This is a genomic window from Streptomyces sp. NPDC050560 (genome assembly GCF_044457285.1).
Lineage (GTDB): Bacteria > Actinomycetota > Actinomycetes > Streptomycetales > Streptomycetaceae > Streptomyces.
In genome coordinates, this window is the sequence record NZ_JBITGT010000015.1 from 1 (window position 1) to 55,833 (window position 55,833).

Genomic DNA, 55,833 nt, shown 5'->3' on the forward strand with positions numbered 1-55,833 from the left:
CCCCACCCCCGCGGACCTCCCCGGGGGGGGGGGCTGGCTGCCCCCCGGGGGGGGGGCGGGCGCCCCCGCGGCGCCCGCGGGGGGGGGGGGGGCCCCCCCCCCCCCCGGGCACACCGCGGTGGCAGCCGCCGTCAGGAGAGCTGCGCCAGCGCCGCGTTGAGGGTCTTCGACGGGCGCATCACCGCCGCCGCCTTCTCCGGGTCGGGCTGGTAGTAGCCGCCGATGTCCGCGGGCTTGCCCTGGACCGCGATCAGCTCGTCGACGATCGTCGACTCCTGCTCGGTGAGGACCTTGGCGAGCGGCGCGAACGCCTCCGCAAGCTCCGCGTCGGAGGTCTGCCGCGCCAGCTCCTGCGCCCAGTAGAGCGCCAGGTAGAAGTGGCTGCCGCGGTTGTCGATGCCGCCGACCCTGCGGCTCGGGGACTTGTTCTCGGTCAGGAACGTGCCGGTGGCGCGGTCCAGGGTGTCCGCGAGCACCTGGGCGCGGGCGTTGCCCGTGGTCTTCGCGAACTGCTCGAAGCTGACCGCAAGGGCCAGGAACTCGCCGAGGCTGTCCCAGCGCAGGTAGTCCTCCTTGACGAGCTGCTGTACGTGCTTGGGCGCCGAGCCGCCCGCGCCGGTCTCGAAGAGGCCGCCGCCGTTGATCAGCGGCACCACCGACAGCATCTTGGCGCTGGTGCCCAGCTCCAGGATCGGGAAGAGGTCGGTCAGGTAGTCGCGCAGTACGTTGCCGGTGACCGAGATGGTGTTCTCGCCGCGGCGGATGCGCTCCAGCGAGAACGCGGTCGCGTCCTCGGGGGACAAGATCTCGATCCGCAGGCCCTCGGTGTCGTGCTCCGGCAGGTACGCGCGCACCTTCTCGATGAGCCGCGCGTCGTGCGCCCTGGTCTCGTCCAGCCAGAACACCGCGGGGTCGCCGGTGGCGCGGGCCCGGGTGACGGCCAGCTTGACCCAGTCGCGCACCGGGATGTCCTTGGTCTGGCACATACGGAAGATGTCGCCCGCGCCGACGGTCTGTTCGAGCACCGCGGTGCCGCTCGCGTCGACCGCGCGTACCGTGCCGGTGACCGGGATCTCGAACGTCTTGTCGTGGCTGCCGTACTCCTCGGCCTTCTGCGCCATCAGGCCCACGTTGGGCACCGAGCCCATGGTCGAGGGGTCGAAGGCGCCGTGCGCCCGGCAGTCGTCGAGGACGGTCTGGTAGACGCCCGCGTAGCTGCTGTCGGGGATGACGGCGAGGGTGTCGTGCTCGCCGCCGTCCGGGCCCCACATATGGCCCGAGGTGCGGATCATCGCGGGCATGGAGGCGTCCACGATGATGTCGCTCGGCACGTGCAGGTTGGTGATGCCGCGGTCCGAGTCGACCATGGCCAGCTCGGGGCCCTCGGCCAGCTCGGCGTCGAAGGACTCCCTGATCTTCTGGCCCTCGGGCAGCGCCTCGATGCCCTTGAGAATGCCGCCGAGCCCGTCGTTCGGGGTCAGGCCCGCCTTCGCGAACACCTCGCCGTACTCGGCGAACGTCTTCGGGAAGAACGCGCGTACGACATGGCCGAAGATGATCGGGTCGGAGACCTTCATCATGGTGGCCTTCAGATGCACGGAGAACAGCACGCCCTCCGCCTTGGCCCTGGCCACCTGGGCGGTCAGGAACTCGCGCAGCGCGGCGACCCGCAGCACGGCCGCGTCGACGATCTCACCGGCGAGCACCGGCACCGACTCGCGCAGCACCGTCGTGCTGCCGTCGTCGCCCAGCAGCTCGATGCGCAGGGCGCCGTCCTCGGCGATCACCACGGACTTCTCGGTGCTGCGGAAGTCGTCGCCCTCCATGTGCGCCACATTGGTCCTGCACTCGGCCGACCAGGCGCCCATGCGGTGCGGGTTCGCCCTGGCGTAGTTCTTCACGGAGGCGGGGGCGCGCCGGTCGGAGTTGCCCTCGCGCAGGACCGGGTTGACCGCGCTGCCCTTGATCCTGTCGTAGCGGGCGCGGATCTCGCGCTCCTCGTCGGTCCTGGGCTCGTCCGGGTAGCCGGGGAGGGCGTAGCCCTTCTCCTGCAACTCCGCGATGGCCGCCTTGAGCTGCGGGATCGACGCCGAGATGTTCGGCAGCTTGATGATGTTGGCGCCCGGGGTCCCGGCCAGCTCGCCCAGCTCGGCGAGCGCGTCGTCGATCCGCCTGCTCTCGTCCAGGTATTCGGGGAACACGGCGATGATCCGGCCGGCGAGCGAGATGTCCCGGGTCTCCACGGCCACACCCGCGGTGCCCGCGTACGCCTTGATCACGGGCAGGAACGAATACGTCGCCAGGGCCGGGGCCTCGTCGGTGTGCGTATAGATGATGGTCGAGTCAGTCACCTGGTGCTCCGCTCCGTCTCCACGACTGCAACATTGCTCGACATCAAGATATCTCGCGTCCAACCTGCTGCCGAAGGGACCCGGCGGATTCCCGCCCCAGAAGGGCCCCGCACACGGCTGCGCCCGCCCCTCCCGCGTGGCGCGGGGGAGGGGCGGGCGCAGCCGTTGCGCGTCAGGACCCGGGGGATCAGTCCAGGTCGAAGCGGTCCAGGTCCATCACCTTGGCCCAGGCGGCGACGAAGTCACGTACGAACTTCTCCTTCGCGTCGTCGCTCGCGTAGACCTCCGCGAGCGCCCGCAGCTCGGAGTTCGAGCCGAACACCAGGTCCGCCCTGGTCCCCGTCCACACGACGTTCCCCGACGCGTCGACGGCCTCGTAGCTGCCGGGCTCACCGGCGACGGGACGCCAGGGGGTGTCCATGTCGAGCAGGTTCACGAAGAAGTCGTTGGTGAGCCTGCCGGGGGCCTTGGTGAGGACGCCGGCGGTGGAGCCGCCCGCGTTCGCGCCCAGCACCCGCAGGCCGCCGACCAGCGCCGTCATCTCGGGCGCGCTCAGCGTGAGCAGGTTCGCGCGGTCCACGAGCTGGTACTCGGCGGGCAGCCGGGTCCCCTTGCCCGCGTAGTTGCGGAAGCCGTCGGAGGCCGGTTCGAGCGCCGCGAACGAGTCCGCGTCGGTGTGCTCCTCGGCGGCGTCCACACGGCCGGGCGTGAAGGGCACCTCGACGCTGTGGCCCGCGTCCTGCGCGGCCTTCTCCACGGCGGCCGAGCCGCCGAGCACGATCAGGTCGGCGAGCGACACCTTGCGGGCGCCGGTGTTGAACTCCCGCTGCACCCCCTCAAGGGCGGTGAGCACGGCGGTGAGGCGCTCCGGGTCGTTGGCCTCCCAGCCGCGCTGCGGGTCCAGCCGGATACGGGCGCCGTTGGCGCCGCCGCGCTTGTCGCTGCCGCGGAACGTGGACGCCGACGCCCACGCGGTGAACACCAGGTCCGCCACCGACACCCCGGCGGCCAGCACCTTCTCCTTGAGCGTGGCGATGTCCCCCGCGGTCAGCGGCTCGCCCTCGGCCGCGGGCAGCGGGTCCTGCCACAGCAGGGTCTCCTGCGGCACCTCGGGGCCGAGCAGCAGCGAGCGCGGGCCCATGTCGCGGTGTGTCAGCTTGTACCAGGCACGCGCGAAGGCGTCCGCGAACTCCGCGGGGTTCTCGTGGAAGCGGCGGGAGATCGGCTCGTAGATCGGGTCGAAGCGCAGCGCCAGGTCGGTGGTGAGCATCGCGGGCGCGATCTTGCGGTCGGCGTCGTGGGCGTGCGGGACGGTGCCCTCGCCCGCGCCGTCCTTCGGCTTCCACTGGTTGGCGCCCGCCGGGCTCTGGGTCAGCTCCCACTCGTACCCGAAGAGGTTGTCGAAGAAGCCGTTGCCCCACTGGGTCGGGGTGCTGGTCCAGGTCACCTCAAGGCCCGAGGTGATGGCGTCCGCGCCCTTGCCCGTGGCGTACGAGTTGCGCCAGCCGAGGCCCTGCTGCTCGATCGGGGCGGCCTCCGGGTTGTCGCCGACGCTGCTGTCGGGGGCGGCGCCGTGCGTCTTGCCGAAGGTGTGGCCGCCCGCGATGAGGGCGACGGTCTCCTCGTCGTTCATCGCCATCCGGCCGAAGGTCTCCCGGATGTCGCGGGCGGCGGCCAGCGGGTCGGGGTTGCCGTTGGGGCCCTCGGGGTTGACGTAGATCAGGCCCATCTGGACCGCGCCGAGCGGGTCCTCAAGGACCCGGTCGCCGGTGTAGCGCTCGTCGCCGAGCCAGGTGGTCTCCGGGCCCCAGTAGACGTCGTCCTCGGGCTCCCAGACGTCCGCACGGCCGCCGCCGTAGCCGAAGGTGTCGAGCCCCATCGACTCCAGAGCCACGTTGCCCGCGAGGATCAGCAGGTCGGCCCAGGACAGGCTCTGCCCGTACTTCTTCTTCACGGGCCACAGCAGCCGGCGCGCCTTGTCCAGGTTGGCGTTGTCGGGCCAACTGTTCAGCGGCGCGAACCGCTGCTGCCCGGCGCCCGCGCCGCCCCGGCCGTCGCTGATGCGGTACGTGCCCGCGCTGTGCCAGGCCATCCGGATGATCAGCGGGCCGTAGTGGCCGAAGTCGGCGGGCCACCACTCCTTCGAGGTGGTCAGCGCCTGTTCGATGTCCCGCTTGACCGCGGGCAGGTCGAGGGCGGTGAACGCGGCCGCGTAGTCGAAGTCCGCGCCGAGCGGGTTCGCGACCGGCTGGTTCTTGGCGAGGATCTTCAGGTTGAGCCGCTCGGGCCACCACTGCCGGTTGCCGCCGCCCTGGGTGGGGTGCGGGGCACGCGCGGTGTGCACGACGGGGCAGCCCCCCGCTTCCTCGGTCTTCGGATCGGTGACGAGGGCGTCGTTGTTCTCAGACATGGAATTCCTTCCGGACCGGATGGATCGCGGTGCTGGGGACTGCGGACGGTGGCACGCCGGCGGGTGCCCGCTGCGACGGACACGGGCGGGGGACCCGGCCGGTCAGGCCGTGCCACGCCTCCGCCATCTCGTCCGCTCCCGCCGCAGGTGACACCCCGGTCCCTTGGCCGGTGCCGGAGCCGATCCTACGATGGACATAGTCCAAGTCAAGAAGTGCACCAGCTCTCCGGACACTGGGCCCCGTCCCGGCGGTGTTCGCGCCCCCCGCGAAGACCGCCCGGGGGAGGGCCCGGCGGCGGGTGTGGCGCGACCGGCGATGAGGTGAACCGAGATGAGTGACCTGAGGGAACGGCTGCGCGGGCGCGGCTGGCGCATGACCGCCCAGCGCAGGGTCGTCGCGGAGGTCCTCGACGGCGAGCACGTCCACTTCACCGCCGACGAGGTCCACGCCCGAGCCGCCCGGCTGCTGCCGGAGATCTCCCGGGCCACCGTGTACAACACACTGCGTGAGATGGTCACGCTCGGCGAGGTCCTCGAAGTCTCCACCGACGACCGCGCCAGGCGCTACGACCCCAACGCCCACCGCCCCCACCACCACCTGGTCTGCTCGGGCTGCGGCACCATCCGCGACGTACGGCCCACCGGCTCCCCGCTGGCCGACCTGCCGCCCGCGGAGCGGTTCGGCTTCGTGGTCACCGCCGCCGACATCACCTACCGCGGGCTCTGCCCCGACTGCGCCCGCCAGCCCGCCGCCGTCCCCGAGCCCGCCCCGTAACCCCACGGGGCAGGATCGAAGAAGCGCGAACCGGCCGGACCTCGTACCGTCGACGGCACCGCGCGGGCGCCCGCGCGGGGGCGCGGCCCGCGCGTGCGCCCCCTGGAACGGACGAAGGACGGACGAGATGGCCAGCAGCACGACCCGCCCGGGCCAGGGCCCCGCCGACAGCCACGACGTGATCCGGGTGCACGGAGCGCGCGTGAACAACCTCAGGGACGTCAGCATCGAGATCCCCAAGCGGCGCCTGACGGTGTTCACCGGCATCTCCGGCTCGGGCAAGAGCAGCCTGGTCTTCGGCACCATCGCCGCAGAGTCGCAGCGGCTGATCAACGAGACCTACAGCGCCTTCGTCCAGGGCTTCATGCCGACCCTGGCAAGGCCGGAGGTCGATGTGCTCGAAGGGCTGACCACCGCCATCGTGGTCGACCAGCAGCGGATGGGCGGCGACCCGCGCTCCACCGTCGGCACCGCCACCGACGCGGGCGCCATGCTGCGCATCCTCTTCAGCAGGCTCGGCAGCCCGCACGTCGGCTCGCCCAACGCGTTCTCCTTCAACATGCCCTCGGTGAAGGCGCACGGCGCCATGACCGTCGAGCGCGGCAGCCAGAAGGCCGTCAGGGTGAGCTACACCCGCACCGGCGGCATGTGCGTGCGCTGCGAGGGCCGCGGCACCGTCACCGACCTCGACCGCGCCCAGCTCTACGACGCCTCCAAGTCCCTCGCCGAGGGCGCGCTGACCATCCCCGGCTACAAGGCGGGCGGCTGGAACTACCGCCTCTACACCTCCTCCGGCTACTTCGACCCCGACAAGCCCCTCGGCGACTACACCGCCACCGAGTTGCACGACCTCCTCCACCGGGAGCCGGTCCGGAAGAAGATCGAGGGCATCAATATGACCTACGAGGGCCTGGTGCCGCGGCTGACGAAGTCGATGCTCGCCAAGGACCGGGAGTCGATGCAGCCCCACATCAGGGAGTTCGTGGACCGCGCCGTCACCTTCACCGTCTGCCCCGACTGCGACGGCACCCGGCTCAGCGAGGCGGCGCGCGCGTCGCGGATCGCCGGGAAGAACATCGCGGAGGTGTGCGCGATGCAGATCAGCGACCTCGCGGACTGGGTGCGCGGCCTCGACGAGCCGTCGGTGGCGCCGCTGCTCGACACCCTCGGGCGCACCCTCGACTCCTTCGTGGAGATCGGGCTCGGCTACCTGTCGCTGGAGCGGCCCGCGGGCACGCTCTCGGGCGGCGAGGCGCAGCGGGTCAAGATGGTCCGCCACCTCGGCTCGTCCCTCACCGACGTCACCTACGTCTTCGACGAGCCCACCACCGGGCTGCACCCGCACGACATCCAGCGGATGAACCACCTGCTGCTGCGGCTGCGCGACAAGGGCAACACGGTGCTCGTCGTCGAGCACAAGCCGGAGACGATCGCGATCGCCGACCATGTCGTGGACCTCGGCCCCGGCGCGGGCGCCGACGGCGGCACCGTCTGCTACGAGGGCACCGTCGCGGGGCTGCGCGCCTCCGGCACCCGCACCGGGCGCCACCTCGGCGACCGCGCCGCCCTCAGGAAGACCCCGCGCACCCCCACCGGGACCCTGCCGGTACGCGGCGCCGACCTGCACAACCTGTGCGACGTCGACGTGGACATCCCGCTCGGCGCGCTCGTCGTCGTCACCGGTGTCGCGGGCTCGGGCAAGAGTTCGCTGGTGCACGGCTCGCTGCCCGCCGACGCCGGGGTGGTCTCCGTCGACCAGGGCCCGATCCGCGGCTCACGGCGGAGCAACCCCGCCACCTACACCGGCCTCCTCGACCCGATCCGCAAGGCGTTCGCCAAGGCCAACGGCGTGAAGCCGGCCCTGTTCAGCGCCAACTCGGAGGGCGCCTGCCCCGCCTGCAACGGCGCCGGGGTCCGCTACACCGACCTGGGGATGATGGCGGGGACCGCCACCACCTGCGAGGAGTGCGAGGGCAGGCGCTTCGACGCCTCCGTGCTCGAACACCGCCTCGGGGGCCGGGACATCAGCGAGGTGCTGGCGATGCCGGTGGCCGAGGCCCGGGAGTTCTTCGGCTCGGGCGAGGCCCGCACCCCGGCCGCGTCCCGCGTCCTCGACCGGCTCGCCGACGTCGGCCTCGGCTACCTCACGCTCGGCCAGCCGCTCACCACGCTCTCCGGCGGCGAGCGGCAGCGGGTGAAGCTGGCGACCCACATGGGGGAGAAGGGCGGTGTGTACGTCCTGGACGAGCCCACCGCGGGGCTCCACCTCGCGGACGTGGAACAGCTCCTCGGCCTGCTGGACCGGCTCGTCGACTCCGGCAAGTCGGTGATCGTCGTCGAGCACCACCAGGCCGTCGTGGCGCACGCCGACTGGATCATCGACCTCGGCCCCGGCGCGGGCCACGACGGCGGCCGCGTCGTCTTCGAGGGCACCCCCGCGGAACTCGTCGCCGCGCCCACCACCCGCACGGGAGAACACCTCGCGGCCTACGCGGGCGCGTGAGCCGCGGGGCGGTGTGAGCCGCGTGGGCGTGGGCCGCGAGGGGGTGTGAGCTGCGGGCGGTCGCTGTTACAGGGTCCGGACACAGTTTCCCGAACTCGCCCCGGGGGCGGCGCATCAGACCTCCCGTAACGCACTCGATACGGGGAGCGCCTGGCGAAGTCCTGGCGCCGGAAAAGGGGAGACCATGACCGCCACGTTCAACCGCGCCGCCCGCCGCACCGCCGTCCTGCTGGCAGTGGTCGCGGTCGGCGCCGGCGCCGCGGCCTGCGACCCGTCCTCCGGGAACGCCTCCTCCAAGGGCTCGTCGCAGAGCACGGCAAAGGACTCCTCCGGCGGCGGTGCCGCGCAGGACGACCAGAAGGGCTCGCAGGGCTCCCAGGACGACGGGAAGGGCACGAAGGCCGACACGGCGAACGACTCTTCCGCCGCCTCGGACGACCGCTGCCACACCGGCGAGCTGAAGTTCTCCTTCCACATGCCGCACGGCGGCCGCCCCGACATGGACACCACCCAGCAGCAGAACGTGGGCATCCGGCTGGAGAACGGCGGCGACCGCACCTGCACCCTGCACGGCTTCCCCGGCGTCCGCCTCGTCAGCGACTCCGGCCGGACCTGGGACCTCCAGCGCTCCTCGGCCGAGCCGAGCACCTTCACTCTGCACCCGGGCGACGACACGGCCATGGTCAGCTTCACCATCCTGCCGGTCGCCAAGGACGACCCGGACACCAAGGCGTTCGTCCCGGCCAAGATCCTGGTCACCCCGCCCAACGAGACCACCCACGTCACCCTGGACTGGCCCTACGGCGGCGCCCTCCTCGACCAGACCGGCGCCACGAGGCCCGGCACCTTCGTGGACCCGATCGTCGTCGGCTGAACCCCCCCTCCCCGGACGGCCCGCACCACCCACCCCCGTGGTGCGGGCCGTTCTCTGTCTCCTCGGTGACAGGGCACGCCCCGCCCCGCCGCGGCACGCCCCGCCCCGGCCCGGCCCGGGACCGTGCGGCCGGTCCGGGGGACCGCCCAGGCTAGCCTCGGCGGATGATCCCCGCGCCCCCTCCGAAGGTCATCACGCGCCTGCACGACGGGCGGATTCACGCCTACCGCCCGACGGAGCCCGGCGCTCCCGGGGCGCTGGAGCCCGTGGCGGTCTTCCGGCCACGGGCCGGTGACCAGGTCGTGGAGTCGGCGGTGCGGCCCGACCTGGAGCGCGCCGTCTACACGACCCAGGACGGCGTCGTCTGCCTCACCGGCGCCGGTGAGGCCGTCTGGGTATCGGACTTCGAGCCGCCTTCGCGGGAGCGCCACGGCCACCGCCCCGGCTGCGCCTTCTCCCTGGACGGCCGCACCGTATGGGTCTACCGGCCGGACGCGATGGCGGGGCGCGGCCGCCCCGACCAGTGGGTCGTGTACGACGCCGACCGCGGGCGGGTCCTCGCCCGCTGCGAACTGGAGACGGTCGGGCACGGCGCGGGCCACCATGTGCACCCCGTGGACGGCAGCGTCTACCTCGACATCGGCGAGGGCCAGGACGGCTCCGTCATCCTGCGCGGGGCGCCCGGGGCGGGCGGCGGGGCGGAGTTCGCCCCGTACCCGTGGTCGGACCGCTGCCTCATCGGCCTGGCGCCGGACGGGCGGCAGTTCATGACGGTCGACCACGGCCAGGCGGACGCCGCCTTCCACCGCCACCCCGAGGGCGACGTGCTCCTCACCCGCTCCGTCGCGGACCTCGGCCACGACCCGGGGGAGGCGTTCATGGAGTGGTCCGGCGGCTATCTGACCCCGGACACGGCCGTCGTCACCGTGGGCGGCGAGACGGAAAACGAGGGGGAGTGGTTCCGCCACCACCTGCTCGACGTGCATACGGGCGCGGTCGTCGGCGAGATCGCCGCCGAGACGGCCGACCCGTACGCACTGCACCCCCTGGGCGACGGCTCCTGGCTCACCCCCGGCCCCGACGGCCACCCCGTCCGCCACCTCGCCCGGCCATGACGGCCCCGGCGGGGGGCGGCTCCGAGGGGAGGACAGCCCCGACGGGAGGGCGGCTGGTGTCCGCCCGCTCGGTCACCCCGCGGCCGATCCCCCGCCCCCCTCCTCCATTGCATAAACGTGCCGACGAACGTATAGTCATGCCGTCGAGGAGGAGGTCCCATGGTGGTGCGGGTCGCGGTTGCGGGTGCCAGTGGTTATGCGGGCGGGGAGGCGCTGCGGCTGCTCGCGGGGCACCCCGAGGTGGAGATCGGGGCCCTGACGGCGCACGCGAGCGCGGGGCAGCGTCTCGGCGCCGTCCAGCCGCACCTGCCGCCGCTCGCCGACCGGGTGCTCCAGGACACCACCCCCGAGGTCCTCGCCGGACACGACGTCGTCTTCCTCGCCCTGCCGCACGGCCACTCCGCCGCCGTCGCCGAGCAGCTCGACCCCGGGGTGCTCGTCATCGACATGGGCGCCGACTTCCGGCTGCGCTCCGCCGCCGACTGGGAGAAGTTCTACGGCACCCCGCACGCCGGCACCTGGCCCTACGGCCTGCCCGAGCTGCCCGGCGCCCGCGACCAGCTCCGCGACACCCGGCACATCGCCGTCCCCGGCTGCTTCCCCACCGCCGTCTCGCTCGCCCTCTTCCCCGCCCACGCCGCGGGACTCGTCGATCCCGAGGCGGTCGTCGTGGCCGCCACCGGCACCTCGGGCGCGGGCAGGACCCCGAAGCCGCACCTGCTCGGCAGCGAGGTCATGGGCTCCGCCTCGCCCTACGGGGTCGGCGGCACCCACCGGCACACCCCCGAGATCGCACAGAACCTGAGCGCGGCCGCCGGCACACCCGTCACCGTGTCGTTCACCCCCGTACTCGCCCCCATGGCCCGGGGCATCCTCGCCACCTGCTCCGCGCCCGCCACCCCCGCCGCCGACGGCGGCGCCCTGCGGGCCGCGTACGAGAAGGCGTACGCCGACGAGCCCTTCGTGCACCTGCTGCCCGAGGGCCAGTGGCCCGCCACCGGCTCCGTCCAGGGCTCCAACGCCGTACAGGTGCAGATCGCGTACGACGCCGCCGCCCGGCGCCTCGTCGCCGTCAGCGCCATCGACAACCTCACCAAGGGCACCGCGGGCGGCGCCGTCCAGAGCATGAACATCGCCCTCGGCCTGCCCGAGGGCCTGGGCCTCGGCGCCCTCGGCCTCGCCCCGTGACCCGCGCCCGCCACCACCCCGCAGCAGGCCGCACAGCCACCAGGGAGATGCCATGACCGTCACAGCCGCGCGCGGATTCACGGCCGCGGGCGTCGCCGCCGGGATCAAGGAGAGCGGGGGCCCCGACCTCGCCCTCGTCGTCAACCACGGCCCCCGCCGCGCCGCCGCCGGAGTCTTCACCTCCAACCGCGTCCAGGCGGCCCCCGTCCTCTGGTCCCGCCAGGTGCTCAAGGGCGGCACCGTCTCCGCCGTCGTCCTCAACTCCGGCGGCGCCAACGCCTGCACGGGCCCCAAGGGCTTCCAGGACACCCACGCCACCGCCGAGAAGGCCGCCGAGGCGCTGGGCCACAACGCCGCCGAGATCGCCGTCGCCTCCACCGGGCTCATCGGCACCACCCTGCCCATGGACCGGCTGCTGCCCGGCGTCGACAAGGCCGCCGCCGCCCTCTCAGAACACGGCGGCGAGAAGGCCGCCATCGCCATCAAGACCACCGACACCGTCCACAAGACCGCCGTCGCCGGCGGGGACGGCTGGAGCGTCGGCGGCATGGCCAAGGGCGCCGGCATGCTCGCCCCGGGCCTCGCCACCATGCTCGTCGTCCTCACCACCGACGCCGACATGGAGGCGGACGCCCTCGACACCGCGCTGCGCGCCGCGACCCGCACCACCTTCGACCGGATCGACTCCGACGGCTGCATGTCCACCAACGACACCGTGCTGCTGCTCGCCTCGGGCGCCTCCGGCACCACCCCGCCCCAGGACGTCTTCGCCGAGGCCGTACGGCAGGTCTGCGCCGACCTCGCCCGCCAGCTCATCGGCGACGCGGAGGGCGCGGCCAAGGACATCAGGATCGACGTCACCGGCGCCGCCACCGAGGACGACGCCGTCACCGTGGGCCGCAGCATCGCCCGCAACAACCTCCTCAAGTGCGCCGTGCACGGCGAGGACCCCAACTGGGGCCGGGTGCTCTCCGCGATCGGCACCACCGATGCCGTCTTCGACCCCGACCGTCTGAACGTCGCCATCAACGGCGTCTGGGTGTGCAGGAACGGCTCCTTCGGCGAGGACCGCGACCTGGTCGACATGCGCTACCGCGAGGTCACCATCACCGCCGACCTCGCCGCGGGCGAAGCCGCCGCCACCATCTGGACCAACGACCTCACCCCTGACTACGTCCACGAGAACAGCGCGTACTCCTCCTGAGCCGCGCGCCCGTCCCCGACCGGGACGGGCCGCACGGGACCCGCGACCCAAGGACCCAGCACCCCATGAGCACCCGCCAGCACACCGCCCTGCCCAAGGCGCAGACCCTCGTCGAGGCACTGCCCTGGCTCGTCCGCCACCACGGCAAGACCATCGTGATCAAGTTCGGCGGCAACGCCATGGTCGACGACCAGCTCAAGGCGGCCTTCGCCCAGGACGTCGTCTTCCTGCGGCACGCCGGGCTGCGGCCCGTCGTCGTGCACGGCGGCGGGCCCCAGATCAGCGCCCAGCTCGACCGGCACGGCCTCGTCTCCGAGTTCAAGGCGGGGCTGCGCGTCACCACCCCCGAGGCCATGGACGTCGTACGGATGGTCCTCGCGGGACAGGTGCAGCGCGAACTCGTCGGGCTGCTCAACACCCACGGCCCGCTCGCCGTCGGCCTCACCGGCGAGGACGCCCACACCATCACCGCCACCCGCCACCGGCCCGTCATCGACGGCGAGCCCGTCGACATAGGACGCGTCGGCGAGATCACCGAGATCGACACCGGGGCCGTCGAGACCCTGCTCGACGACGGCCGCATCCCCGTCGTCTCCTCCATCGCGCGCTCCGCCGACGACGGCCACGTCTACAACGTCAACGCCGACACCGCCGCCGCCGCACTCGCCGCCGCCCTCGGCGCCGAGACCCTGATCGTCCTCACCGACGTCGAGGGCCTGTACGAGAACTGGCCGCAGAGCGACGAGGTCATCAGCAGGCTCACCGCGAGCGAACTGGAGCGGCTGCTGCCCGAACTGTCCAGCGGCATGGTCCCCAAGATGCGCGGCTGCCTCACCGCCGTCCGCGGCGGCGTCCACACCGCGCGCGTCATCGACGGCCGTGTCCAGCACTCCATCCTGCTGGAGATCTTCACCGACGACGGGATCGGCACCATGGTCGTGCCGGACAAGGAGGACGACGCATGACCCCCGCAGCGCCGCACACCCCGCACGCCGCGTCCGAAGCCCCCACCTCCGGCACCCCCACCTCCGGCCCTGCCGCCTCCTGCGACCCCAACACCGCCCTCACCCGCCGCTGGCAGTCCGCCCTCATGGACAACTACGGCACCCCGAGGCTCCCCCTCGTCCACGGCAGCGGCAGCACCGTCACCGACGCCGCCGGGCGCGACTACCTCGACCTCGTCGGCGGCATCGCGGTGAACGCGCTCGGCCACGCCCACCCCGCCGTCGTCGAGGCCGTCAGCACCCAGATCGCCTCCCTCGGCCATGTCTCCAACCTGTTCGTCGCCGAGCCGCCCGTCGCCCTCGCGGAACGCCTGCTGCGCCTCTTCGGCCGCGAAGGGCGCGTCTTCTTCTGCAACTCGGGCGCCGAGGCCGTCGAGGGCGCCTTCAAGCTCGGCAGGCTCACCGGACGCCGCCACATGGTCGCCACCACCGGCGGCTTCCACGGCCGCACCATGGGCGCCCTCGCCCTCACGGGACAGCCCGGCAAGCGCGCGCCCTTCGAGCCGCTGCCGGGCGACGTCACCCACGTCCCCTACGGCGACGCCGACGCACTGCGCGCCGCCGTCACCGAGGACACCGCGCTCGTCCTCGTCGAGCCCATCCAGGGCGAGAACGGCGTCGTGGACCCGCCCCCCGGCTACCTCGCCGCCGCCCGCGCCGTCACCCGCGCCACCGGCACCCTGCTCGCCCTCGACGAGGTCCAGACCGGCATCGGCAGGACCGGGCACTGGTTCGCCCACCAGGCCGAGGAGGACGTCGCCCCCGACATCGTCACCCTCGCCAAGGGCCTCGGCGGCGGCCTGCCCATTGGTGCCACCGTCGCCTTCGGCGACACCGCACGCCTCTTCGCGCCCGGCCACCACGGCACCACCTTCGGCGGCAACCCCGTCGCCTGCGCCGCCGGGCTCGCCGTCCTCGACACCATCGAGGGCGAAGGGCTGCTGGAGAACGTCAAGCGCGTCGGCGAGAAGCTGCGCGAGGGCATCGAGAACACCCGGGACACCCACCGGCTGGTCTCCCATGTCAGGGGCGCGGGCCTGCTGCTGGGTATCGTGCTCACACAGCCGCTGGCGGCGAAGGCGCAGCAGGCGGCCCAGGACGCCGGCTTCCTGGTCAACGCGCCCGCCCCGGACGTCGTACGGCTCATGCCGCCGCTGAACCTCTCCGAGGCCGACGCGGACACGTTCCTGCGGGCCCTGCCCGGAGTGCTCGACCAGGCGTACGACGAAGGACGAACCGGAGAATGAGACGACGATGAGCCAGGCGCAGGACCACGAGGAAGCGGGTCCGCAGGAGCACGACTCCGCGGAACCCGCCCCCGCACTCCGCGCGGGAGGCCCCCCAGTACCCCAGACCCGCACCGCGCGCCACCGGCGGATCGTGGACATCCTCAACAGGCAGGCGGTGCGCTCGCAGAGCCAGCTCGCCAAACTCCTCGCGGACGACGGGCTCATCGTCACCCAGGCGACCCTCTCCCGCGACCTCGACGAGCTGAACGCCGTCAAGATCCGCGACGTGGAGGGCGACCTCATCTACGCGGTCCCCAGCGAGGGCGGCTTCCGCACCCCCCGCGCCCCCCTCGGCGAGTCCGCCAAGGAGGAGCGCATGCGGCGCCTCTCCGCCGAACTGCTCATCTCCGCCGAAGCCTCCGCCAACCTCGTCGTCCTGCGCACCCCGCCCGGCGCGGCCCAGTTCTTCGCCTCCTCCATCGACCAGGCCGAACTCCACGACATCCTGGGCACCATCGCGGGCGACGACACGGTGCTCCTCATCAGCAGGGACCCCACGGGGGGACAGGCGCTCGCGGACCACCTGCTCAGGCTGGCGCAGCATTGAGGCCGCCCGCCGCCGCGCCCGCGCCCGTCAGTACCGGGTGAGCGCCGTGCGCCCGCCCGCCGTGCCCACGGCGAGGTGCGGACGGCGCTCGGGGCGTGCCCACGCCAGCAGGCGCCGCATCGCGTCCGCGGGCACCGAGACGCAGCCCGCGGTGGGACCAGAGCCGTTCACATGGAGGAAGATGCCCGCGCCGCGGCCCCGTACCGGACGCTCGTAGTTGTAGCCGACCACCATCGCGTACGCGTACGGGGTCCTGTAGTCCGCCAGGTGCTCCGACTCCTCCGCGCGGCAGTCCGCCGGCAGCGGCTGCACCCAGCGGTTGTACGCGCGCGAGGCGCTGTCCTCGCACCACCAGGAGTCGTGCTCCACCGCCCGGTAGGCCAGCGAGGTGCCGCGCGGCGCCGGCTCGGTGCCGAAGGCGTACGGCAGCGGGAAGATCCCGGTGGGTGTGGTGCCGGTGCCCTGGCGCCTGGTCGCGCCCTCGACCAGCCCTCCCGAGCCGAACCGCGCCGGGGCCGACCCCCGCTCGCGCCACCGCCCGTCCGCGCGCTCCCACCAGGTGACGGTGCCGCGCGTGGCGCCGGTGTCCGCGGCCACCGCGGTGATCACCTGGCTGCCGCCGCCGGTGTCGGCCATTGCGTCGGGGCCCGGAGCGCCGCCGCCCGCCGCGGGCGGCGCGGCGGCGAGGGCGCACAGGGCGGCGGCGAGCAGGGCCGGAACAAGGGATCTTCTGTGCATAACCTCAGAAATTACCCGGCGGCAGCGGGAGCGGCAGCCCCGGCAGGCCGTCCAGGCTCGACGCCACGTGCTCCTTCTTCTCGAAGTAGGCCCCGAGCGAGGCGTCGTCCTCGCGCGCGAACCGCTTGCCGTGCAGATCGCGGTCGCGCTCGTACGCCATGAACGGCACCGCGTACCCGCAGGTGTCCCTGATCAGCTCGGCGTGGACCACGATCACCGCGCGCAGGCCGTGGTCGCGTGGGTCGATGCCGGGGAAGTGGCCGAGCAGCCCGGAAAAGCGCGCGTCGTCGCGGAAGACCGGCTCGCCCGTGCCGTGCACCCGCACGATGTTCGGCGGCCCCTGGAAGGCGCACCACATCAGCGTGATGCGGCCGTTCTCCCGCAGGTGCGCGATGGTCTCGGCGTTGCTCCCCGCGAAGTCGAGATAGGCCACGGTGCCCGGGTCGAGCACCGCGAACGAACCGGTGAGGCCCTTCGGGGAGAGATTCACGGTGCCGTCGCCCGCGAGCGGCGCGGTGGCCGTGAAGAACAGCGGCTGGGCCTCGATGAAGTCACGGAGTCTGCCGTCGATACGTTCGTACGTCTTTCCCATGGTGTTGATTATTCGCCTGATGCGTCCGGGGGGCCCGGAAATACCCGGGGTGTCTCACCCGCCGGTACGCCCCGCCGCGCCCACCATGGACGGATGGACGACAACAGCGGCAGCAGGGGCAGGGGCGCGCGGCGCGACATCAGGCTCAGACGGGTGTACGAGGAGGCGGAGCCGGACGGCGGCGCCCGCGTCCTCGTCGACCGGGTCTGGCCCCGCGGTCTTTCGAAGGAGGCGGCCGGGCTCGACTCCTGGCGCAAGGACGTGGCACCCTCCACCGAACTGCGCAAGTGGTACGGCCACGACCCCGGGCGTCACGAGGAGTTCGAGCGCCGCTACCGCGCGGAGCTGGCCGCGCCCGAAGCCGCCGAGGCGCTCGACGAGCTGCGCGAGGAGGCCGCCAGGGGGCCGCTGACCCTGCTGACGTCCGTGCGCGACGTGGACCTCAGCCACGCGGCGACCCTCAGGAGGGTGCTCGCCGAGGGCTGACCCGGCGGCCGCCACGGTGCCCCCGGGTGCGCCGACCCCCGCCCGACCAGGCGAATTGACGAATCATGCGGGGGTATGCATACTCATGCATAACAGAGAGCGCACCGTGAGGAGAAACCCGTGACCGAGCGCGTCGTACTCGCCTACTCGGGCGGCCTTGACACCTCCGTCGCCATCGGCTGGATCGCCGAGGAGACGGGTGCCGAGGTCATCGCCGTCGCCGTGGACGTCGGCCAGGGCGGCGAGGACCTGGACGTCATCCGCAAGCGCGCGCTCGCCTGCGGTGCCGTCGAGGCCGAGGTCGCGGACGCCAAGGACGAGTTCGCCGACGAGTACTGCCTCCCGGCGGTCAAGGCGAACGCCCTGTACATGGACCGCTACCCGCTGGTCTCGGCCCTCTCCCGCCCGGTGATCGTGAAGCACCTGGTGGCCGCCGCCCGGAAGCACGGCGCCGGCACCGTCGCCCACGGCTGCACCGGCAAGGGCAACGACCAGGTCCGCTTCGAGGCGGGCATCGTCGCCCTCGCCCCCGGCCTGAAGTGCATCGCGCCCGTCCGGGACTACGCGATGACCCGGGACAAGGCCATCGCGTTCTGCGAGGAGAAGAACCTCCCGATCGCCACCACCAAGAAGTCCCCGTACTCCATCGACCAGAACGTCTTCGGGCGCGCCGTGGAGACCGGCTTCCTTGAGGACATCTGGAACGGCCCGATCGAGGACATCTACTCCTACACCCAGAACCCGGCCGAGCCCCGCGAGGCCGACGAGGTCGTCATCTCCTTCCGGGCCGGCGTCCCCGTCGCCATCGACGGCAAGCCGGTCACCGTCCTCCAGGCGATCCAGCAGCTCAACGAGCGCGCGGGCGCCCAGGGCATCGGCCGCATCGACATGGTCGAGGACCGGCTCGTCGGCATCAAGTCCCGCGAGGTGTACGAGGCCCCGGGCGCCCTCGCGCTCATCACCGCCCACCAGGAGCTGGAGAGCGTCACGGTCGAGCGCGATCTTGCCCGCTTCAAGCGGCAGGTCGAGCAGCGCTGGGGCGAGCTGGTCTACGACGGCCAGTGGTTCTCCCCGCTCAAGCGCGCCCTCGACGGCTTTGTGAACGAGGCGAACGCGCACGTCAACGGCGACATCAGGATGACCCTGCACGGCGGCCGCGCCGTCGTCACGGGGCGCCGCTCCGACACCGGCCTCTACGACTTCAACCTGGCGACCTACGACACCGGCGACACCTTCGACCAGTCCAAGGCCCAGGGCTTCATCGAGATCTTCGGCCTCTCCTCGAAGATCGCCGCCCAGCGGGACCAGCGCGACCAGCCCGCAGGGGCCTGACGCGCGCCGCGCCGCCCGCGCCGCGCACTACTCTGACGACCGCCTCCCCGTCCACGGCGACGGGGAGGCGGTTCGCACATCCACACCCGCGAGGAGCTTCAAGCAGTGAGCAGCAACAGCGGCGACGTCCGGCTCTGGGGCGGCCGCTTCGCCGACGGCCCGGCCGAGGCACTGGCCGCCCTCTCGGCCTCCGTCCACTTCGACTGGCGGCTCGCCCCCTACGACATCGCCGGCTCCCGCGCCCACGCGCGCGTCCTGCACCGCGCGGGACTGCTCACCGCCGACGAACTGGCGCGGATGCTCGAAGGACTCGACCGGCTCGCGGCCGACGTCGCCGACGGCACCTTCACCGGCACCGTCGCCGACGAGGACGTGCACACCGCGCTCGAACGGGGCCTGCTGGAGCGCCTCGGCCCCGACCTCGGCGGCAAGCTGCGCGCCGGCCGCTCCCGCAACGACCAGGTGGCCACCCTCTTCCGGATGTACCTGCGCGACCACGCCCGGGCCATCGGGGGCCTCGTCGCCGACCTCCAGGACGCCCTGGTCGGCCTCGCAGAGGCGCACCCGGACGTCGCCATGCCCGGGCGCACCCACCTCCAGCACGCCCAGCCCGTCCTCTTCGCCCACCATGTGCTCGCCCATGTGCAGGCCCTCGCGCGGGACGCCGAGCGGCTGCGGCAGTGGGACTCCCGCACCGCCGTCTCGCCCTACGGCTCCGGCGCCCTCGCGGGCTCCTCCCTCGGGCTCGACCCGGAGGCCGTCGCCCGCGACCTCGGCTTCGAGAACGGCAGCGCCGCCAACTCCATCGACGGCACCGCCGCCCGCGACTTCGCCGCCGAGTTCGCCTTCATCACCGCGATGATCGGCGTGAACCTCTCCAGGATCGCCGAGGAGGTCATCATCTGGAACACGAAGGAGTTCTCCTTCGTCACCCTCCACGACGCCTTCTCCACCGGCTCCTCGATCATGCCGCAGAAGAAGAACCCCGACATCGCCGAGCTGGCCAGGGGCAAGTCGGGCCGTCTCATCGGCAACCTCACCGGGCTGCTCGCCACCCTCAAGGCGCTGCCGCTCGCGTACAACCGCGACCTCCAGGAGGACAAGGAGCCGGTCTTCGACTCCTGCGACCAACTGGAGATCCTGCTCCCCGCGCTCACCGGCATGATGGCCACCCTCACCGTCAACCGCGAGCGGATGGCCGAACTGGCCCCCGCGGGCTTCTCGCTCGCCACCGACATCGCGGAGTGGCTGGTCAGGAAGGGCGTGCCGTTCCGGGTGGCGCACGAGGTGGCGGGGGAGTGCGTCAAGGAGTGCGAGGGCCTCGGCATCGAGCTGGACCAGCTCACCGACGCGCAGTTCACCGGGATCTCCCCGCACCTGACCCCGGCCGTCCGCGAGGTCCTGAACGTCCCCGGCGCCCTGGCCTCCCGCGACGCCCGTGGCGGCACCGCCCCCTCGGCGGTCGCCGCGCAACTGGCCGAGCTGAAGAGCGACCTGGCCCGTCAGCACGCGTGGGCCGCGGCACGCCGCACGCCCTGAAGCCCCGCCCGCCCGGCGGGCGCCGGGGAGGGCGCGAGGCCCGGAAGCAGCGTGCGGCCCCGGGAAACGCGCGAGGGGCGGTGCGGGGCCGACAGGCCCGCCACACCGCCCCTCGCGCCGCCGCGCGGGCTCACCGGCCGCTACGCGGCCTCCTTCGCCTTGGTGGCGTACACGTCCACGTACTCCTGCCCGGAAAGACGCATGACCTCCGCCATCACCGAGTCGGTCACCGCCCGCAGCACATAGCGGTCCCGGTCCATGCCCTCGTACCGGGAGAACTCCAGCGGCTCGCCGAACCTGATGGTCACCCGCCCGGGCCGCGGGACGCCGCGCCCGCCCGGCTGGAGCTTGTCCGTGCCGATCATCGCGAACGGCACCACGGGGGCGTCCGTCATCAGCGTCAGCCGCGCGCAGCCTGTACGGCCGCGGTAGAGCCGCCCGTCGGGCGAGCGGGTCCCCTCGGGGTAGATACCGAAGACCTGGCCGTCCTCCAGGACCCTGCGGCCCGTCATCAGCGCCGCCACACCGCCCCTGCCGCCGTCGCGGTCCACCGGGATCATGCCGACGCCCGTGAAGAACCACGCCATCAGCCGGCCCTTGAAGCCCCTGCCGGTGACGTACTCGTCCTTGCCGATGAAGAAGACCTGCCGGCGCGAGACTATCGGCAGCACGATCGAGTCGATGAACGTCAGATGGTTGCCCGCCAGGATCACCGGGCCCGTCGCCGGAATGTTCTCCACGCCCTCCACCTGGGGGCGGAACATCAGGCGTATGGCCGGACCGAGCACTGCCTTGATGAACGCGAAACGGGACAACGAGCCCTCCGGGGTCCAGGTGGTCGAGCTATCCAGGTATGGCGCCTGATCGCAGTCATGCCAAGTCCATGCAGGTGAGGACGATACTCGGGGTGCGGCCCCCGGCGCACGTCGGGTTCACCGGGAGGTTACGCACCTCCCGCGCCGACCCGTCAGAAGAGTGCGCCGCGGCGCTTTACTGTCACCTGTACGAAGCAGGAGGACCGCGGGAGGAGCGGCGCCCGCAGCCCCCGGCGCGCGCACCGGCGGGCCCGGCGCCCGCGCACCGGTCACCCGACATCACCCGCCCGTTCCAACTCGCTTCTCCCTCCCGACACTTGCCTTCACCTACGATCGGCTCCGCCGAGCACGCGTACAGCACTCCGGGAGGAACGCCCATGGCGAAGCAGGGGTCGAACGAGCAGCGGGGCAGCGGCCCCGGCAGGCGGGCGCTGCTGGGCGCCGCGGCGCTCGGAGCGGGCGGCGCCGTCGTCGGCCTGCCGGGCACCGCGAGCGCGGGCACCTCCCACGGGGGCGGCCACGGCGGGAAGGGCGGTTACCGGGGCCTGCCCGAGATCACCATCGTGGGCCACCGCGGCACCGCGGGCTACCGCCCCGAGCACACCCTCGGCTCGTACCAGCTCGCCCTCGACATGGGCGCGCACATCGTCGAGCAGGACGTCGTCCCCACCAAGGACGGCCACCTGGTGTGCCGCCACGAGAACGACATCACCGGCACCACCGACGTGGCCGACCACCCCGAGTTCGCCGACCGCAAGACCACCAAGTCGGTCGACGGCAACGAGATCACCGGCTGGTTCACCGAGGACTTCACCCTCGCCGAGATCAAGACGCTCCGCGCGATCGAGCGCATCCCCGAGAACCGCCGGCACAACACCCTGTACGACGGCCACTTCGAGGTCCCCACCTACGAGGAGGTGCTGCGCTGGGCCGACGAGCAGGGCCGCAGGCGCGGCGCGCCCGTCTGGCTGTACGTGGAGACCAAGCACCCCACCTACTTCCGCGGCATCGGCCTCGGCCTCGAAGAGCGGCTGGTGAAGCTGCTGCGCGCGTACGGGCGGCACAAGAAGGACTCCCCGCTGATCCTCCAGTCCTTCGAGCCCACCAGCATCCAGCGGCTGTCCAGGATGGTGGACTCGCCCGCCGTCGTCCTGCTCGACGTCGCCGGGTCGCGGCCCTGGGACTTCACCACGAGCGGCGACCCCCGCACCGTCGACGACCTGGTCACCCCGAAGGGCCTGAGGTGGATGGCCTCCTTCGCGCAGGGCATCGGCCCCACCCTCGACCTGATCATCCCGCGGGACGCCGACGGCAAGCTCCTCGACGAGACCACGCTGGTACGGGACGCGCACGCCGCGGGCCTGATCCTGCACCCGTACACCATGCGCAACGAGAACACCTTCCTGCCCGCCGACTACCGCACGGGCGACGACCCCAACGCCTACGGGGACGCCTTCGGCGCCTTCAAGCGGTACTTCGACACCGGGATCGACGGCGTCTTCACCGACAACGCCGACACCGGGCTGCTCGCGCGGCAGGAGTACCTGGGCTGACCTGGGCTCTCCCGATGCGGGCCGGGCGGGCCGCGCGCCCTGCGGCCTCGCCCGGCCCGCACGCGCCGGCCACGGCGCACTTGCGCTCCCGCTCGACCCGCGCCACGTTGTGTAAATCACAGGTTGCAGTCCATGACCCACGGGGAAAGGACTGATGGACAACGGCGGAGCAGGTGAGCGAGAGGCATGCACACATGGGCATGAGCGTGACCATCTCTGCGGCGGACGAGCGTGACGCCGAGCAGATCCTGAAACTTCAGTTCCTGTGCTACCAGAGCGAGGCCGAGCTGTACGGCGACTACGGCATCGAGCCGCTGACCCAGACCCTTGCCCAGCTCACCCAGGAGCTGGCGGGCGGGATCGTGCTCGTGGCGAAGCTCGGCGACGAGGTCGTGGCGTCGGTGCGCGGCACTGTCGACGCGGACGGCACGGGACGCATCGCGAAGCTGATCGTCCACCCCAGGATGCGCAGGCACGGCCTGGGCGGCAGGCTGCTGATCGCGATCGAGCAGCGGCTCTTCGCCGACGGCGCCGCGGGCGCCGCACAGCGCTTCGAGCTGTTCACGGGCCACCGCAGCGAGCGCAATCTGCGGCTGTACCAGAAGCACGGCTACCAGCGGGTGGGCACCGACCGGGTCGGCGACACCCTCACGACCGTGACGCTGTCCAAGCCCGCCGGGGCGCACGCCTACGTCACGAGCGCCTGAAGGGCCGACGCACGCCTCCTGCTCAGGGCGCCGTCGTCGCGCGCGCCCTGCGCAGCCAGAACACCGCGGTCACCGGCAGGATCACGGGGATGAACACATAGCCCATGCCGTAGTCCGACCAGACCGTGGCGTCGGGGAACGCGGACGGTTCCACCAGCGTCCACGTCCCCACCGTCAGCACGCCCGCCAGCTCGGCCACACAGCACACCAGCGCCGCCCTGCGCGCCGTCTCCCCGCCGCGCACCAGCGAGTACGTGATGAAGCCGTAGACCACCCCGGCCACCGCCGACAGCGCGTACGCCAGCGGCGCCTTGTCGAAGTCGCTCGCGATCTGGACGACGGAGCGCGACACCGCGCCGACCACCATCACCCCGTACACCCACACCAGGACGATGCCGGGCCCGCCGATGAGGCGGCGCCGCGCGGGCCCGGCCGCGCCGTCCCCCGCGCCCTCTCCCGGGCCCGTCCCCGCGCCTTCCCCGGCGCCCTGCTCCGGCGCGTTCTCCTCGGTCACGGCCACCTCAGCCTCCCCAGATGTCGAAGAGCCGCAGTTCCAGCACCGCGAGCACGACACCGCCCGCCGCGGCCGTCACGGAACCCCAGCGGGTGCGCTCCGCGAGCGACATGAACCCGGCCACCGGCACACACGCCAGCGCCGCCACCAGATACGCCACGAACACCGTGGTGCCCTGCTCCGGCTTCTCGCCGCGCCCCAGCTCGACCACCCCGACCACGAGCTGCGCGACGGCGAGCAGCGCCACCACGGCCATCCCGATCAGATGCCAGTCCTTGGTGGGCTGGTCGCGCAGCGCGGCGAAACCGCACCAGAGGGCGAGCACGAGACCGGCCGCGGCGATCACGGCCGTCAGGGCATCAAGCATGCCGCCGACCCTATTACGCGGGCCCGCCACGCCCCCGCCCGGCCCCGCGCACCGCGGGCGCGACCCCCGCCCCCGTGGTGCGGAAACGCCCGGCGATCCGGCATCCTGGGTCATTCGGCAGTCCGGCGGGTACCGCCCCCGAAGGACTGAAGGCCCCCGCAGGTTACGGAGCAGCGCATGACACTCTCCTTCCCGGACGTCTCCATCAGCACGGAAAGGTTGGTGCTGCGCCCCCTGGAGGAGCCCGACGCGCCCTCCCTGACCGAGATGCTCAACGACGAACTCATCGTGTCCTGGACCTCGGTGCCCACCCCGTACACCGAGGACCACGCCCGCGCCTGCATCACCCGGCACGCGCCCGCCCAGCGCACGGGCGGCCGCGGCATCGTGCTCGCCGTCACCGAGTTCCTGACCCAGCGCCTCGTCGGTGTCGTACGGCTGCGCGGCGCCGACTGGAAGATCCGCTCCGCCGAACTCGGCTACGCCGTCGCCCCCTGGGCGCGCGGCGAGGGCTACGCGGCCGAGGCCGCGCTCGCCGTCGCCCAGTGGCTCTTCGCCGACCAGCGCTTCGAGCGCCTCGAACTGCGCACCGCCGCCGACAACACCGCAGCCCAGCAGGTCGCCCAGAAGATCGGCTGTATCAGCGAGGGCGTGCTCAGAGGCGCCTGGATAGCCCGGGCGAAGGACGACGAGGGGCACTGGCACGACACCCGCACCGACCTCATCGTCTGGAGCCTGCTGCCCGAGGACCTCGAAGGCCCCGGCAGCCCCGGCGAACAGCTCGCCGAGGCGGGCGGCTTCACCGTTTTCTCCGACTGGAGCTGACCCCGGGCGCCGGCCGCGGTACCTGCGCGCCGGACCCCGGGGACGGGCGGGTACGCTCACCGGGGCCCGTACGCGCGCCCGGCGCGGCGCCCCGCACCCCGGGTCCCGCGGACCCCCGCACCGGCGGCGCGCACCCCCCACCCGACGGCCCACGAGAACCACCAGGAGACAGACGACGATGGCCGACCGGGTCACGGTGATCGGCTGGGACGGCACCCCGCTGACGGACGGGGCGCTCTCCGCCCTGTCGGCCGCCACCCTCGTGGCGGGCGCGGCCCACCACCTGGCACTGCCCGAGATCCCGCGGCGCGCGGAGCGCGTCAGACTCGGCAGCGTCCCGCTCGCCGCCCGCAGGATCGCGGGCCACCGCGGCACCGCCGTCGTGCTCGCCGACGGCGACCCCGGCTTCTTCGGCGTCGTACGCGCCCTGCGGGCCGCCGAGTTCGGCTTCGAGGTCGAGGTGGTCCCCGCGGTCTCCTCGGTCGCCGCCGCCTTCGCCAGGGCCGGGATGCCCTGGGACGACGCCCAGGTCGTGGTGGCCCACCCGCGCAGCCTGCGCCGCGCCGTGAACGTGTGCAGGGCGCACGCCAAGACCGCCGTCCTCACCTCGCCGGGCGCGGGCCCCGCCGAACTCGGGCTGCTCCTCGAAGGGGTGCCCCGCACCTTCGTCATCTGCGAGGAGCTGGGCACCGAGCGGGAGCAGGTCTCCGTCGTCACCTCGGACGCCGCCGCCGACCGCGCCTGGCGCGACCCCAACGTCGTCCTCGCCATCGGGGGCCCCGTGGAGGGCGAGACCGGCTGGATCGCGGGGCGCGACCCCGGCTCCGTGCGCGGCTGGGCGCTGCCCGCCCACGCCTACGGCGAGCCGCTGGGCGAGGGCGAGAGCGGCGGGCTGCGCGCCGCCCAACTCGCCCACCTCGGGCCCCGGGTCGGCGACCTGGTGTGGGACATCGGCTCCGGCAGCGGCGCGTTCGCCGCCGAGGCCGGGCGGTTCGGCGCCGCCGTCATCGCCGTCGACCAGGACCCGGACGCCTGCGCCCGCGTCCTCGCCACCACCCGCAGGTTCGGCGTGCCCCCGCAGATCGTGCACGGCACCGCGCCGCACATCCTGGACAACCTCCCCGAGCCCGACGTCGTACGGATCGGCGCCGGGGGAGCGCCCGTGGTCTCCGCGGTCGCCGACCGCCGCCCCGAGCGGATCGCCACCCACGCCGGAAGCCTCGACGAGGCCGAACTCGTCGGCCGCGCCCTGGAGGAGCACGGCTACGCGGTCCACTGCGCGCTGCTCCAGTCCGTCGACCTCGACACCCGGGCCTGGACCGAGACCGAGCGCAGCGTCGCCTTCCTCATCACCGCGACCCTCGACCAGCGCGGCGAGCGCCGCGATCCCGGGCACTGACCGGCGTACCGGTCCCGTAATCGCACACAGAGTCGATTGCGACTCCGACCCGTGATCCCGTGGCCCTGCCTGGCGAGGTAGGCTGACCGACCGTTGTACTGCATTCGGGTGTTCTGTGATGTGGTCGCTCAATATCCGGAACACCCGGAATACGTGGCCGTTTTGGCACGCCCGCGGTACGGCGGAGCCGGTGGACGCGCAGTGTGGCGCAGTCCACAGGGGACCGTGGCCAAACCAACCGCCACGGTGGCGGACCGGCCGGAACAATGCCCGTTGACGACGGCGACGGCGGTCCGTACGTGCCGCGCGGCGCGCACGCTCGTTCTTCATGGAGGGCGGTCGGTGCGCCGCTCCGGGCGCACCCCGGTCGCGTACGGGGGGCACGGTCGAAGGAGCACTAACCGATGGGCGAGGGGTACGCATGACCGACACCGGCCAGATCCCGGCCGAGGGACTGCCGGAGAACGCAGGCAACGGGACGGTGTCCGGGCCCGCGCAGGGCCACGGCACCCGGCAGCAGGACGACCGGCCGCCGGGCTCGCACCCCCACCTCGCTCCCTCCGGACCCCAGGCCGAGTACGACGACCAGCTCCTGATGCCGCGCGCCCAGGGCGCCTGGGGCGAGACCCCGCCGCCCGAGCCGCAGCAGCCGGAGCAGGGTAGGCCCGCCGCGCCCCGGCGCCCCCTCCACCTGGGGCCCCAGGTGCCCGACCCGTCCGCGAGCCCCGTCAGGTCGCTCGCCGACCGCGGCCCCGCGGGCGCGCCCGTGCCCCAGGCCCCCGGCCCCGAGGCCGACTTCGCCGCCCAGCAGGCCGACCCCGCCCTGGCGGGGCCCCAGCTCGCGGCGGGCCCGCACGGCGGCACCCCCTGGGCCGCGCCGCCCGGGCCCGACCCCGCCTTCGCCTACGCGGCGGAGCCCGCGGCCCAGCAGGGCGGGCCCACGGGGGAGTTCCACCCCGGGCAGCCCCCGCTCCCGGACGCCCCCGCCTACCCCGACCCGTCCTACGGCTACGAGCAGACCCCCGAGGCCGCCCAGCAGTACGGCACCGGACCCGCCTCGGGCCAGCACTACCTGCCCGAGAACGCGGCCGAGATGGGCTACCCGCCCGACGCCGCGCCCGGCTACGCCCCCGGGCCCGAGGGCGGCTACCCGCAGGAGGGCGGCGTCGAGTACGCCCCCGAGGGCGGCGGCGGCTTCCCGCAGACCGCGCCCGGCTACCCCGCGGAGCCGCTGTCCTCCGGCCCGGTGCCGGGCCCCGCGACCGGCGAGGGCCCGCTGCCCGTCGGCTACCCGGGCGCCGAGCCCTACCCCGACGGCTTCGCCGCGGGCGGGGAACCCGGCGCGTACGGGGCCGAGCCCCTGGGGCAGTTCGTGCCCGTCGAGGGGTCCGTGCCCACCACCCCGCACCTGGCACCCACCCCGCCCCACCCGCTGACCATCCCCGACCAGGACCCCGAGCCGGTCCCCGAGCCCGGGTACGTGGACGAGCAGCACCCGCCCGCCGAGGCGGTCGCGGACGCGATCGCGCAGGCACAGGACGCGCCCGAGCACCCCGAGGCGCCCCTCGCCCCGCAGCAGCCCGAGCAGGACCACACCCCCGCGCCCGTTCCCATGGTCTTCGCGCCCGAGCCCCACGAGGAGCCCGGGGGGCCCGACGGCTTCCCTCCCGAGGCCCCGGAGGTCGCCGCGCCGACCGAGGAGCCCGCGCCCCACGGCGAGCCCGCCGCGCCGCCGCAGGCACAGGACGCCGTCCAGGATCCCGCCGACACCCCCGCGCCCGACGCGCCCCCGGCCACCGCCACGGTGCCCGCGCCCCGCGACGGCGAGCAGCCGGAGAGCGCGTCGCCCACCCCGCCGCCCTTCGCGGTGCCCACCGTCGCCGCACACCCCGACGAGCAGCAGGCTCCCGACGCGGAGCCGGGCGAGCGCGGCGCCCCCGCCCCCGGCTACGCGGACGCCGAACGGGACGCCGTACTGCGCGTGATGCGCGAGCGCCGCGACATCCGCAACGGCTTCCGCCCCGACCCCATCCCCGACGACGTGCTGCTGCGGGTCCTCGAAGCCGCGCACACCGCGCCGAGCGTCGGCCACTCCCAGCCCTGGGACTTCGTCGTCATCCGCTCCGCCGACACCCGCCGCACCATGCACGAACTGGCGATGCGCCAGCGCGAGGCGTACGCGAAGTCGCTGCCCAAGGGCCGCGCCAAGCAGTTCAAGGAGCTGAAGGTCGAGGCCATCCTCGACACCCCGGTGAACATCGTCGTCACCGCCGACCCCACCCGGGGCGGACAGCACGTGCTCGGCCGCCACACCCAGCCCCAGATGGCGCCGTACTCCTCCGCGCTCGCCGTCGAGAACTTCTGGCTCGCCGCCCGCGCCGAGGGCCTCGGCGTCGGCTGGGTCAGCTTCTTCGACGAGCGCGAGATGGTGCGCGCCCTCGGCCTGCCGGAACACCTCGACGTGGTGGCGTACCTCTGCGTCGGCTACGTCGACGAGTTCCCCGACGAGCCGGAGCTGGCCCAGGCCGGGTGGTCCAAGCGCCGCCCGCTGTCCTGGGTGGTCCACGAGGAGACCTACGGCCGCCGGGTGCTGCCCGGCTCCGAGCCGCACGACCTGCTCGCCGAGACCGTCGCGGGCATCAGGCCCCTCGACGCCAAGGCGCTCGGCGAGGCGTGGGAGCGGCAGAAGCGCATGACCAAACCTGCGGGGGCGCTCGGCATGCTGGAGATCATCTCCGCGCAGCTCTCCGGACTCTCCCGGATGTGCCCGCCGCCGGTCCCCGAGCCCGCGGCGGTCGCCGTGTTCGCCGCCGACCACGGGGTGCACGCCCAGGGCGTCACCCCCTGGCCCCAGGAGGTCACCGCCCAGATGGTGGCCAACTTCCTCGGCGGCGGCGCGGTGTGCAACGCGTTCGCGACCCAGGTCGGCGCCGAGATCTGCGTGGTGGACGTCGGCGTCGCCACCGAACTGCCCCCCAGTCCCGGCCTCGTACCCCGCAGGGTGCGTGCCGGGACCGCCGACATGACCCAGGGCCCCGCGCTCACCCGCGAGGAGGTCAAGGCCGCCGTCGAGGTCGGCATCGAGACCGCGCGCGACCTCGTGGCGGCAGGCAACAAGGCCCTGCTCACCGGCGAGATGGGCATCGCCAACACCACCGCGTCCGCCGCCCTGATCGCCGTCTTCACCGGCTCGGAGCCCGCCGAGGTCACCGGCAGGGGCACCGGCATCAACGACGAGACCCTGTCCCGCAAGACCGACGTGGTGCGCCGCACCCTCGAACTGCACAAGCCCGACCCCTCCGACCCCATCGGGGTGCTGGCCGCGATCGGCGGCCTGGAGCACGCCGCCATCGTCGGCCTGCTGCTCGGCGGCGCCTCACTGCGCACCCCGGTGGTCCTGGACGGCGTCAGCGCGGGCGCCGCGGCCCTCGTCGCCCACGCCATCGCCCCCGAGGTGCTCGCCGCCTGCATCGCGGGCCACCGCAGCGCCGAGCCGGGACATCCCGCGGCGCTCACCAAGCTGGGCCTGCGCCCCCTGGTCGACCTCGACCTCAGGCTCGGCGAGGGCACCGGCGCGCTGCTCGCCCTCCCGCTCATCCAGAGCGCCGCCCGCGCCATGCACGACGTGGCGACCTTCGACTCCGCGGGGGTCACCGAGAAGTAGCGGCGGCACGGCACACGGGCGGCCCGGGGGCGGCACCCCCCGGGCCGCCCGCGCGTGACCCGCCCGCCCCGAAGCCGCCCCCCAGCACCCCGCGCGCACCGCCCGTACCGTAGAACCCGAACGCCCGCCCGGGCCCAGGCCCGCCACGTCCGAAAGGCCCCGCATGGCCGACCATCCCCCGTACCCCGTCGGCCTGAGGCTCACCGGCCGCCGCACCGTCGTGCTCGGCGGCGGGCAGGTCGCCCAGCGGCGGCTGCCGGCGCTGCTCGCCGCGGGCGCCGACGTCGTCCTGGTCTCGCCGAGCGCCACCGCCTCGGTACAGGCCATGGCGGACCGCGGCGAACTGCGCTGGGAGCGGCGCCGCTACGCCCCCGGCGACCTCACGGGGGCCTGGTACGCGCTCATCGCCACCAGCGACGCCGACGCCAACGCGGCGGCCTCCGCTGAGGGCGAGCACGCACGGGTGTGGTGCGTGCGCGCCGACGACGCCGAGGCCGCCACCGCCTGGACGCCCGCGAGCGGACGCAGCGCGGGCGTCACCGTCGCCGTCCTCACCTCGGGCCTCGCCGGGCGCGACCCGCGGCACACCGCCGCCGTCCGCGACGCGGTCCTGGAGGGCCTGCGCGACGGCACCCTCGTCGCCCCCAGGCACCGGGACCGGGCCCCCGGCGTGGCCCTCGTCGGCGGCGGCCCCGGCGACCCCGACCTCATCACGGTGCGCGGCCGGCGGCTGCTCGCCGAGGCCGACGTGGTCATCGCCGACCGGCTCGGCCCGCGCGACCTCCTCGACGAACTCCCCCCGCACGTCGAGGTCGTCGACGCCGCGAAGATCCCCTACGGCCGCGCCATGGCCCAGGAGGCCATCAACGCCGCGCTGATCGAGCACGCGCGGGCGGGCCGCGCCGTCGTACGGCTCAAGGGCGGCGACCCCTTCGTCTTCGGCCGCGGCATGGAGGAGGCCCAGGCGCTCGCCGCCGCCGGTATCCCCTGCACCGTCGTCCCCGGCATCTCCAGCTCCATCTCGGTGCCGGGCGCGGCCGGCATCCCCGTCACCCACCGGGGCGTGGCCCACGAGTTCACCGTCGTCAGCGGCCATGTCGCCCCCGACGACGCGCGCTCCCTCGTCGACTGGGAGGCGCTGGCCGCGCTGCGCGGCACCCTCGTCGTCCTGATGGGCGTCGACAAGATCGACCGTATCGCCGCCGCCCTCGTCGCCCACGGCCGCGCCGCCACCACCCCCGTCGCCGTCGTCCAGGAGGGCACCACCCCGGGGCAGCGCCGGGTGGACGCCACCCTCGCCACCGTCGCCGAGGCGGTGCGCGCCCAGGACGTCAGACCGCCCGCCGTCATCGTCGTCGGCGCCGTCGTCGATGTGGCCGCCGAGGCCGACACGGTCGGTACGGGCCCGGTGGCCGACCCTGCGGCCGACGGGGGAGCGGGCGGGGCCGGGCGATGACCGAGCCCCTCACCATCACCGACCCCGACGACCCCCGCCTGTACGACTACACCTCCCTCACCGACGTCGAGCTGCGGCGCAGGCGCGAGCCCGCCGAGGGGCTCTTCATCGCCGAGGGCGAGAAGGTCATCCGCCGCGCCAGACGGGCCGGCTACCCGATGCGCTCGCTGCTGCTCACCCCCAAGTGGGCCGAGGTCATGAGCGACGTCATCGCGGAAGCCACCGCGCCCGTCTACGAGGTCACGCCCGAAGTCGCCGAGCGGGTCACCGGCTACCACGTGCACCGCGGCGCCCTCGCCTCCATGGCACGCGCTCCCCTGCCCCCGGCCGCCGAGGTGCTGGCGGGCGCCCGCGGGACCGCCATACCCGAACCGGTCGACGACCGCAACGCCACCGGCGCGACGCCGCGATCGGCGCCCCGCAAAGACGCGGGTCGGCGCGTGGCGATCTTCGAGGACCTGGTGGACCACGCGAATCTGGGGGCCGCGTTCCGCAACGCGGCGGCGCTGGGCGTGGACGCGGTCTTCCTCACACCCCGCTGCGCCGACCCTCTGTACCGACGCGCCGTGAAGGTGTCGATGGGCGCCGTCTTCCATGTCCCCTGGACCCGGCTGGCCTCGTGGCCGAAGGACGCCGAACTGTTCCGCCGGTACGGCTTCGTGACGGCCGCCCTGTGCCTCTCCGAGAAGTCGATCACCATGGACGAACTGGCCGCCCGCCGCTACGACAGGCTGGCGCTCATTCTCGGCACCGAAGGCGAAGGACTGTCGGCCGACGCCCTGCGGGTGGCCGACGAACGGGTCCGGATTCCCATGGCCGCGGAAGTGGACTCCCTCAACGTCGCCGCGGCCTCCGCCGTCGCCTTCTACGCGACCAGGCTCAGGTAACCGGTGTCCGCGTCGGCCGCCTCCGCCCTGCGGGGGAGGCCACCCCCGCCCCAGGGCGAAGCCGACCGTGTGCCGTCGGCCGATGTGCCGTCGCGAGCCACGGCCGAGCATGGGCCTGTGCCGGATACCCCGGCGAAGCGGGCGCACAGGAGGACCTCGCATGCAGCGCACACCACTCTCCGTCACGCTGGGCACCGTGGCCGCCCTGGCCATCGCGGCTGCCGGGGCGCTCGCGGCGTGGCCGGACGAGGACGGGCACCGCCCGGTCACGGCGGCGGAGAACCGCGCGCGGAAGGCGCAGGAGGCGAAGCGGGAGAAGCAGCAGGAGAAGGCGGGGCTGAAGTGGGGCGACTGCCCGAAGGGTCTTGCGGCACCCCGCCTGCAATGCGGAAGCCTGAAGGTCCCGCTGGACTACGACGACCCGGACGGCCGGACGATCCGTATCGCCCTCACCCGGATGGCGAGCAGCGACCCGGACCACCGGCGCGGGACGCTGCTGACCAATCCGGGCGGCCCCGGCATGTCGGGGCTCGGCTACCCGGCGCTGCTGGCGAAGGCAGGACTGCCCGACGATGTGCAGGACGCGTACGACATCATCGGCATGGACCCGCGCGGCGTCGGCGCCAGCGCCCCGGTGACCTGCGACCTGACGGCGAAGCAGTTGGCCCGCGGCAACTTCCCTTCCTTTGCCGGAAGTCCGGCGGAGGTCACCGCCGAGGCCACGTACGCGAAGACCGTCGCGGGACAGTGCGCGACATCCCGGACCGCCGCCGTGCTGCCGCACCTCACCACCGCGAACACCGCCCGTGACATGGACCGGGTGCGCGCCGCCCTCGGCGAGGAGAAGATCTCCTACTTCGGCCAGTCGTACGGCAGCTACCTCGGGAGCGTGTACGCGACGCTGTTTCCCGACCGGGGCGACCGCATCGTCCTGGACAGCAACCTCGGCCCCGGCGGGTACGACGCGACGGCGTTCCGACTGCTGGCCCGCGGCATGCGGGACCGCTTCCCCGACTTCGCCGCCTTCGTGGCGGGCAAGCCCGAGTACGGTCTTGGCCGCACTCCGGAGCAGGTGGCCGCCACGTACGACGACCTGGCGGAGCGGCTGACGGAGAAACCGGTGGACGGGATCGACGGAACGCTGTTCCGCGGCATCAGCCTCGAATACCTCTTCTCCGACGCACGCCTGCCGGAACTGGCGAAGCTGTGGCAGGCCCTCGACCACGGCGGGCCGCTGCCGTCCAAGCCCCCGGCAGCCGCCTCCGACAACACCGCGGCGAGCCGGCTGCACGTGCTGTGCAACGACTCGCGCTGGCCGCGGGACATCGCCTCCTACCAGCGCAGCGCCGCCGCCGATCGCACGGCGTACCCGATGCTGGGCGGTTCGACGGGCAATGTCACGCCCTGCGCCTTCTGGCCCGAGCAGCAGGACAAGCCCGTACGGATCGGTGCCGAGGGCCCGTCGGACATCCTCCTGGTGCAGAACGAGCGGGACCCTGGGACACCGCTGGCCGGGGCCCGGAAACTGCGCGACGCGCTGGGCGAGCGGGCCAGGATGGTGACGGCGGACCAGGGCGGCCACGGCGTCTACCCGTTCGGCACGAACACCTGCGCCAACGACGCGGTGACGGCATTCCTGACGGACGGCGAGCGCCCGCAGAAGGACCTCGCCTGCACGGCGCAGCCGAAAGGCTGAGCCGCCGGACGGGGGCAGGGGAGCCGGAACGGCAGCCGCGGCACGGGGCCGGGGGAGCGGTCCTGTCCCCGCGCTCCGGCGCCCCTCACTCCTCGGCGTCCCGCACCAGCAGGGCGAGGCGGACCCGGTTACGGACCCCCAGCTTGGTGAACACGCTGCCGATATGGGCCTTGACGGTGGCGACACCGACGCCCATCCGCGCGGCGATCTCGGTGTTGTCGAGGCCCTCGGCAATGCCACGGGCCGTCTCGCCCTCACGCGCCGTCAACGCGGACAGCCGCTCACGGGCCGCCAGCCGGACAGCCGCCCTGCCGTGCCGGGAGCCCGGAGCGGTGGCCGCGGCGATCACCCGGGCAGCGGCCGCCGGGGACAGCACGGGCCCGCCCTCGGCCACCATGCGCACGGCGTCGACGATCCTGGCCGGTGGCGTGTCCTTCAGCACATAGCCGTGCGCCCCGGCCTGGAGGGCGCCGAGCACCAGGTCGCCCGAGTCGAACGTGGTGAGCATCAGCACGCCCGGCGCAGCGGCCCCCGCCGCCAACTGCCGTGCCACGTCGATGCCGTCGCTGCCCGGCAGCCGCACGTCCAGCAGTACGACGTCGGGCCGGTGCAGGTCCACGGCCGCAAGCGCCGACGCGGCGTCGTACGCCTCGGCGACGACCGTCATGTCGTCCTCGCGTTCGAGGACGACCCGCAGCGCCAACCGCACCAGCTCCTCGTCGTCGACGAGCACCACCCGCAGGCTCCCGGGCTTATCGGACGCCATTCACGCACCCCCGTCGAAAACGGACCCGGCCAGGGGCAGGCGCACCGTCAGCAGATGGCCGCCGTCGGGCGCGGGGCCGTGCTCCAGCGTGCCGCCGAGCAGCCCGACACGCTCGGCCAGGCCCGCGAGCCCCAGTCCTGACGCCGGTGGCGCGGCGGTCGTCGTGGCGGCGGACGGGCCGGTGCGGACACGGACGCGGAGCGAGCCGCCCCCGCCCCCGTCACCGCCGTCGTCGAGAAGAACCTCCACCCGCCCGTCGGGCGCGTGCTTGGCAGCGTTGGTCAGGCCCTCCTGCACCGTCCGGTAGCAGGTGCGGCCCACCGCCGCCGCGGGCTCAGCCGACACGGCGACGGACAGCGCGACGTCCAGCCCGGCGCGGCGGGCCTGCGCCACAAGCTCCGGGATCGCGGCGAAGGACGGTACGGCGGGCACCGCGCCGCCCCGGCCGTCTTCCGCCTCCGTACCGGCCCGCAGCACTCCCAGCACGTCCCGCAGCTCCCGCAAGGCCAGCCGGGACGCGTCGGCGATGCCACGCACCAGCCTCCTGTCCTCCCGCGCCGGAACGGCGTCGCGGTGCTCCAACGCCCCTGCCTGCAAGGCGAGCAGGGAGATGCGGTGCGCGAGCACGTCGTGCATCTCCCGCGCGATACGAGCGCGCTCCCGCACCCGCGCATGCTGTTCGAGAGCGGCGCGCTCCCGCCGCGCCCCCGCGGCGCGGGCCCGCAGCGACGCCACCTCGGCCCGCCGGGCGCCCACCGCCACCCCCAGGGCCACCAGCACACCGGCCGTCACCAGCAGCCACACGGCAAGCCCCCACCCCGTGCCCTCCGCAGGGCGCCCCACGGGAAAGCGGCCCTGGCCGACGACGGAGGCGGCGGCATAGAGCACCAGCACGCCGCCGATCTCCCGGGGCCGACGCCGGGCAGCCAGCGACACCAGCGCCAGAAATGCCGCGCCGGTGGCCATCGCCGAGGTGGTGGAGGCGACGAGGACGGCGGAAGTGACGACGACCGGCCGGTACCGACGCCACCACAGCAGCACGAGGCAGCCGAGCGCCACCACCGGGTCCCCGTACCGGTACCAGGCCCCGAGGCCGCCGGGGCGCTCCCAGGCGAGCACCACACCGGCCGCCAGCCAGACGGCCACCCCCAGCGCGAAGGCCGCGGACAGCCGCCACCCCTGGCGGCGAGGCTCGGCCCCGGACGGCTCGTCCCGCGCCGTCGCCGCGACCGTGGCCGTCGCGCGCGCCCTCACCGGGGCCGTCCCCGCCGTGCCTCGTTGTGCCGCCACCCGACGCCTTCCCTCGCATCCGCCGCACCGTGGCCGCTCCCGGCTCCGGTCCTTCTCCGCGCATGCCCCGCGGGGCGGTCGGGCACGCGGCACGGCAGAAGCCTCCTTGACGGGATCGCGGGTAGTCATGGCCGTATGACAGCCCAAGCAGCAAGACCAACAGGCCGACGCGGCGCCAGACGTGTCGCGGACAGCAAGGCGGTCGAGGTCGGTGCCCGCGCGGGCTTTGTCGCCCGCGGGGTGATCTACGCTCTGGTCGGGGTGCTGGCCGTGCGCATCGCGTTCTCCGACGGCGGCGGGCAGCAGGCCGACCGGGGCGGCGCACTCGCGGAGATCGCGGACAAGCCATTCGGCGGCGTCCTGCTCTGGCTGTTGGGCGTGGCCCTGGCCGGAATGGCGCTGTGGCGCCTGTCGGAGGCCGTGTTCGGACGGGCCGGGAAGGACGGGGGCAAGCCGGGCAAGCGCCTGATGGCGGCCGGTCGCGCGGTCTTCTACGGATTCGTCGCGTACTCCGTCCTCGCCTACGCGGCCGGTGCGAAGAGCAGCGGGAGCGGATCGACGGACAAGCGGACCGAGGACGTCACGGCCAGGATCCTCGGATGGCCGGGCGGCCAGTGGGTGCTCGCGGTCGCCGGAGTCGGTGTGGCGTGCGCGGGCGTGTGGATCGCCGCGCGGGCCGCGATGCGCAAGTTCCACAAGCACCTGAAGCGGGCGAAGATGTCACGGCACGAGCGCCGCACGGTGGACTTCCTGGGCATATTCGGCGGGATCGCACGCGGTGCGCTGTTCGCGACGGCGGGCGCCTTCGCCGTGGCGGCCGCGGTCCAGCACGAGCCGGGGAAGTCCAAGGGCATGGACGACACCCTGCGTTCCTTCGCCGACACCCCGGTCGGGCCGTGGCTGCTGGTCCTGATCGCCGTCGGTCTGATCGCCTTCGGGCTGTTCTCGTGGGCCCACGCCCGCTGGCGCGCCGTCTGACGGCGGCTCAGCCGCCCGTCGACCGCCCGCCCTCAGCCGCCCGCGGCCCCGGACGGCGCCGAGCTGTGGGTCCCGCCCGGCAGCGGGCCGAGCCCGTCCGCCGGGCCCTGGCAGCCCTGGGCCGCCGCGATGCCCAGCGCCACCAGCAGCGTCACCACCACGAACACGATCAGCCGCTGCCGCAGCAGCCGCGGATTGGCGGGCCCGCGCCCGGCGCCCGTCGGCCGCGGCGCCGGACGCCCCGTGCCCGAGCCGCCGCGCGAGGCCGGGCGCCGCTGCTCACGGCCCTGCGGCCGGGACTTGCCCTGGCCGCCCGGGTGCGAGGGGCCCGGCTGGAGCCGCGGGCGGCCGCCCCCCTGGTGCCGGGGCGGGGGAGTACCGGCACCGCCGGGGCGGCGCTGGGTGCGCTGCTGCGCGTACTCCTCCGCGAGCCGCCCCGTCGGCCGGTCGGGCTCGCCGCGCTGCGCGGGCGGGCGCGCCTCCGAGATCCCCTGCGCCTCCCGCGCCGCGATCTCCTTCAACCGCAGCGAGAGCTGAAGCGTGCTGGGACGTTCCTCCGGGTCCTTGGCGAGGCAGGCGCTCACCAGCGGCGCCAGCGCGTCGGGCACCCCGCCGAGGTGGGCCTCCTCGTGCACCACCCGGTAGAGCATCACCTCGGAACTGCCGTGCCCGAAGGGCGAGTCCGCGGTGGCCGCGTAGGCGAGGGTGGCGCCGAGCGCGAACACGTCGGTCGCCGGGGTGACCGCCGCGCCCCGCACCTGCTCGGGCGCGAGGAACCCGGGGGAGCCCACCGCGGTGCCGACGTGCGTGAGGGTGCTCGCGCCTGTCGCCCAGGCGATCCCGAAGTCGATGATCCTGGGGCCCTTCGGCGACAGCAGGATGTTCGACGGCTTCAGGTCGCGGTGCACCACACCCGCCTCGTGCACCGCCACCAGGCCCTCGGAGAGCGCCGCGCCCACCGCCGCCACCTCGGCCGCGCTCAGCGGGCCCTCCTCCGCGACCCTGTCGTGCAGCGAGGGCCCCGGCACGTACTGCGTCGCGAACCAGGGCCTGTCGGCCTCCAGATCGGCCGCCACAAGACGCGCCGTACAGCCGCCGCGGATACGGCGGGCCGCCGACACCTCGCGCGCGAAGCGCGACCTGAACTCCTGGTCCTCCGCCAGGTCCGGCCTGATCACCTTCAACGCGACCCGCTGGCCCCGCTTGTCGGAGCCGAGATAGACGACGCCCATGCCGCCGGCGCCGAGCCGCCGGTGCAGCCGGAAGGAGCCGACGACTCGCGGGTCCTCGCGTCGGAGCCGCATCATCGCCATGTCCATCCCCGCTGCCCGGTACGTCTGACGAGCGACAGCTTACGGGACCACCCCCGCCCACGTGGGGACCGCCTTGGCGACCGTCACCCCGGCCCCGCGCCCGCCGTCCCGCGGCCGACGCGCACGCCCCCTCCGGGTAGACCCCGAGACATGGTCCGCACTCTCCACCCAGCGGAGTACACGTCCGCGCGATGGTCATCCTCCGGGAGGCCAGGCAATCGGTACGAGGGCATGACGTGCCGGAGCGGCCCCGCCGCCTACGTTTGAGGGCAAGCGGCGGGTGCAGCACTCGTCCCCCGAGGTCAGCCACCCGCCGCTGCGGCAAGGACGCATGGCGGGCGGCGGCACCCCGAGGTGACGCGGCCACACGGCGGCCGCCGCCCGGCACGACGGCAGCGCGAGGACACGAGCGGGAGAGGGACCATGGCGGACACGGCACCGCGGACGATGATCCGCACCAAGGGGCGGGCGGCGCGTTTCGCGCCGCGGGCCCGCCGGTCCGGCAACCGCCACCCCCTGGTGGCGGTGGCGATGGTCCTGCCCCTCGCGGCCCTGCTCGCGGTCGTGTTCGGCGGCTGGGACGCGGTGGTCGCCCAGGCGTCGTCCGTGGGCGTGATGCTGGGGCGCTGAGCGGCGCCCCTGACCCGGGAGAGCGGCCCGGGTGGGGACATCCCGGCCTGGAAACCCCGTGGGGACGGGGGTAGGCGGACGACACAGACGCTCGCGCAGCTGGGGAGCTGCGCGAGCGTTGCCGCGTTCCTGGCCCCTCTCCGCGGCCCCACGTGCACGCATACGTCGGCCCGTGCCCGTGCCCTGCCCATACCCGCCGCCTGCCCTAGGCTTCGGGTCCGTTGGCCGTACGACGCTGGGGGAGTTGGGTGGACGTCGCGGAGGTCGCCGAGGGGGTACGCGCGACGGTCGGCGCCCTGGCGCACCCGGGCGGCGCCACGTGCCGCTGCCCGGCGGGTGAGTCGGTGCTCGTGGGGCGCGGCGAGGCGTATGTGCTGCGGCACGGCGACACCGTCGCCAAGGCGCACGCGGCGGACACGGGGGAGCGTGAACTCGCCCTCCGGGTACGGGTGGCGGCCGACCCGGCGCTGCGCGGGACACTGCTCGCGCCCCTGGAGGACACCCCGCGCGCCGCGGCCGGACGCCACGTCACCCTCTGGCCCTTCGGGGCGCCCGTCGACCCCGACGCGCCGGAGCGCGCGCCGTGGGAGGCCGCGGGCCGGCTGCTCGCGCTGCTGCACCGGGTCGACACCGCACGGCTGCCGGGACCACCGCCCCCGATGCGCGGCCCCGCGAAGGCGGCCCGCGCCGTCGCCCTGCTGCGGGCCGCCGGGCCCCGTGAGGCGAGCGCCGACGTGCTCGCGGCCTGGGAGGCGCTGCCCCCGTGGGCCCGCGGAGAGGCGCCCGCGCCGCGGCGCGCGCTGTGCCACGGCGACCTCCACCTCGGCCAACTCGTGCGGCACCCGGCGCCCGAAGGACCGTGGCGGCTCATCGACGTGGACGACCTCGGCCTCGGCGAGCCCGCATGGGACCTGGCGAGGCCCGCCGCCTGGTACGGCTGCGGGCTGCTCGGGCCCGCCGAGTGGGACCGGTTCCTCCGCGCCTACCGTGCGGCGGGCGGCCCCGCGGTGCCCGCCGACGGCGACCCCTGGCCCCACCTGGACGTACCGGCGCGCGCCCTGGCGGTGCAGACCGCGGCGCGCGCCCTCACCAAGGCACACGAGGCCGGCCGCCCGCTCGACGAGGCGGAGCGCGCGGTCGCCGAGGCGTGCGGCCGGATGGCCTCGGCGGCGGTGGCCGCCCCGGGAGACCCGTACTCGGGCCCCCGGCACTCCGCGGCCACGTAGGGTTCAGTCAGCCGGGGCACGCCGTGTCCCGGCGAAGTCATCGCGACCGGTGAGGAGTTGAGGCGACATGCAGTGTCCCAAGTGCCATGCGCCCATGCACACGTACAACCGCAACGGGGTGCAGATCGAGCAGTGCAGCGGCTGCCGCGGGATATTCCTCGACTACGGGGAGCTGGAGACCCTGAGCAGGATCGAGTCCCAGTGGTCCCAGCCCGCGCCGCCGCCTCCACCGCCGGCCGGCTACCCGGCGGGCGGCTACCCGGCGGGCCCGGCCTGGGGCGCGGGACACGGTGGCCACGGCGGTCACTACGGGCACCACGGCCACCACCACAAGAGCTTCGCGCACATGCTCTTCTCCTCCTGATCACGCCCTTCTACGAGGCGTACGGCGGGGGTCTCCCGGCCCCCGCCGCGGGCGGTGCGGGCGCGGCCCGCCGGGGCCCGGGGCGCCGGGGGAGAGCCGCATTCGTACGGCGAGCACGGCCGTCGCGGGGGCCCTGCGGGGCCGCCGGGCACGAACCCCGTCGCCATCCGCGCCCGCGGCCCGGTGCGTGCCGTGATCCGCCCGGCGAGCGCCGACGCGAGTGACACCACGCACGACAAGGGCGACGTGCCTCCGCGTGCTTCGCGGACCCACGTCGCCCTCACTGCCGTGGACGATACTGGGATTGAACCAGTGACCTCTTCCGTGTCAGGGAAGCGCTCTCCCGCTGAGCTAATCGTCCTCGCCGCCCCGGCAAGGGGGCGGTGCGGTGCGCGATACTGGGATTGAACCAGTGACCTCTTCCGTGTCAGGGAAGCGCTCTCCCGCTGAGCTAATCGTCCTCGCCGCCCCGGCAAGGGGGCGGTGCGGTGCGCGATACTGGGATTGAACCAGTGACCTCTTCCGTGTCAGGGAAGCGCTCTCCCGCTGAGCTAATCGCGCGGGGAAATCCGCTGTGACCAGGGATTTCAGTGGACGATACTGGGATTGAACCAGTGACCTCTTCCGTGTCAGGGAAGCGCTCTCCCGCTGAGCTAATCGTCCTTGGAGGTGGAGACGGGATTCGAACCCGTGTAGACGGCTTTGCAGGCCGTTGCCTCGCCTCTCGGCCACTCCACCCCGGAGTGTGGGGCCTGGCGTGCACCCCCACTGTCGAGCGGACGACGAGGCTCGAACTCGCGACCTCAACCTTGGCAAGGTTGCGCTCTACCAACTGAGCTACGTCCGCATACCGTTTCGCTTCGCAAGCGCGTCCCGGCGATGAGGGGAACTTTAGCGGATTCCCGGGCCAGCACAAAAAAGGGTTTCAGCAGCGTGCTGGCCCGGGCCCCGCGGTCCGCCGCAGGAACGCCCCGCCCGCGCGGTCCGCCTCGGCCCGGTGCCCACGCGCTCCCCTCCGACACCGGGCGGCTCCGGGCCGCCGTCACGGGGGTGATGGACAATGGTGAACGGGAAGGCTGTGGTGGGCGGGGCGCGCCCGGGGGCCGGTCTCCGGTCCTGGGCGGGCTGTGGTTTCCGCGTTTCCCGCGTTTCCCGCGCACAGAACCGCGACAGGTGGAGGGCGAACGGTGAGGATCTGGCTGGACGGCGCGCTGCGGGAGACCGGGAGCGCGCGGGTGCCCGCACTCGACCACGGGCTGATCGTGGGCGACGGGGTCTTCGAGTCGCTGAAGGCGGTCGACGGGCGGCCCTTCGCGCTGACCCGCCACCTGGACCGGCTCGCACGCTCCGCGCGCGGCCTCGGGCTGCCCGCGCCCGACCGCGACGAGATCCGCGCCGCCGTCGACGCGGTGCTCGCCGACGAGCCCGCGCCGCTGCACCTGGTGCGCATCACCTTCACCGGCGGCATCGGGCCGCTCGGCTCACACCGCGCCGAAGGCGCCCCCACGCTGGTCGTCGCGGCCCACCCGGCGTCCCCCGCGCGCCCGGTCTCCGCCGCGGTCACCGTGCCCTGGACCCGCAACGAGCGTGGCGCGCTCGCCGGCCTGAAGACCACCTCGTACGCGGAGAACGTGATCGCGCTCGCCCGCGCCAAGGAGCACGGCGCCACCGAGGCCCTGTTCGCCAACACCGGGGACCGGCTCTGCGAGGGCACCGGGTCCAACGTCTTCGTGGTCCTCGACGGCGAACTGCGCACCCCGCCGCTGGACTCCGGCTGCCTGGCGGGCATCACCAGGGCGCTGGTGCTCGAATGGGTCGGCGCCACCGAGACCGACCTGCCGTTCGACGTGCTGGAGCGCGCCGACGAGGTCTTCCTGACGTCGTCCATGCGGGACGTCCAGGCGATCGACCGCCTCGACGGGCGCGAACTGCCGGGCGCCCCCGGCCCCGTGACCGCGAAGGCCATGCGGGTGTTCGCCGAACGCGCCGCGGACGACATGGACCCGTGACGGGCGTGTGCCCGCGCGTGGTGTGCCGCCGCGGCGGGCACGCGCGCGGGCGGGTCCCCGCCGGTGTGGGCGGGGGCATGGCCGCCAGGCGGTGCCCCGGGGTAGAACTCTGTCGATGACCACGACCCTGCGGCCCACGGTGCCGCTCCAGCGCGGCGCGGGCGGCGACCTCTCCCGCCACTACGAGGTGTGTGTCAACGGCCGCCCCGTGGGCAGCGTCCAGCTCGCCACCCATCCCGACTTCGGCCCCTCGGTGGCGTGGCTGGAGAAGATCTTCATCGAGGAGCCGGACCGCGGCCGCGGCCGCGGCACCGTCGCCGCGCTCGCCGCAGAGGAGGTCGCGCGCGGCTGGGGCTGCACCCGGCTTGAGGCGTCGGTGCCCGCCGACTCCCCGGCCGCCGTACGTCTTGGCGAGGCCCTGGGCTACACCGAGCGCAACCGCTCCCTGCGCAAGGCGCTGGCGGAACCCGCCCCCGCGCTGCCCGCGGGCAGCAAGGCGAGGCCGCTGACCGCCGCCGAGTACCCGCGGTGGTACGAGGCGGGGCGGCGGCGGTACCAGGACACCTGGGTCGGGCAGGGCCTGTCCGAGGACGAGGCCGGGGCGCGGGCAGGGCGCGAGTACGCGGCGGCGCTGCCCGAAGGTCTCGCCACCCCCGACCAGGTCATCAGGGTGCTGGAGCACGAGGGCCGCCCGGTCGGCACGGTCTGGGTCACCCGCAGGCCCCTGGGCGGCTTCGTGCTGAACGTGCTGGTCGAGCCGGAGTACCGGGGCCGCGGCCACGGCAGGACTCTGATGCGTGTGGCCGAGGCCGAGGTGGCCGCGCTCGGCTGCACGGAGATCATGCTGAACGTGTTCGCACACAACACCCCGGCGATGCGGCTCTACGAGCAACTGGGGTACCGGCCCGTCGAGCACCACCTGCTGAAGCCGCTCGGCTGAGGGGCCGCGCCCGGTGCGGCCCCCGGGCGCCGTCAGGCCCCGGCGAGCAGCCGGTCCGCGATCTCCTCGATACGCTCCCGCAGCCCCCGCTGGCCCTGCCCGCCGTCGAGGCGGGTGCCCCCGATGACATACGTCGGAGTGCCGCGCACCCCGATGGCCTTGCCCTCGGCGACGTCCGCGTCGACCGCCAGGATGTGCCGCCCGTCGATCAGTGCCGTGTCGAACTCCTCGGCGTCGAGGCCGAGTTCCCCCGCGATCTCGACCAGCAGCCCCTCGCCCGCGCGGCCGAGGTCGGCGACCCTGGCGAGCACGGCCTCTGCATAGGGCCTGCCGCGCCCCTGCGCGGCGGCCTCCTCGGCGGCCTGGGCCGCGGCGAACGCGTGCGGGTGCTTGTCCAGCGGGAAGTGCCGCAGCCTGATGTCGAGGCGGTCCCCGTAGCGCTCGCGCAGCGCCCGCAGGTCGCCGAGGGCCGAGCGGCAGTCGGGGCACTCGAGATCGCACCAGACGTCGAGGACCGGGGCCGGTGGCCCCGAGGGGGAGGGCGCGGGCGAGGACGACGCGGCGGGCGACGGCGGCGGGACGGATTCGTTCATGGCGACAGTCTTCCAGCCGTTCACCCGCGTGGCCGACCGGCGCCGTGGCGCGGCCGCCGGACGCGACGGGGACGCGGCGGCCGGGTGTACCGGGGAGGGAGGGGCGCCTTGGCCCTGAGGAGGAGCCGGGACCCCGAGATGTCCCTGAGGTCGGCCGGGGCCGTGGCCCCGAGGCGGCGGTTCGGTGCAGGATGGAGGGGAACCGTTTGTCTTCACCCCTGTCCAGCCTGGAGGACCGGATGCTTGCCGAGACCGTCTGTGCCGCCGTGTCCGCGGCAGGGCTGGGCATCGCCGCCGTCACCGCCTATCGCAAGCGCTTCTTCGCGGCCACCCGTATCGCCGCGTACGCGCTCGTCCCCGTCGGCCTCGTGATGACCGGCGTGGTCCAGTGGATCGCCGACAAGGCGTTCAGCTTCGAGGCGTGGGCGGGCTTCGGGGTGCTCGGCGTGGCCTGGCTGCTGTTCATGGCCACCCGCTTCTACGAGCGCCGGCACGGCGGCAGCCGCAAGGAGCGTCGCGCCGCGGCCAAGGCGGCGAAGCGCGAGGCGGTCGCTCCCGACGCGGGCACCCCGGCCGCGCCCCCCGCGCTGAGCCCCTCCCGCCAGGCGCCGCGCTCCGAGTCCAAGAAGCGCGAGCCCCAGACCGCGGCGTCCTCGGGCGAGGACTTCAGCGACATCGAGGCGATCCTGAAGAAGCACGGCATCTGACCGCGGGGCGTGGCCACCCCCGGACCGTGCCGCCGAAAACTGCCCCGGGAAAAATCGGGCGCAGGGTAGCGAAAGCCCACGAACTTTGTCCAGCTACCCCGCGTTTTTACGCGTGTTGGTGCTGAGCACCATCGACTCTGCGCCATGATCGGCGCGAGATGCTCGACACACAACAACGCGCCGCCGTCCCGGAATCCGAGGAACGGCACGCCGCCGCCGAACCGGCCGCCGCCCAGGCCGCCGCGCCGACCGCACCCCCGGTGGAAGAGCGGAAGGGCTGTCTTTTCGCCCTCTCGCAGCCGCCCCTGATGATCTTCCTCACCGTCGTCGGCACACTGTTGCTCCTGGCATCGCTGCACGATCTGTTACTGCTCTGACCTCCAGGAACCCCCTCGTCGGCACCGGCCGCCACGCCCCGCGGAGCGTGGCGGCCGCTCACCCCTCGGCCGTGGCCGATTCCCTGCGTCTGGCCCGGTACGCCGCCACATGCAGCCGATTGCCGCACGTACGGCTGTCGCAGTACCTCCGCGAGCGGTTCCTCGACAGGTCCGCGAAGGCGTGCCCGCAGTCCGGCGCCGCGCACCGGCGCAGCCGCTCGCGCTCGCCCGCCACCACGAAGTGCCCCAGCGTCATCCCGCCGTCCGCCGCCAGGTGGTCGGCCAGCGAAGCCCCCGGCGTGAAGTAGTGCACATGCCAGTCGTAGCCGTCGTGGTCCGTCAGCCGTGGCGTGGTCCCCGCCGCCGCCACCAGGTCGTTGATCACCCGGGCCGCCGTGCCCGCGTCCGGCGCCGCGAACGCCTCCACGAACCTGTCCCGCACCCGGCGCACCCCGCCCAGGTCCGCGGCGCACAGCGCCCCGACGTCGCTGATCTGGTGCGCCGCGACGAAGGCCCGCAGATCGTCGACGGAACGCAGCCCCTCATCGGTGCCCTCGTGCGGCGCCGAGTTCACCAGGTCGAGCACCGCGTCCAGGGCGGCCCTGGTGTCATGGGTGATCAGCACGACTGCCTCCTGTGTCGGGGCGCCGACCCTACCTCCGCCGCGGCCCCCGGGGTGAGGCCCCGTAGGGCACTTTTCGGGCGCTGTGGCGACGGACCCGTACGATCCGGGCGCGGAACGCCCAGAGGGGCCCGGCGGCCCCGCACGCACGGACGTGCCGTGCGCACGGGGCCGCCGGGCCCCTCATGCTCCCGCCGTGACGGCGGGTGACCGGCGGCGCGGGGGGACCGCGCCACCGCCCGGGACACACCGGCCGGAGCCCGCCCGTGTGGGCGGTACCCGGCCGCCGCGCCCCTTGTGCGGCTCCCGCACCGTCTCCCCGAGTCGGACGGTGCGGGCGGGCTCCTGGCGCTAGCTCTCCGCCAGGATGTGTGAGAGTTCCGTATCGAGGTCGAAGTGCCGGTGCTCCGTGCCGGGCGGCACGGCGGCGTCCGTACGCTTCAGGAAGGACTCCAGGGCCCGCGCCGGGGCCTCAAGCAGGGCTTCGCCCTCGGGGGAGCTGAGGGCGATACAGACGACGCCCTGGCCGTGGCTGCGGGACGGCCAGACACGGACGTCACCGGTGCCCGTGGGGCGGTGCAGCCCCTCGGCGAGGAGATCGCGGGCGAAGACCCACTCGACGGTCTCCTCGGCTCCGGTGTGAAAGGTGGCGTGCACGGCATAGGGATCGGCCGTGTCATACCGCAGTCCTGCGGGAACGGGCAGTGAGGACTCGCTCGACACAACGAGGCGCAGGTGCAGCTCGCAGCTGACCGTGGTGTTCATAAGCGCCATGGCCTTTCGCTCAGTGTGCGCTCGGGGATTCGCACGTCGGCGAAATCGACATGCCACCTACGGTGCCCTTGTAAACCCCCCGGGCGGTTTTGAGTGCCTTTAGGTAGCTCGGACGGCGGAGCATTTTGTTGTCGGTGGGTCCATTCTGGTGACCGGATTACGTCGGGTAGGGTTTCGTCGTATGAATACGGGGAGTGACGAAAAGCGTTCCGGCGCCACCGCCTCCGAGGAGAGCCGGGCGGCCGCCGCACGCGAGCCGCGCCTCGGCTCCCGGGCGCCCGCGTTCGTCAGGTCCCGCCGCGCCCTGCATCTGAGCTGGCAGGTCGGGGTGTTCATGGCCGGCCTCGCGGTGGTCGCGGGCGGCGTCGTGCTGCTGCCGCTGCCCGGCCCGGGATGGCTGGTGATCTTCGCCGGCATGGCGCTGTGGGCCACCGAGTTCGTCTGGGCCCAGCTCGTGCTGCGCTGGACCAAACGCAAGGTCACCGAGGCCGCCCAGCGCGCCCTCGACCCCCGGGTGCGCCGCCGCAACACCGTCCTCACCGCGATCGGGCTCGTGGTCGTCGCGGCCCTCGTCGCGCTCTACGTGAACCGGTTCGGGCTGCGGATGCCCTGGAACGCCGACCAGTGACCGCGGCGGCCGCCCGCGGTCGCGGCCGGTGCCTGACATGCGGTAACCTGCTGCCGCACCCGGGCGATTGGCTCAGTGGGAGAGCGCTTCGTTCACACCGAAGAGGTCACTGGTTCGAACCCAGTATCGCCCACCAGGAACCGCGGTCCGCAGGCCCCTCGGGGCCCGCGGACCGCTTTCGTTTGCGGCGAACCCCGTTTGCCGGTGTCCTGCGGACCAGTCCGGCCGGTCTCATTCCGTTTTTCCCCTGAAGTGCGGCAGCGTCCTTGGCACCTGAAACTGACGCACCCTCAGATGGCGCCGCGCACCCGAAAAGAGCGCGGCCGGTTTTCCCGTCACGTTAATTCAGGCGCCGCTTCCCCGCATTCTGCGGCCCAGCCATGTGCGGCACGAATAACCGTGTATTGCGCGGGAATTCGGCCCCGGAATCCGGGGCGGCGGCGGACGGGGCGGTACCCGTGCGGTGCAAACCGGCCGCGCACCCTCCGGGTGATGGCCCGGGCCGCCGCGCGCCGCCACACTGGCGCCATGGACTGGAGCCGCTACCGCTTCCACAGCGTCTGGACCCTGCCCGCCCCGCCGCACACCGTGTTCGCCGTGCTCTCCGACATCCGGGCTTACCCGGCCTGGTGGCCCCAGGTGCGCGAGGTCGCCACCCGCGACGGCACCTCGGGCAGCGCCCGCTTCCGCTCCCTGCTGCCGTACGACCTCGTGGTCACCGCGCACGAGGAGCGGAACGAACCCGGCACGGGAATCCTCCAAATCCGTATGCGTGGCGACCTCGACGGCTGGGCCCGCTGGCGCGTCGCCGCGGCCGCGCCCGGGGTCACACGCGCCGTCTACGACCAGGACGTCGAGGTGCGCAAGCCGCTGATGCGGCGGCTCGCGGTGCCCTGCCGCCCCGTCTTCCGGCTGAACCACGCCCTGATGATGCGGGCCGGGCGGCGCGGACTCATCGCCCTGCTGACCGACGGGAGCCGCCCGGCGCCCCACTGATCGCCTTGCCGCGCAACCGGTTTGGAGAGCGGGGCCCACGACCTGTATTGTTCGGTGCGTTCCCGGGCGATTAGCTCAGTGGGAGAGCGCTTCGTTCACACCGAAGAGGTCACTGGTTCGAACCCAGTATCGCCCACCGGGACGAGGGCGGTCCGTGTCCGCGCAGCATGCGCGACCGGGCCGCCCTCACCGTTTTCCGGCCCGACTCGACGCCCCCGGCCCGACACCGGGCCCGGTCCGCTCCGGCTCACACCGCCGCGGGCAGCACCGGCCGCAGCGGCCAGACCGGCTCCGCCGCGCGCCCCGCGCCCGGCAGCGCGAACCACGGGCGCGCCGCCCGCTCCCCGCACCAGCCCCGTTGCAGCGCGTGCAGCTCGGGCGGCTCAAGACGCGCGAGACGCCCCGCGAACCTCCGCCCCACCGCCCGTACCAGATCGAGGGCGGCCCGCGCCTCGCCCGCCGCGCTCCGCGCGGGCGGCCGCACACCGTAGAGCGGCCAGAGCGCCGGCGCGGCCCGCCGCCCCTTGCGCGGCCGGTCGAGATGCCGGTCGAGCAGCAGCGGGTCGAGCACGTACAGCGGCGCGCCCGCCAGATACGCCGCGAGCGGCGAGGCCCGGTGCCTGCGGGTCTCACGGTCGAGCAGCGTCAGCCCGAACGGCGCGTCGAGCACCGCGAGCGGACGCCCCGACGCGCCCAGCTCCGCCAGCCGCGCCGCCACCTCCTCCACCACCGGCGCGGGCCAGCGGCCGCGCCGCAGCACCTGCTCCCCCGTGAGCCCCGCGGGAGCCGCCCCCTCGGGCACCGGCACCCCGGGACTCACCAGCCAGCGCCGCACCGCCAGTGGCGCCCCTGGCTCCCGCTGTGCCACCACCGCCGCCGACACGATGCGGTCGCGCTCCGCGTCACACCCCGTCGCCCGCACCGCGAACGCGGCCAGCGGCCCGTCGAACCAGCACACCATCGAAACCCCGCTCCCCCCGGACACCCTCCGGCACCGCCCCGCCCCCACCCGCGCCTTCCTACCCGGCCCGCGCACCCCGCATCCGACGCGCCGGGGGGCGCGGGGCGGCACTCGGGGCCGGGGGAACGCGCGGCGGCCGCCCCCGGGGCGGGGGTAACCGCTTCGCGCGCGGGCGTCCCGCCTCGGTACGATTCCTGCCTGCCGCGCAGCGCGGCACGAGTGCCTCAGACAGGAGAAACCGGTGTCCGATGTCCGTGTGATCATCCAACGCGATTCCGAGCGGGAAGAGCGCGTGGTGACGACGGGCACTACGGCCGCCGACCTCTTCCCCGGCGAGCGCGCCGTCATCGCCGCCCGGGTGGACGGGGAGCTGCGGGACCTCTCCTGCCGTCCTGACGACGGCGCGTGCGTCGAGCCCGTGGAGATCTCGTCCCCCGACGGGCTGAACATCCTGCGCCACTCCACCGCCCACGTCATGGCCCAGGCCGTCCAGCAGCTCTACCCGGAGGCCAAGCTCGGCATCGGACCGCCCATCAGGGACGGCTTCTACTACGACTTCGACGTCGCCGAGCCCTTCACCCCCGAGGACCTCAAGCGCATCGAGAAGAAGATGCAGGAGATCCAGAAGAGCGGCCAGCGCTTCTCCCGCCGGCACACCACCGACGAGGACGCCCGCGTCGAACTCGCCGACGAGCCCTACAAGCTGGAGCTGATCGGCCTCAAGGGCGGCGGCGCCGCCCGGGCCGCCGAGGGCGCGGACGCGGAGGTCGGCGGCGCCGAGCTGACCATCTACGACAACCTCGACGCCAAGAGCGGCGAGCTGCGCTGGAAGGACCTCTGCCGCGGCCCCCATCTGCCGACCACCCGCGCCATCCCCGCGTTCAAGCTGATGCGCTCGGCCGCCGCCTACTGGCGCGGCAGCGAGAAGAACCCCCAGCTCCAGCGGATCTACGGCACCGCGTGGCCGACCAAGGAGGAGCTGAAGGCCCACCTCGACCACCTCGCCGAGGCCGAGCGCCGCGACCACCGCAAGCTCGGCGCGGAACTCGACCTGTTCTCCTTCCCCGAGGAACTCGGCCCCGGACTCGCCGTGTTCCACCCCAAGGGCGGCGTGGTGCGCAAGGAGATGGAGGCGTACTCCCGCGAGCGCCACCGCCTCGCGAACTACGAGTTCGTCAACACCCCGCACATCGCCAAGGAGCGGCTCTTCGAGATCTCCGGGCACCTGCCGCACTATGACGAGGGCATGTTCCCGCCCCTGAGCTTCGACGAGCAGAACTACCGCCTCAAGGCGATGAACTGCCCGATGCACAACCTGATCTTCAGGGCCCGCGGTCGCTCCTACCGTGAACTGCCGCTGCGGCTCTTCGAGTTCGGCACCGTCTACCGCTACGAGAAGTCCGGCGTGGTGCACGGCCTCACCCGCTCACGCGGCTTCACCCAGGACGACTCGCACATCTACTGCGCCCGCGAGCAGGTCGCCGACGAGCTTGACTCGCTGCTGACCTTCGTCCTCGACCTGCTCAGGGACTACGGCCTCACCGAGTTCGAGCTGGAACTCTCCACCAGGGACCCGGAGTCGGACAAGTTCATCGGCAGCGACGAGGCGTGGGAGCAGGGCACCGAGGCGCTGCGGCAGGCCGCCGACAAGCAGGGCCTGCCGCTCGTGCCCGACCCGGGCGGCGCCGCGTACTACGGGCCGAAGATCTCCGTGCAGGCGAAGGACGCCATCGGGCGCTCCTGGCAGATGTCGACGATCCAGATCGACTTCAACCAGCCCGAGCGCTTCGGCCTTGAGTACACCGCGGCCGACGGCTCCAAGCAGCAGCCCGTCATGATCCACCGGGCGCTGTTCGGCAGCATCGAGCGGTTCTTCGGCGTCCTGCTCGAACACTACGCGGGCGCGTTCCCGCTCTGGCTCGCGCCCGTGCAGCTCGTCGGCATCCCGGTCGGCGACGCGCATGTGCCCTACCTGGAGGAGTTCGCCGCCGAGGCGGCCCGCAGGGGCCTGCGCGCCGAGGTCGACTCCTCGTCCGACCGCATGCAGAAGAAGATCCGCAACGCGCAGCGCGGCAAGGTCCCCGTCATGGTCATCGTCGGCGACGACGACATGGCCGCGGGCACCGTCTCCTTCCGCTACCGGGACGGCTCCCAGGAGAACGGGATTCCCCGTGACGAGGCCCTGGCGAAGCTCACCGACCTCGCGGAGCGCCGCGTCCAGGTCTGAGCCGGGCGCCCGCGGCGGGGCGGTGGGGCGAGGGGCGCCCCGCCGCCCTCCGCGGGCTCCACGGGCGCCTATGCTTACCGCATGACGAGTGAGGCGGGGCGTATCGAGCCGGTCGGAGAGCCGGACGGATTCGGGCGGCTGTGGACACCGCACCGCATGGCCTACATCCAGGGCGAGAACAAGCCCGTCGGTGCCGAGGCCGGAGACACCTGCCCGTTCTGCTCCATCCCCGCCAAGTCCGACGAGGACGGCCTCGTCGTCAGCCGCGGCGCGGCCGTCTACGCGGTGCTGAACCTGTACCCGTACAACGGCGGCCATCTGATGGTGGTGCCCTACCGGCACGTCGCCGACTACACGGAGCTGACGGGCGAGGAGACCGCGGAGCTTGCCGAGCTGACCAAGCAGGCGATGACCGCGCTCCGGCTGGCGTCGGGGGCGCACGGCTTCAACATCGGCATGAACCAGGGCGCCACCGCGGGCGCCGGCATCGCCGCCCATCTGCACCAGCACATCGTGCCCCGCTGGGGCGGCGACACCAACTTCATGCCGATCGTGGGCCGCACCCGGGTACTGCCCGAGTTGCTGGGCGACACCCGCAAGATGCTCGCCGACGCCTGGCCGAGGCCCGCCGCCGACGAGTGAGCCGCGGCCCGGTGGCCGGGACGCGGGTGGGCGGAAGCCCGGTGAGCGTCGGCGCTCGCCACCGCACCACGCGCCGCCGCGGCGCCCCGGGGCCGCTCAGGCGTCGTAGGTGTCGGCCTTGCCGGGCGACGGGTCCTGTACCTGGCCGCTGAGCGCGCCCGAGCGGCTGCCGAACTTGTCGACGTCCACGCCGTTCTCCGCAAGTACCCGGATCGCGGCGTTGTGCACCACCCGCAGCACCGGCGTCGCGGTGCGCAGCGCGTCGTCCGCCATGAACCGGTGGCCCCAGGGCTGGTCCGCCCAGGCGTGCCGCAGTCCGAACGGCTCCGGCAGCGACAACTTGCCGCCCAGAAAGTCGAGCAGCGGCGGATACCAGGTGAAGGGGGCCCGCACCGCCACCCGTACCACCTCGTCAGGCTCCACCAGCGCCAGGTTGCGCGTGGTGGTCTCCCAGAACCGCACCGGCTTCGCGACCGTCTTCGTCTTCGCCGACGGGCCGCCCTTGAAGAGTCCGTGCACCGGGCCGAGCGCGTGCCCCGTGACCTCGATCCGCAGCGTCTCGTGCAGCACCGTCACTGTGATCATCATCGTGATCACCAGATCGCCGTCCCAGAGCACGAACTGCACCCCGAGGTAGTGCCTGTCGCCCTTGCCGAACTGCTGCTCGTTGCAGATCCGCTGCACCTCGTGGCCCTTGATCTGGTACGCCTCCACCTCCGTGCCCGAGGGCCTGGAGACGCTGCCCGCGCCCTCGCCGACATGGCTCACGATCCAGTGCCGTATCGACGGCTTCGGGAAGCCGCCGGTGTGCAGCGGGCCGCGCTCCAGCATCCGCAACTGGTCGTGGATCGCGCGTATCACGTCCCAACTGCGGAACGGATTGATCTCCGTGCCCGGCTCCGCGGGGATCAGGTCCTCGGCGAGCTGCCAGCTCCCCCAGCGGGTGCCCATGCCCAGGATGCCCTTGCGGCCCGCGTAGAACACCGAGTTGGACTGCTGCTCCGCGCTCAGCCGCGCCAGGCTCACCCGCAGCGCCTCCGCCGCGCCCTCACCGGGGTTCGTCGGCACCGCCTCCGGGATCTTCGCGGCGACCCCCGAGCCCGAGACCAGCCCGCTCCAGCGGTCCCGCAGATCGCGTGCCGTGCGCTCGCAGAGCTGCTTCGCGAGCCACCACCCCAGCACGGGGAGCACCGCGCACAGCCGCCCGTACCAGCCCCAGAAGCCGTGTATCGGCAGCTTCCACAGGATCAGTGCGGCGAAGACCCCGAAGCCGACGAGCAGCGCCGTCGCCAGCGCGGAGGAGCGCCGGCCCGACGCCTTCGCCACCAGCCTGCGCAGTTGGAACACCAGCAGCCAGGCGAGCAGCCCCGGCAGGAACAGCACGCCGCACAGCACCATCACCGCGGTCAGCCTGGTGTCGCGCTCCTTGCGGATGCGGTTGGCCGCGAGGCAGTGCTCGACGACCACCTGCGGCTCCATCCCGAAGGACTGGATCAGCGGGGCCCGGCCGCCGCCGAGCATCCGCACCTGCACCGCGCGCGAGAACGCCTCGCCGAGATCCGGCCGGAACAGGCCGATACGGCCCGCCGACACCTTGGACTGGTGCCACTCGTTGTCCGCGTCGAGGATCTTCTCGACGGGCCCGTCGCGGTACGCCGCCGACGCCAGGGCCTGGGTGGCCGCGGTCTGTCCCGCGGCGCCGGTGAGCGGCACCTGCGCCCCGGGACCGAAGTCGAAACCGTCCGTCACTGCCCGCCCCCATCGCCTCTGAGTCCGCCGACCCGGCATTCCCGGCCGCCGTGCCCGCCACACCTTTTGATCAGGTGATCGGCTTGATCACGCCCTCAGCGTATCCGGCGCGCCGACGTTCCGTCAGGGGGAGCGGCCGGGCACCCCCGGCGCACAGGCGCACCCGTTCACGCCCCCTCGCGCCCGCCCGACGCGGCTCAGACCCCGGCGGTCTGCGCCTCCTGCTCCCGCACCCGCTCGGCGACCTGGACCGGCATCGGCTCGTGGCGCGCGTACGCGCGCGTGAAACGGGCGGTGCCGTGCGAGAGGGAGCGCAGGTCCACCGCGTACCTGCCGATCTCGATCTCCGGCACCTCGGCCCGTACCAGCGTCCTGCCGTCCGGGGTCTGCTCGGTGCCGACGACCCGGCCGCGGCGCCCCGACAGATCGCTCATCACCGTGCCCACATACGCCTCGTCGACCAGCACCCGCACCTCGGCCACCGGCTCCAGCAGATGGATCACCGCGTCCGCTGCCGCCTCCCGCAGCGCCAGCGCGCCCGCCGTCTGGAACGCCGCGTCCGAGGAGTCCACCGAGTGCGCCTTGCCGTCGAGCAGCGTGACCCGCACGTCGATCAGCGGGTGCCCGCTCGCGACGCCCTTCGCCGCCTGCGCCCGAATCCCCTTCTCCACCGAGGGGATGAATTGCCGCGGCACCGCGCCGCCCACCACCCTGTCCACGAACTCGATACCGCTGCCGCCCGGCAGCGGCTCCACCTCGATCTCGCAGATCGCGAACTGGCCGTGCCCGCCCGACTGCTTCACATGGCGGCCCCGGCCGCCGGCGCCGGCCGCGAACGTCTCCCGCAGCGCCACCCGGTGCGGCACCAGGTCGACCTCGACGCCGTAGCGCCCCCGCAGCCGCTCAAGCGCCACCTCCGCGTGCGCCTCGCCCAGGCACCAGAGCACCACCTGATGGGTGTCCTGGTTCTGTTCGAGCCGCATCGTCGGGTCCTCGGCCACCAGCCTGCCGAGGCCCTGCGAGAGCCGGTCCTCGTCGGCCTTGCTGTGCGCCTCGATGGCCAGCGGCAGCAGCGGCTCCGGCATGTCCCAGGGCGCCATCAGCAGCGGCGCGTCCCGCCCGGACAGGGTGTCGCCCGTCTCCGCGTGGCCCAGCTTCGCCACACACGCCAGATCGCCCGCGACACACCGGTCCAGCGGGCGCTGCTGCTTGCCGAACGGCGCCGACAGCGCGCCGATCCGCTCGTCGAGGTCGTGGTCCTCGTGGCCGCGGTCCGTCAGACCGTGCCCCGACACATGCACCGTGTCGTCCGGGCGCAGCGTCCCCGAGAACACCCGTACCAGGGAGATCCGCCCCACATACGGGTCGGATGCCGTCTTCACCACCTCCGCGACCAGCGGCCCCTCCGGGTCGCACACCGGCGCCTCGCAGCCGCCGCCCGCGACCGTGGTGACCTCGGGCAGCGGATGTTCGAGGGGGGTGGGGAAGCCGCGCGTGACCAGTTCGAGCAGCTCCACGGTGCCCAGGCCCTGCCGGGCGCCGTCCGCGGCGGGCGCCGCGGCGAGCACCGGATGGAAGGCACCCCGTGCCACCGCCTTCTCCAGGTCCCCGATCAGCGTGCCCGCGTCGATCTCCTCGCCGCCCAGATAGCGGTCCATGAGGGTCTCGTCCTCGCTCTCCGAGATGATCCCCTCGATCAGCCTGGCCCGCGCGCGCTCGATGAGCGGCAGCCGCGCCTCGTCCGGCGCCCGCTCCACCCGCTCCCCGGACGCGTAGTCGAAGACACGCTGGGTGAGCAGCCCGACGAGCCCCGTCACCGGGGCGTGCCCGTCCGAGGCCGGCTCGCCGCGCAGTGGCAGGTACAGCGGGAGCACCGCGTCCGGGTCGTCCGCGCCGAACGCCTCGGCGCACACCCGGGTCATCTCCTCGAAGTCCGCGCGCGCCGCCTCCAGATGCGTGATCACGATCGCGCGCGGCATGCCCACCGCCGCGCACTCCTCCCAGACGGCACGCGGTGCCCCGGCGATGCCCTCCGCGCCCTCGGCCGCCGAGACCACGAAGAGGGCCGCGTCCGCGGCGCGCAGACCGGCCCTGAGATCCCCGACGAAGTCGGCGTAGCCGGGGGTGTCCAACACGTTGATCTTGCAGTCGTCCCAGCCGAGCGAGACGAGGGACAACTGCACCGAGCGGTGCTGGCGGTGCTCGATGTCG

The 55,833-nt window shown here is 73.7% G+C and carries 48 protein-coding genes and 8 tRNA genes (1 of these 56 only partly in view); 34 read left to right on the plus strand and 22 right to left on the minus strand.

What is annotated here, in order from left to right; all coding sequences use genetic code 11:
* Positions 1-131: 131 nt before the first annotated feature.
* Both ACIBIW_RS29365 and katG read right to left on the minus strand, forming a co-directional pair.
* Complete coding sequence (locus ACIBIW_RS29365; protein ID WP_399340291.1) at positions 132-2,351, minus strand: NADP-dependent isocitrate dehydrogenase; 2,220 nt, start codon at positions 2,349-2,351, stop codon at positions 132-134.
* A gap of 187 nt (positions 2,352-2,538) precedes the next feature.
* Complete coding sequence (gene katG, locus ACIBIW_RS29370; RefSeq protein ID WP_399340292.1) at positions 2,539-4,761, minus strand: catalase/peroxidase HPI; 2,223 nt, start codon at positions 4,759-4,761, stop codon at positions 2,539-2,541.
* 331 nt (positions 4,762-5,092) lie between these two features.
* On the opposite strand from katG, the gene ACIBIW_RS29375 reads away from it, so the two are divergent.
* The 9 genes from ACIBIW_RS29375 (at position 5,093) to ACIBIW_RS29415 (ending at position 15,260) form a co-directional block, all read left to right on the plus strand.
* A complete protein-coding gene (locus ACIBIW_RS29375; protein WP_399340294.1) occupies positions 5,093-5,536 on the plus strand; it encodes a Fur family transcriptional regulator in 444 nt (147 codons plus the stop codon).
* A gap of 127 nt (positions 5,537-5,663) precedes the next feature.
* Positions 5,664-8,039 (plus strand): ATP-binding cassette domain-containing protein, encoded by a 2,376-nt coding sequence (locus ACIBIW_RS29380; protein WP_399340296.1) that lies wholly within the window; start codon positions 5,664-5,666, stop codon positions 8,037-8,039.
* 184 nt (positions 8,040-8,223) lie between these two features.
* Positions 8,224-8,913: a DUF4232 domain-containing protein gene (locus ACIBIW_RS29385; protein ID WP_399340297.1), complete on the plus strand. Its 690-nt coding sequence runs from the start codon at positions 8,224-8,226 to the stop codon at positions 8,911-8,913.
* Positions 8,914-9,077: 164 nt separating this feature from the next.
* Positions 9,078-10,028, plus strand: coding sequence for a hypothetical protein (locus ACIBIW_RS29390; RefSeq protein WP_399340299.1), 951 nt, complete (start codon positions 9,078-9,080; stop codon positions 10,026-10,028).
* A 159-nt stretch (positions 10,029-10,187) separates the two neighbouring features.
* The gene (argC, locus tag ACIBIW_RS29395; RefSeq protein WP_399340301.1) at positions 10,188-11,216 is read left to right on the plus strand and encodes an N-acetyl-gamma-glutamyl-phosphate reductase; all 1,029 of its coding nucleotides are present in this window, start codon (positions 10,188-10,190) and stop codon (positions 11,214-11,216) included.
* A 52-nt stretch (positions 11,217-11,268) separates the two neighbouring features.
* Positions 11,269-12,420: a bifunctional glutamate N-acetyltransferase/amino-acid acetyltransferase ArgJ gene (argJ, locus tag ACIBIW_RS29400; RefSeq protein WP_399340303.1), complete on the plus strand. Its 1,152-nt coding sequence runs from the start codon at positions 11,269-11,271 to the stop codon at positions 12,418-12,420.
* Between the two features lie 65 nt (positions 12,421-12,485).
* Entirely contained in the window at positions 12,486-13,385 is a 900-nt protein-coding gene (gene argB / locus ACIBIW_RS29405; RefSeq protein WP_399340305.1) for an acetylglutamate kinase, read from the plus strand.
* A gap of 125 nt (positions 13,386-13,510) precedes the next feature.
* Positions 13,511-14,671, plus strand: coding sequence for an acetylornithine transaminase (locus tag ACIBIW_RS29410; RefSeq protein WP_399340597.1), 1,161 nt, complete (start codon positions 13,511-13,513; stop codon positions 14,669-14,671).
* 7 nt (positions 14,672-14,678) lie between these two features.
* Complete coding sequence (locus tag ACIBIW_RS29415) at positions 14,679-15,260, plus strand: arginine repressor (protein ID WP_399340307.1); 582 nt, start codon at positions 14,679-14,681, stop codon at positions 15,258-15,260.
* Positions 15,261-15,287: 27 nt separating this feature from the next.
* Here the strand turns inward: ACIBIW_RS29415 and ACIBIW_RS29420 are convergent, their stop codons facing one another.
* Entirely contained in the window at positions 15,288-15,998 is a 711-nt protein-coding gene (locus ACIBIW_RS29420) for a L,D-transpeptidase (protein ID WP_399340309.1), read from the minus strand.
* Between the two features lie 4 nt (positions 15,999-16,002).
* A complete protein-coding gene (locus tag ACIBIW_RS29425) occupies positions 16,003-16,590 on the minus strand; it encodes a pyridoxamine 5'-phosphate oxidase family protein (protein WP_399340311.1) in 588 nt (195 codons plus the stop codon).
* A 93-nt stretch (positions 16,591-16,683) separates the two neighbouring features.
* On the opposite strand from ACIBIW_RS29425, the gene ACIBIW_RS29430 reads away from it, so the two are divergent.
* The 3 genes from ACIBIW_RS29430 to argH all read left to right on the plus strand — a co-directional run bounded on the left by ACIBIW_RS29430 (position 16,684) and on the right by argH (position 19,947).
* Positions 16,684-17,076, plus strand: coding sequence for a DUF488 domain-containing protein (locus ACIBIW_RS29430; protein WP_399340313.1), 393 nt, complete (start codon positions 16,684-16,686; stop codon positions 17,074-17,076).
* 120 nt (positions 17,077-17,196) lie between these two features.
* Complete coding sequence (locus ACIBIW_RS29435; protein ID WP_399340316.1) at positions 17,197-18,408, plus strand: argininosuccinate synthase; 1,212 nt, start codon at positions 17,197-17,199, stop codon at positions 18,406-18,408.
* A gap of 105 nt (positions 18,409-18,513) precedes the next feature.
* Complete coding sequence (gene argH, locus ACIBIW_RS29440) at positions 18,514-19,947, plus strand: argininosuccinate lyase (RefSeq protein WP_399340318.1); 1,434 nt, start codon at positions 18,514-18,516, stop codon at positions 19,945-19,947.
* Positions 19,948-20,087: 140 nt separating this feature from the next.
* Here the strand turns inward: argH and ACIBIW_RS29445 are convergent, their stop codons facing one another.
* Positions 20,088-20,762 (minus strand): lysophospholipid acyltransferase family protein, encoded by a 675-nt coding sequence (locus tag ACIBIW_RS29445; RefSeq protein ID WP_399340320.1) that lies wholly within the window; start codon positions 20,760-20,762, stop codon positions 20,088-20,090.
* Positions 20,763-21,139: 377 nt separating this feature from the next.
* Here ACIBIW_RS29445 and ACIBIW_RS29450 point away from each other — a divergent pair, with 377 nt between their 5' ends.
* Positions 21,140-22,315 carry a glycerophosphodiester phosphodiesterase gene (locus ACIBIW_RS29450; RefSeq protein WP_399340322.1) on the plus strand — a complete coding sequence of 392 codons (1,176 nt, stop codon included), beginning with the start codon at positions 21,140-21,142 and terminating at the stop codon, positions 22,313-22,315.
* Between the two features lie 194 nt (positions 22,316-22,509).
* On the plus strand, positions 22,510-23,022 hold the full coding sequence (locus ACIBIW_RS29455; protein WP_399340598.1) for a GNAT family N-acetyltransferase: 513 nt from the start codon (positions 22,510-22,512) through the stop codon (positions 23,020-23,022).
* A gap of 22 nt (positions 23,023-23,044) precedes the next feature.
* On the opposite strand, the gene ACIBIW_RS29460 is transcribed toward ACIBIW_RS29455, so the two are convergent.
* Complete coding sequence (locus ACIBIW_RS29460) at positions 23,045-23,431, minus strand: hypothetical protein (protein ID WP_399340600.1); 387 nt, start codon at positions 23,429-23,431, stop codon at positions 23,045-23,047.
* Between the two features lie 112 nt (positions 23,432-23,543).
* Positions 23,544-23,903, minus strand: coding sequence for a hypothetical protein (locus ACIBIW_RS29465; protein ID WP_399340324.1), 360 nt, complete (start codon positions 23,901-23,903; stop codon positions 23,544-23,546).
* A gap of 177 nt (positions 23,904-24,080) precedes the next feature.
* On the opposite strand from ACIBIW_RS29465, the gene ACIBIW_RS29470 reads away from it, so the two are divergent.
* From ACIBIW_RS29470 to ACIBIW_RS29495, 6 genes are all read left to right on the plus strand, one after another.
* Positions 24,081-24,728, plus strand: a complete 648-nt coding sequence (locus ACIBIW_RS29470; protein WP_399340326.1) for a GNAT family N-acetyltransferase — start codon at positions 24,081-24,083, stop codon at positions 24,726-24,728.
* Positions 24,729-24,906: 178 nt separating this feature from the next.
* The gene (gene cbiE, locus ACIBIW_RS29475; protein ID WP_399340328.1) at positions 24,907-26,127 is read left to right on the plus strand and encodes a precorrin-6y C5,15-methyltransferase (decarboxylating) subunit CbiE; all 1,221 of its coding nucleotides are present in this window, start codon (positions 24,907-24,909) and stop codon (positions 26,125-26,127) included.
* A gap of 421 nt (positions 26,128-26,548) precedes the next feature.
* Positions 26,549-29,791, plus strand: a complete 3,243-nt coding sequence (gene cobT / locus ACIBIW_RS29480) for a nicotinate-nucleotide--dimethylbenzimidazole phosphoribosyltransferase (RefSeq protein WP_399340330.1) — start codon at positions 26,549-26,551, stop codon at positions 29,789-29,791.
* 163 nt (positions 29,792-29,954) lie between these two features.
* The gene (gene cobA, locus ACIBIW_RS29485) at positions 29,955-31,247 is read left to right on the plus strand and encodes a uroporphyrinogen-III C-methyltransferase (protein WP_399340332.1); all 1,293 of its coding nucleotides are present in this window, start codon (positions 29,955-29,957) and stop codon (positions 31,245-31,247) included.
* A complete protein-coding gene (locus ACIBIW_RS29490; protein ID WP_399340334.1) occupies positions 31,244-32,134 on the plus strand; it encodes a TrmH family RNA methyltransferase in 891 nt (296 codons plus the stop codon). The genes cobA and ACIBIW_RS29490 overlap by 4 nt, the downstream gene beginning before the upstream one ends.
* A 160-nt stretch (positions 32,135-32,294) precedes the next feature.
* Positions 32,295-33,830 carry an alpha/beta hydrolase gene (locus ACIBIW_RS29495; protein ID WP_399340337.1) on the plus strand — a complete coding sequence of 512 codons (1,536 nt, stop codon included), beginning with the start codon at positions 32,295-32,297 and terminating at the stop codon, positions 33,828-33,830.
* 85 nt (positions 33,831-33,915) lie between these two features.
* Here the strand turns inward: ACIBIW_RS29495 and ACIBIW_RS29500 are convergent, their stop codons facing one another.
* Entirely contained in the window at positions 33,916-34,596 is a 681-nt protein-coding gene (locus tag ACIBIW_RS29500; protein ID WP_399340339.1) for a response regulator, read from the minus strand.
* The gene (locus ACIBIW_RS29505) at positions 34,597-35,886 is read right to left on the minus strand and encodes a sensor histidine kinase (RefSeq protein WP_399340341.1); all 1,290 of its coding nucleotides are present in this window, start codon (positions 35,884-35,886) and stop codon (positions 34,597-34,599) included.
* Positions 35,887-36,021: 135 nt separating this feature from the next.
* Here ACIBIW_RS29505 and ACIBIW_RS29510 point away from each other — a divergent pair, with 135 nt between their 5' ends.
* Positions 36,022-36,864 (plus strand): DUF1206 domain-containing protein, encoded by an 843-nt coding sequence (locus ACIBIW_RS29510; RefSeq protein WP_399340343.1) that lies wholly within the window; start codon positions 36,022-36,024, stop codon positions 36,862-36,864.
* A 32-nt stretch (positions 36,865-36,896) separates the two neighbouring features.
* On the opposite strand, the gene ACIBIW_RS29515 is transcribed toward ACIBIW_RS29510, so the two are convergent.
* Complete coding sequence (locus ACIBIW_RS29515; RefSeq protein ID WP_399340346.1) at positions 36,897-38,183, minus strand: protein kinase; 1,287 nt, start codon at positions 38,181-38,183, stop codon at positions 36,897-36,899.
* Between the two features lie 417 nt (positions 38,184-38,600).
* On the opposite strand from ACIBIW_RS29515, the gene ACIBIW_RS29520 reads away from it, so the two are divergent.
* From ACIBIW_RS29520 to ACIBIW_RS29530, 3 genes are all read left to right on the plus strand, one after another.
* The gene (locus ACIBIW_RS29520; RefSeq protein ID WP_399340349.1) at positions 38,601-38,807 is read left to right on the plus strand and encodes a hypothetical protein; all 207 of its coding nucleotides are present in this window, start codon (positions 38,601-38,603) and stop codon (positions 38,805-38,807) included.
* 248 nt (positions 38,808-39,055) lie between these two features.
* Complete coding sequence (locus ACIBIW_RS29525; RefSeq protein WP_399340351.1) at positions 39,056-40,033, plus strand: phosphotransferase family protein; 978 nt, start codon at positions 39,056-39,058, stop codon at positions 40,031-40,033.
* Between the two features lie 67 nt (positions 40,034-40,100).
* A complete protein-coding gene (locus ACIBIW_RS29530) occupies positions 40,101-40,397 on the plus strand; it encodes a zf-TFIIB domain-containing protein (RefSeq protein WP_399340353.1) in 297 nt (98 codons plus the stop codon).
* Positions 40,398-40,686: 289 nt separating this feature from the next.
* Here the strand turns inward: ACIBIW_RS29530 and ACIBIW_RS29535 are convergent.
* From ACIBIW_RS29535 to ACIBIW_RS29560, 6 genes are all read right to left on the minus strand, one after another.
* A tRNA-Val gene (locus tag ACIBIW_RS29535) sits at positions 40,687-40,758 on the minus strand.
* Between the two features lie 28 nt (positions 40,759-40,786).
* A tRNA-Val gene (locus tag ACIBIW_RS29540) sits at positions 40,787-40,862 on the minus strand.
* 24 nt (positions 40,863-40,886) lie between these two features.
* Positions 40,887-40,958, minus strand: a tRNA-Val gene (locus tag ACIBIW_RS29545).
* A 30-nt stretch (positions 40,959-40,988) separates the two neighbouring features.
* Positions 40,989-41,060, minus strand: a tRNA-Val gene (locus ACIBIW_RS29550).
* 1 nt (position 41,061) lies between these two features.
* Positions 41,062-41,135 (minus strand) — tRNA-Cys (locus ACIBIW_RS29555).
* A gap of 36 nt (positions 41,136-41,171) precedes the next feature.
* Positions 41,172-41,244: transfer RNA gene (locus tag ACIBIW_RS29560), tRNA-Gly, on the minus strand.
* Positions 41,245-41,584: 340 nt separating this feature from the next.
* On the opposite strand from ACIBIW_RS29560, the gene ACIBIW_RS29565 reads away from it, so the two are divergent.
* Together ACIBIW_RS29565 and ACIBIW_RS29570 are read left to right on the plus strand one after the other, a co-directional pair.
* Entirely contained in the window at positions 41,585-42,406 is an 822-nt protein-coding gene (locus ACIBIW_RS29565) for an aminotransferase class IV (protein ID WP_399340355.1), read from the plus strand.
* A gap of 115 nt (positions 42,407-42,521) precedes the next feature.
* Positions 42,522-43,346 (plus strand): GNAT family N-acetyltransferase, encoded by an 825-nt coding sequence (locus ACIBIW_RS29570; RefSeq protein WP_399340357.1) that lies wholly within the window; start codon positions 42,522-42,524, stop codon positions 43,344-43,346.
* A gap of 32 nt (positions 43,347-43,378) precedes the next feature.
* Here ACIBIW_RS29570 and ACIBIW_RS29575 read toward each other — a convergent pair whose 3' ends face one another.
* Complete coding sequence (locus ACIBIW_RS29575; RefSeq protein WP_399340359.1) at positions 43,379-43,939, minus strand: DsbA family protein; 561 nt, start codon at positions 43,937-43,939, stop codon at positions 43,379-43,381.
* 239 nt (positions 43,940-44,178) lie between these two features.
* On the opposite strand from ACIBIW_RS29575, the gene ACIBIW_RS29580 reads away from it, so the two are divergent.
* Positions 44,179-44,646 carry a hypothetical protein gene (locus ACIBIW_RS29580; RefSeq protein WP_399340602.1) on the plus strand — a complete coding sequence of 156 codons (468 nt, stop codon included), beginning with the start codon at positions 44,179-44,181 and terminating at the stop codon, positions 44,644-44,646.
* A 158-nt stretch (positions 44,647-44,804) separates the two neighbouring features.
* Positions 44,805-45,023, plus strand: coding sequence for a hypothetical protein (locus tag ACIBIW_RS29585; protein WP_399340622.1), 219 nt, complete (start codon positions 44,805-44,807; stop codon positions 45,021-45,023).
* Between the two features lie 58 nt (positions 45,024-45,081).
* Here the strand turns inward: ACIBIW_RS29585 and ACIBIW_RS29590 are convergent, their stop codons facing one another.
* Together ACIBIW_RS29590 and ACIBIW_RS29595 are read right to left on the minus strand one after the other, a co-directional pair.
* Positions 45,082-45,648 carry a CGNR zinc finger domain-containing protein gene (locus ACIBIW_RS29590; RefSeq protein WP_399340361.1) on the minus strand — a complete coding sequence of 189 codons (567 nt, stop codon included), beginning with the start codon at positions 45,646-45,648 and terminating at the stop codon, positions 45,082-45,084.
* Positions 45,649-45,996: 348 nt separating this feature from the next.
* Positions 45,997-46,410: an SsgA family sporulation/cell division regulator gene (locus tag ACIBIW_RS29595; protein WP_003959770.1), complete on the minus strand. Its 414-nt coding sequence runs from the start codon at positions 46,408-46,410 to the stop codon at positions 45,997-45,999.
* A 190-nt stretch (positions 46,411-46,600) separates the two neighbouring features.
* Here ACIBIW_RS29595 and ACIBIW_RS29600 point away from each other — a divergent pair, with 190 nt between their 5' ends.
* The 4 genes from ACIBIW_RS29600 (at position 46,601) to ACIBIW_RS29615 (ending at position 48,179) form a co-directional block, all read left to right on the plus strand.
* Entirely contained in the window at positions 46,601-47,047 is a 447-nt protein-coding gene (locus ACIBIW_RS29600; protein ID WP_399340363.1) for a TIGR02611 family protein, read from the plus strand.
* A 61-nt stretch (positions 47,048-47,108) separates the two neighbouring features.
* A tRNA-Val gene (locus ACIBIW_RS29605) sits at positions 47,109-47,183 on the plus strand.
* 392 nt (positions 47,184-47,575) lie between these two features.
* On the plus strand, positions 47,576-48,043 hold the full coding sequence (locus ACIBIW_RS29610; protein ID WP_399340365.1) for an SRPBCC family protein: 468 nt from the start codon (positions 47,576-47,578) through the stop codon (positions 48,041-48,043).
* A 64-nt stretch (positions 48,044-48,107) separates the two neighbouring features.
* Positions 48,108-48,179, plus strand: a tRNA-Val gene (locus tag ACIBIW_RS29615).
* 111 nt (positions 48,180-48,290) lie between these two features.
* On the opposite strand, the gene ACIBIW_RS29620 is transcribed toward ACIBIW_RS29615, so the two are convergent.
* On the minus strand, positions 48,291-49,004 hold the full coding sequence (locus tag ACIBIW_RS29620) for a 3'-5' exonuclease (protein ID WP_399340367.1): 714 nt from the start codon (positions 49,002-49,004) through the stop codon (positions 48,291-48,293).
* Between the two features lie 241 nt (positions 49,005-49,245).
* Here ACIBIW_RS29620 and thrS point away from each other — a divergent pair, with 241 nt between their 5' ends.
* Together thrS and ACIBIW_RS29630 are read left to right on the plus strand one after the other, a co-directional pair.
* Entirely contained in the window at positions 49,246-51,231 is a 1,986-nt protein-coding gene (thrS, locus tag ACIBIW_RS29625) for a threonine--tRNA ligase (RefSeq protein WP_399340369.1), read from the plus strand.
* Between the two features lie 81 nt (positions 51,232-51,312).
* A complete protein-coding gene (locus ACIBIW_RS29630; RefSeq protein ID WP_399340371.1) occupies positions 51,313-51,873 on the plus strand; it encodes an HIT family protein in 561 nt (186 codons plus the stop codon).
* 96 nt (positions 51,874-51,969) lie between these two features.
* Here the strand turns inward: ACIBIW_RS29630 and ACIBIW_RS29635 are convergent, their stop codons facing one another.
* A complete protein-coding gene (locus ACIBIW_RS29635) occupies positions 51,970-53,661 on the minus strand; it encodes a hypothetical protein (protein ID WP_399340373.1) in 1,692 nt (563 codons plus the stop codon).
* Positions 53,662-53,819: 158 nt separating this feature from the next.
* Positions 53,820-55,833, minus strand: the 3' portion of a protein-coding gene (locus ACIBIW_RS29640) for an elongation factor G-like protein EF-G2 (RefSeq protein ID WP_399340375.1). It continues 200 nt past the right edge of the window; 2,014 of the gene's 2,214 nt are visible here — the last part of the coding sequence; its start codon lies beyond the right edge, outside the window; it ends in the stop codon at positions 53,820-53,822.

Coding starts and splice junctions, on each gene's coding strand:
- cobA (WP_399340332.1), top strand. CDS start 29,955: ATGGCCGACCATCCCCCGTACCCCGTCGGCCTGAGGCTCACCGGCCGC.
- ACIBIW_RS29610 (WP_399340365.1), top strand. CDS start 47,576: ATGGACTGGAGCCGCTACCGCTTCCACAGCGTCTGGACCCTGCCCGCC.
- ACIBIW_RS29600 (WP_399340363.1), top strand. CDS start 46,601: ATGAATACGGGGAGTGACGAAAAGCGTTCCGGCGCCACCGCCTCCGAG.
- ACIBIW_RS29465 (WP_399340324.1), bottom strand. CDS start 23,903: ATGCTTGATGCCCTGACGGCCGTGATCGCCGCGGCCGGTCTCGTGCTC.
- ACIBIW_RS29385 (WP_399340297.1), top strand. CDS start 8,224: ATGACCGCCACGTTCAACCGCGCCGCCCGCCGCACCGCCGTCCTGCTG.
- argJ (WP_399340303.1), top strand. CDS start 11,269: ATGACCGTCACAGCCGCGCGCGGATTCACGGCCGCGGGCGTCGCCGCC.
- katG (WP_399340292.1), bottom strand. CDS start 4,761: ATGTCTGAGAACAACGACGCCCTCGTCACCGATCCGAAGACCGAGGAA.
- ACIBIW_RS29450 (WP_399340322.1), top strand. CDS start 21,140: ATGGCGAAGCAGGGGTCGAACGAGCAGCGGGGCAGCGGCCCCGGCAGG.
- ACIBIW_RS29420 (WP_399340309.1), bottom strand. CDS start 15,998: ATGCACAGAAGATCCCTTGTTCCGGCCCTGCTCGCCGCCGCCCTGTGC.
- ACIBIW_RS29520 (WP_399340349.1), top strand. CDS start 38,601: ATGGCGGACACGGCACCGCGGACGATGATCCGCACCAAGGGGCGGGCG.
- ACIBIW_RS29390 (WP_399340299.1), top strand. CDS start 9,078: ATGATCCCCGCGCCCCCTCCGAAGGTCATCACGCGCCTGCACGACGGG.
- ACIBIW_RS29430 (WP_399340313.1), top strand. CDS start 16,684: ATGGACGACAACAGCGGCAGCAGGGGCAGGGGCGCGCGGCGCGACATC.
- ACIBIW_RS29500 (WP_399340339.1), bottom strand. CDS start 34,596: ATGGCGTCCGATAAGCCCGGGAGCCTGCGGGTGGTGCTCGTCGACGAC.
- ACIBIW_RS29620 (WP_399340367.1), bottom strand. CDS start 49,004: ATGGTGTGCTGGTTCGACGGGCCGCTGGCCGCGTTCGCGGTGCGGGCG.
- ACIBIW_RS29425 (WP_399340311.1), bottom strand. CDS start 16,590: ATGGGAAAGACGTACGAACGTATCGACGGCAGACTCCGTGACTTCATC.
- argB (WP_399340305.1), top strand. CDS start 12,486: ATGAGCACCCGCCAGCACACCGCCCTGCCCAAGGCGCAGACCCTCGTC.
- ACIBIW_RS29510 (WP_399340343.1), top strand. CDS start 36,022: ATGACAGCCCAAGCAGCAAGACCAACAGGCCGACGCGGCGCCAGACGT.
- ACIBIW_RS29570 (WP_399340357.1), top strand. CDS start 42,522: ATGACCACGACCCTGCGGCCCACGGTGCCGCTCCAGCGCGGCGCGGGC.
- ACIBIW_RS29595 (WP_003959770.1), bottom strand. CDS start 46,410: ATGAACACCACGGTCAGCTGCGAGCTGCACCTGCGCCTCGTTGTGTCG.
- ACIBIW_RS29410 (WP_399340597.1), top strand. CDS start 13,511: ATGGACAACTACGGCACCCCGAGGCTCCCCCTCGTCCACGGCAGCGGC.
- ACIBIW_RS29470 (WP_399340326.1), top strand. CDS start 24,081: ATGACACTCTCCTTCCCGGACGTCTCCATCAGCACGGAAAGGTTGGTG.
- cbiE (WP_399340328.1), top strand. CDS start 24,907: ATGGCCGACCGGGTCACGGTGATCGGCTGGGACGGCACCCCGCTGACG.
- ACIBIW_RS29455 (WP_399340598.1), top strand. CDS start 22,510: ATGGGCATGAGCGTGACCATCTCTGCGGCGGACGAGCGTGACGCCGAG.
- ACIBIW_RS29580 (WP_399340602.1), top strand. CDS start 44,179: ATGCTTGCCGAGACCGTCTGTGCCGCCGTGTCCGCGGCAGGGCTGGGC.
- ACIBIW_RS29490 (WP_399340334.1), top strand. CDS start 31,244: ATGACCGAGCCCCTCACCATCACCGACCCCGACGACCCCCGCCTGTAC.
- ACIBIW_RS29375 (WP_399340294.1), top strand. CDS start 5,093: ATGAGTGACCTGAGGGAACGGCTGCGCGGGCGCGGCTGGCGCATGACC.
- ACIBIW_RS29630 (WP_399340371.1), top strand. CDS start 51,313: ATGACGAGTGAGGCGGGGCGTATCGAGCCGGTCGGAGAGCCGGACGGA.
- argC (WP_399340301.1), top strand. CDS start 10,188: ATGGTGGTGCGGGTCGCGGTTGCGGGTGCCAGTGGTTATGCGGGCGGG.
- ACIBIW_RS29380 (WP_399340296.1), top strand. CDS start 5,664: ATGGCCAGCAGCACGACCCGCCCGGGCCAGGGCCCCGCCGACAGCCAC.
- ACIBIW_RS29635 (WP_399340373.1), bottom strand. CDS start 53,661: ATGCCGGGTCGGCGGACTCAGAGGCGATGGGGGCGGGCAGTGACGGAC.
- ACIBIW_RS29495 (WP_399340337.1), top strand. CDS start 32,295: ATGCAGCGCACACCACTCTCCGTCACGCTGGGCACCGTGGCCGCCCTG.
- cobT (WP_399340330.1), top strand. CDS start 26,549: ATGACCGACACCGGCCAGATCCCGGCCGAGGGACTGCCGGAGAACGCA.
- ACIBIW_RS29585 (WP_399340622.1), top strand. CDS start 44,805: ATGCTCGACACACAACAACGCGCCGCCGTCCCGGAATCCGAGGAACGG.
- ACIBIW_RS29575 (WP_399340359.1), bottom strand. CDS start 43,939: ATGAACGAATCCGTCCCGCCGCCGTCGCCCGCCGCGTCGTCCTCGCCC.
- ACIBIW_RS29515 (WP_399340346.1), bottom strand. CDS start 38,183: ATGGACATGGCGATGATGCGGCTCCGACGCGAGGACCCGCGAGTCGTC.
- ACIBIW_RS29530 (WP_399340353.1), top strand. CDS start 40,101: ATGCAGTGTCCCAAGTGCCATGCGCCCATGCACACGTACAACCGCAAC.
- ACIBIW_RS29415 (WP_399340307.1), top strand. CDS start 14,679: ATGAGCCAGGCGCAGGACCACGAGGAAGCGGGTCCGCAGGAGCACGAC.